The organism is Mesorhizobium robiniae, assembly GCF_040545535.1.
Taxonomy (GTDB): Bacteria; Pseudomonadota; Alphaproteobacteria; order Rhizobiales; family Rhizobiaceae; genus Mesorhizobium; species Mesorhizobium robiniae.
In genome coordinates, this window is record NZ_JBEPMC010000005.1 from 457,925 (window position 1) to 511,040 (window position 53,116).

43 protein-coding genes and 2 pseudogenes are annotated in these 53,116 nt (G+C 58.7%); 11 read left to right on the plus strand and 34 right to left on the minus strand.

Annotated features, from left to right (window positions below; all coding sequences use genetic code 11):
* The first annotated feature begins 161 nt into the window (after positions 1–161).
* The 3 genes from zwf to edd all read left to right on the plus strand — a co-directional run bounded on the left by zwf (position 162) and on the right by edd (position 4,249).
* Complete coding sequence (gene zwf, locus ABID19_RS17005; RefSeq protein ID WP_352937109.1) at positions 162–1,631, plus strand: glucose-6-phosphate dehydrogenase; 1,470 nt, start codon at positions 162–164, stop codon at positions 1,629–1,631.
* Positions 1,613–2,329, plus strand: a complete 717-nt coding sequence (gene pgl, locus ABID19_RS17010) for a 6-phosphogluconolactonase (RefSeq protein WP_354492140.1) — start codon at positions 1,613–1,615, stop codon at positions 2,327–2,329. Before zwf ends, pgl begins: the two co-directional genes overlap by 19 nt.
* A 75-nt stretch (positions 2,330–2,404) precedes the next feature.
* Positions 2,405–4,249 (plus strand): phosphogluconate dehydratase, encoded by a 1,845-nt coding sequence (edd, locus tag ABID19_RS17015; RefSeq protein ID WP_354492141.1) that lies wholly within the window; start codon positions 2,405–2,407, stop codon positions 4,247–4,249.
* Positions 4,250–4,310: 61 nt separating this feature from the next.
* Here edd and ABID19_RS17020 read toward each other — a convergent pair whose 3' ends face one another.
* The 4 genes from ABID19_RS17020 to ABID19_RS17035 form a co-directional block, all read right to left on the minus strand.
* On the minus strand, positions 4,311–5,969 hold the full coding sequence (locus ABID19_RS17020) for a vWA domain-containing protein (protein WP_354492142.1): 1,659 nt from the start codon (positions 5,967–5,969) through the stop codon (positions 4,311–4,313).
* Between the two features lie 157 nt (positions 5,970–6,126).
* Positions 6,127–7,125 carry a GlxA family transcriptional regulator gene (locus tag ABID19_RS17025; protein ID WP_352937102.1) on the minus strand — a complete coding sequence of 333 codons (999 nt, stop codon included), beginning with the start codon at positions 7,123–7,125 and terminating at the stop codon, positions 6,127–6,129.
* A gap of 19 nt (positions 7,126–7,144) precedes the next feature.
* The gene (folD, locus tag ABID19_RS17030; RefSeq protein WP_354492143.1) at positions 7,145–8,044 is read right to left on the minus strand and encodes a bifunctional methylenetetrahydrofolate dehydrogenase/methenyltetrahydrofolate cyclohydrolase FolD; all 900 of its coding nucleotides are present in this window, start codon (positions 8,042–8,044) and stop codon (positions 7,145–7,147) included.
* Between the two features lie 237 nt (positions 8,045–8,281).
* Positions 8,282–10,870: a GumC family protein gene (locus tag ABID19_RS17035; protein ID WP_354492198.1), complete on the minus strand. Its 2,589-nt coding sequence runs from the start codon at positions 10,868–10,870 to the stop codon at positions 8,282–8,284.
* Between the two features lie 196 nt (positions 10,871–11,066).
* On the opposite strand from ABID19_RS17035, the gene ABID19_RS17040 reads away from it, so the two are divergent.
* Entirely contained in the window at positions 11,067–12,362 is a 1,296-nt protein-coding gene (locus ABID19_RS17040) for a lipopolysaccharide biosynthesis protein (RefSeq protein ID WP_354492144.1), read from the plus strand.
* On the opposite strand, the pseudogene rfbD reads toward ABID19_RS17040, so the two are convergent.
* From rfbD to ABID19_RS17120, 16 genes and pseudogenes are all read right to left on the minus strand, one after another.
* Positions 12,359–13,277: pseudogene (rfbD, locus tag ABID19_RS17045) on the minus strand (dTDP-4-dehydrorhamnose reductase). The gene ABID19_RS17040 and the pseudogene rfbD sit on opposite strands and share 4 nt — an antisense overlap.
* Positions 13,274–14,344 carry a dTDP-glucose 4,6-dehydratase gene (gene rfbB / locus ABID19_RS17050; protein ID WP_354492145.1) on the minus strand — a complete coding sequence of 357 codons (1,071 nt, stop codon included), beginning with the start codon at positions 14,342–14,344 and terminating at the stop codon, positions 13,274–13,276. Before rfbB ends, rfbD begins: the two are co-directional and overlap by 4 nt.
* Before the next feature lie 25 nt (positions 14,345–14,369).
* Positions 14,370–14,924 carry a dTDP-4-dehydrorhamnose 3,5-epimerase gene (rfbC, locus tag ABID19_RS17055; RefSeq protein WP_354492146.1) on the minus strand — a complete coding sequence of 185 codons (555 nt, stop codon included), beginning with the start codon at positions 14,922–14,924 and terminating at the stop codon, positions 14,370–14,372.
* Positions 14,925–15,543 (minus strand): annotated as a pseudogene (locus ABID19_RS17060) (sugar phosphate nucleotidyltransferase). It abuts the gene before it with no gap.
* Between the two features lie 89 nt (positions 15,544–15,632).
* Positions 15,633–16,952: an O-antigen ligase family protein gene (locus ABID19_RS17065; RefSeq protein WP_354492147.1), complete on the minus strand. Its 1,320-nt coding sequence runs from the start codon at positions 16,950–16,952 to the stop codon at positions 15,633–15,635.
* Complete coding sequence (locus ABID19_RS17070; RefSeq protein WP_354492148.1) at positions 16,949–18,214, minus strand: tetratricopeptide repeat protein; 1,266 nt, start codon at positions 18,212–18,214, stop codon at positions 16,949–16,951. Before ABID19_RS17070 ends, ABID19_RS17065 begins: the two co-directional genes overlap by 4 nt.
* Entirely contained in the window at positions 18,102–20,480 is a 2,379-nt protein-coding gene (locus ABID19_RS17075; protein ID WP_354492149.1) for a GumC family protein, read from the minus strand. The genes ABID19_RS17070 and ABID19_RS17075 overlap by 113 nt, the downstream gene beginning before the upstream one ends.
* Positions 20,481–20,532: 52 nt before the next feature.
* A complete protein-coding gene (locus ABID19_RS17080) occupies positions 20,533–21,318 on the minus strand; it encodes a polysaccharide biosynthesis/export family protein (protein WP_354492150.1) in 786 nt (261 codons plus the stop codon).
* Positions 21,318–22,130 (minus strand): tyrosine-protein phosphatase, encoded by an 813-nt coding sequence (locus tag ABID19_RS17085; protein WP_354492151.1) that lies wholly within the window; start codon positions 22,128–22,130, stop codon positions 21,318–21,320. The genes ABID19_RS17080 and ABID19_RS17085 overlap by 1 nt, the downstream gene beginning before the upstream one ends.
* Before the next feature lie 379 nt (positions 22,131–22,509).
* The gene (locus ABID19_RS17090) at positions 22,510–23,016 is read right to left on the minus strand and encodes a hypothetical protein (protein ID WP_354492152.1); all 507 of its coding nucleotides are present in this window, start codon (positions 23,014–23,016) and stop codon (positions 22,510–22,512) included.
* A 378-nt stretch (positions 23,017–23,394) separates the two neighbouring features.
* Positions 23,395–23,895 (minus strand): hypothetical protein, encoded by a 501-nt coding sequence (locus tag ABID19_RS17095; RefSeq protein ID WP_354492153.1) that lies wholly within the window; start codon positions 23,893–23,895, stop codon positions 23,395–23,397.
* 115 nt (positions 23,896–24,010) lie between these two features.
* Entirely contained in the window at positions 24,011–26,263 is a 2,253-nt protein-coding gene (locus tag ABID19_RS17100) for an AGE family epimerase/isomerase (protein WP_354492154.1), read from the minus strand.
* A complete protein-coding gene (locus ABID19_RS17105) occupies positions 26,260–27,435 on the minus strand; it encodes a glycosyltransferase family 4 protein (protein ID WP_354492155.1) in 1,176 nt (391 codons plus the stop codon). Before ABID19_RS17105 ends, ABID19_RS17100 begins: the two co-directional genes overlap by 4 nt.
* Positions 27,432–28,373, minus strand: a complete 942-nt coding sequence (locus tag ABID19_RS17110) for an NAD-dependent epimerase/dehydratase family protein (RefSeq protein ID WP_354492199.1) — start codon at positions 28,371–28,373, stop codon at positions 27,432–27,434. The genes ABID19_RS17105 and ABID19_RS17110 overlap by 4 nt, the downstream gene beginning before the upstream one ends.
* A 29-nt stretch (positions 28,374–28,402) precedes the next feature.
* Positions 28,403–29,050, minus strand: coding sequence for a class I SAM-dependent methyltransferase (locus ABID19_RS17115; RefSeq protein ID WP_354492156.1), 648 nt, complete (start codon positions 29,048–29,050; stop codon positions 28,403–28,405).
* On the minus strand, positions 29,026–29,268 hold the full coding sequence (locus tag ABID19_RS17120; RefSeq protein WP_354492157.1) for a hypothetical protein: 243 nt from the start codon (positions 29,266–29,268) through the stop codon (positions 29,026–29,028). The genes ABID19_RS17115 and ABID19_RS17120 overlap by 25 nt, the downstream gene beginning before the upstream one ends.
* Before the next feature lie 517 nt (positions 29,269–29,785).
* Here ABID19_RS17120 and ABID19_RS17125 point away from each other — a divergent pair.
* Positions 29,786–31,732 carry an acyltransferase family protein gene (locus ABID19_RS17125; protein ID WP_354492158.1) on the plus strand — a complete coding sequence of 649 codons (1,947 nt, stop codon included), beginning with the start codon at positions 29,786–29,788 and terminating at the stop codon, positions 31,730–31,732.
* 215 nt (positions 31,733–31,947) lie between these two features.
* Positions 31,948–33,765 (plus strand): hypothetical protein, encoded by a 1,818-nt coding sequence (locus ABID19_RS17130; protein WP_354492159.1) that lies wholly within the window; start codon positions 31,948–31,950, stop codon positions 33,763–33,765.
* Between the two features lie 101 nt (positions 33,766–33,866).
* Here the strand turns inward: ABID19_RS17130 and ABID19_RS17135 are convergent, their stop codons facing one another.
* The gene (locus tag ABID19_RS17135) at positions 33,867–35,246 is read right to left on the minus strand and encodes a hypothetical protein (RefSeq protein WP_354492160.1); all 1,380 of its coding nucleotides are present in this window, start codon (positions 35,244–35,246) and stop codon (positions 33,867–33,869) included.
* A 121-nt stretch (positions 35,247–35,367) separates the two neighbouring features.
* On the opposite strand from ABID19_RS17135, the gene ABID19_RS17140 reads away from it, so the two are divergent.
* Positions 35,368–36,387: an acyltransferase family protein gene (locus ABID19_RS17140; protein WP_353024525.1), complete on the plus strand. Its 1,020-nt coding sequence runs from the start codon at positions 35,368–35,370 to the stop codon at positions 36,385–36,387.
* A gap of 424 nt (positions 36,388–36,811) precedes the next feature.
* The gene (locus ABID19_RS17145; RefSeq protein ID WP_352937081.1) at positions 36,812–37,456 is read left to right on the plus strand and encodes a GDSL-type esterase/lipase family protein; all 645 of its coding nucleotides are present in this window, start codon (positions 36,812–36,814) and stop codon (positions 37,454–37,456) included.
* Positions 37,457–37,657: 201 nt separating this feature from the next.
* On the opposite strand, the gene ABID19_RS17150 is transcribed toward ABID19_RS17145, so the two are convergent.
* The 10 genes from ABID19_RS17150 to ABID19_RS17195 all read right to left on the minus strand — a co-directional run bounded on the left by ABID19_RS17150 (position 37,658) and on the right by ABID19_RS17195 (position 47,708).
* Positions 37,658–38,734, minus strand: a complete 1,077-nt coding sequence (locus ABID19_RS17150; protein WP_354492161.1) for a glycosyltransferase — start codon at positions 38,732–38,734, stop codon at positions 37,658–37,660.
* A gap of 13 nt (positions 38,735–38,747) precedes the next feature.
* Positions 38,748–39,488 carry a methyltransferase domain-containing protein gene (locus tag ABID19_RS17155; protein WP_352937079.1) on the minus strand — a complete coding sequence of 247 codons (741 nt, stop codon included), beginning with the start codon at positions 39,486–39,488 and terminating at the stop codon, positions 38,748–38,750.
* Between the two features lie 61 nt (positions 39,489–39,549).
* Positions 39,550–40,464, minus strand: coding sequence for a hypothetical protein (locus ABID19_RS17160; protein WP_354492162.1), 915 nt, complete (start codon positions 40,462–40,464; stop codon positions 39,550–39,552).
* Between the two features lie 98 nt (positions 40,465–40,562).
* The gene (locus tag ABID19_RS17165) at positions 40,563–41,834 is read right to left on the minus strand and encodes a lipopolysaccharide biosynthesis protein (protein WP_354492163.1); all 1,272 of its coding nucleotides are present in this window, start codon (positions 41,832–41,834) and stop codon (positions 40,563–40,565) included.
* An 82-nt stretch (positions 41,835–41,916) separates the two neighbouring features.
* Positions 41,917–42,534 (minus strand): rRNA adenine N-6-methyltransferase family protein, encoded by a 618-nt coding sequence (locus tag ABID19_RS17170; protein WP_354492164.1) that lies wholly within the window; start codon positions 42,532–42,534, stop codon positions 41,917–41,919.
* The gene (locus tag ABID19_RS17175; protein ID WP_354492165.1) at positions 42,534–43,313 is read right to left on the minus strand and encodes a glycosyltransferase family 2 protein; all 780 of its coding nucleotides are present in this window, start codon (positions 43,311–43,313) and stop codon (positions 42,534–42,536) included. The genes ABID19_RS17170 and ABID19_RS17175 overlap by 1 nt, the downstream gene beginning before the upstream one ends.
* 22 nt (positions 43,314–43,335) lie before the next feature.
* Positions 43,336–44,430: a GDP-mannose 4,6-dehydratase gene (gene gmd, locus ABID19_RS17180; RefSeq protein ID WP_354492166.1), complete on the minus strand. Its 1,095-nt coding sequence runs from the start codon at positions 44,428–44,430 to the stop codon at positions 43,336–43,338.
* 156 nt (positions 44,431–44,586) lie between these two features.
* The gene (locus ABID19_RS17185) at positions 44,587–45,870 is read right to left on the minus strand and encodes a sugar transferase (protein ID WP_354492167.1); all 1,284 of its coding nucleotides are present in this window, start codon (positions 45,868–45,870) and stop codon (positions 44,587–44,589) included.
* 230 nt (positions 45,871–46,100) lie between these two features.
* Positions 46,101–46,622: a transcription termination/antitermination protein NusG gene (gene nusG / locus ABID19_RS17190; protein ID WP_354492168.1), complete on the minus strand. Its 522-nt coding sequence runs from the start codon at positions 46,620–46,622 to the stop codon at positions 46,101–46,103.
* 495 nt (positions 46,623–47,117) lie between these two features.
* Positions 47,118–47,708 carry a biotin transporter BioY gene (locus ABID19_RS17195; RefSeq protein ID WP_354492169.1) on the minus strand — a complete coding sequence of 197 codons (591 nt, stop codon included), beginning with the start codon at positions 47,706–47,708 and terminating at the stop codon, positions 47,118–47,120.
* 116 nt (positions 47,709–47,824) lie between these two features.
* On the opposite strand from ABID19_RS17195, the gene ABID19_RS17200 reads away from it, so the two are divergent.
* A complete protein-coding gene (locus tag ABID19_RS17200; RefSeq protein WP_354492170.1) occupies positions 47,825–48,733 on the plus strand; it encodes an MBL fold metallo-hydrolase in 909 nt (302 codons plus the stop codon).
* Between the two features lie 3 nt (positions 48,734–48,736).
* Here ABID19_RS17200 and ABID19_RS17205 read toward each other — a convergent pair whose 3' ends face one another.
* Positions 48,737–49,519, minus strand: coding sequence for a DUF1499 domain-containing protein (locus ABID19_RS17205; protein WP_354492171.1), 783 nt, complete (start codon positions 49,517–49,519; stop codon positions 48,737–48,739).
* A gap of 73 nt (positions 49,520–49,592) precedes the next feature.
* Positions 49,593–51,221, minus strand: coding sequence for a fatty-acid--CoA ligase (locus ABID19_RS17210; RefSeq protein ID WP_354492172.1), 1,629 nt, complete (start codon positions 51,219–51,221; stop codon positions 49,593–49,595).
* A gap of 179 nt (positions 51,222–51,400) precedes the next feature.
* Between ABID19_RS17210 and ABID19_RS17215 the strand changes: the two genes are divergently transcribed.
* Both ABID19_RS17215 and ABID19_RS17220 read left to right on the plus strand, forming a co-directional pair.
* Entirely contained in the window at positions 51,401–51,757 is a 357-nt protein-coding gene (locus ABID19_RS17215; protein WP_354492173.1) for a hypothetical protein, read from the plus strand.
* A gap of 119 nt (positions 51,758–51,876) precedes the next feature.
* Positions 51,877–52,266: a DUF427 domain-containing protein gene (locus ABID19_RS17220; protein ID WP_354492174.1), complete on the plus strand. Its 390-nt coding sequence runs from the start codon at positions 51,877–51,879 to the stop codon at positions 52,264–52,266.
* Between the two features lie 30 nt (positions 52,267–52,296).
* Here ABID19_RS17220 and ABID19_RS17225 read toward each other — a convergent pair whose 3' ends face one another.
* A complete protein-coding gene (locus ABID19_RS17225) occupies positions 52,297–52,644 on the minus strand; it encodes a hypothetical protein (protein ID WP_354492175.1) in 348 nt (115 codons plus the stop codon).
* Positions 52,645–53,116 lie beyond the last annotated feature (472 nt).

A 53,116-nucleotide genomic window follows, 5' to 3' on the forward strand; every position in this document is an offset into this window, starting at 1 on the left:
CGCCGAGAAGCGTCCGGGTTGCGCCAGCGTCAAGGGCACACTTCAGGACCAATCGTTAAAGCTCGATTGGGCTTGGGATGCGACGCCGTGGCACTGGAAAATCTAAATCGATTAGATTATATCAGCCGCGTCACAGCGACCGGCGTCAAAGCGGACAAACCATGACCAGCCAGATCATTCCCGTCGACCCTTTCGACTTCATCATTTTCGGCGGTACCGGCGATCTGTCGGAACGCAAGCTTTTGCCGTCGCTCTACCATCGCCAGCGCGATCATCAGTTTTCCGAACCCACGCGGATCATCGGCACGTCGCGCTCGAAAATGACCGACGAGGAATTCCGGGATTTCGCCAGGCAGGCGATTTCCGACCATGTGAAACCGGCCGACATCGACGCCACGGAGCTGAAGACGTTCCTTGCCCGGCTTTCCTACGTTTCGGCCGACGCAACGACCGGCGCGGGCTTCGACGAATTGAAGAAGGCAATCGGCGACAGCGATTGCATCCGCGCATTCTACCTGGCGGTGGCGCCGGCGCTGTTCGGCGACATCTCGCACAAGCTGAAGGAACACAAGCTGATCACGCCGAATTCGCGCATCGTCCTGGAAAAGCCGATCGGGCGCGACCTCGCCTCGGCGCGCGAGCTCAATGATCTGGTCGGCGATGATTTCCATGAAAGCCAGATCTTCCGTATCGACCACTATCTCGGCAAGGAAACTGTGCAGAACCTGATGGCGCTGCGCTTTGCCAATGCGCTCTACGAGCCGCTATGGAATTCCGCCAATGTCGACCATGTGCAGATCACCGTGGCCGAGACTGTTGGCCTCGAAGACCGCGTCACCTATTACGACAAGGCTGGCGCACTGCGCGACATGGTGCAGAACCACATGCTGCAGCTTCTCTGCCTCGTCGCTATGGAGGCACCGTCGTCGATGGACGCCGACGCCGTTCGCGACGAGAAGCTCAAGGTGTTGCGGGCGCTGAAACGCATCAACGGCAACGAAGCGCCTAAGCACACGGTGCGCGGCCAGTACCGTGCCGGGGCCTCGGCCGGCGGGCCGGTAAAAGGCTATGTCGAGGAGCTCGGCAAGAACAGCAACACCGAGACCTTCGTTGCGCTCAAGGCCGAAATCGGCAACTGGCGCTGGGCGGGCGTGCCGTTCTACCTCAGGACGGGCAAGCGGCTGGCGACCCGTGTCTCGGAGATCGTCATCGAATTCAAGCCGATCCCCCACTCGATCTTCGGCGACAGCGCCGGGCCGATCTCAGCCAACCAGCTGGTCATCAGGCTGCAGCCCGACGAAGGCGTAAAGCAGTTCATCATGATCAAGGATCCGGGGCCGGGCGGCATGCGGCTGCGCCAGATCCCGCTCGACATGAGCTTCGCGCAGTCCTTCGACGGCCGTGCGCCCGATGCCTATGAGCGACTGATCATGGACGTCATCCGTGGCAACCAGACGCTGTTCATGCGCCGCGACGAGGTCGAAGCGGCGTGGAAATGGATCGACCCGATCCAGGACGCCTGGGAAAGCGGACGGCAAGAAGCGCAGGGCTACACGGCCGGCACATGGGGCCCTTCGGCCTCGATTGCGCTGATCGAACGCGACGGGCGGACATGGCACGAGAGCAATTGAACAGCGCCCCTTACAGCTGGCATGCGTTTGCCGAACGCCAGGACCTGGCGGCAGCACTTGCCGGCCACGTCGCAGGTCGTCTGACCAATGCAATCGCTGAGCGCGGCACAGCATTGCTCGCCGTGTCCGGTGGCACGACGCCGGCGCGATTTTTCGCATCGCTTTCGAGTATCCCGATCGCCTGGAACAAGGTCACGGTGACGCTGGTCGACGAGCGTTGCGTGCCGGCCTCCTCTCCGCGCTCCAACGCCGGGTTGGTCGCCGCCAATCTTTTGCAAAACGCGGCGGCAGCCGCACGTTTCGTGCCGCTCTACCAAGAGGGAGTAAGCATCGGGGAAACTTCGGAGGCCGACAGCAGGATGTTGCGGTCGCTTTCCTGGCCGCTCAATGTCGTGGTGCTTGGCATGGGAACCGATGGCCATACCGCATCGTTCTTTCCTGACGCCGACAATCTGGAAAAACTGCTCGACCCGTCTTCGACAAGCACCGTGCTCCCGGTTCACGCAACAAGCGCCGGCGAGCCTCGCCTGACGCTGTCGCTGGCACGGCTCGTAGAAGCCGGCTTCATCGCGCTGCACATCGAAGGCGAGGACAAACGCAAGGCATTCGAGACCGCTATGGGACCGGGCGCGAAAAAGCCCATTCGCGCCGTGCTCGACGCAGCCGGGACACCCGTAGATGTGTTCTGGGCGCCCTGATTTTCAACTTGCCGTGGTTCCCGGCGGACGGCGGGAGGATGTTTTCCGGGACCGCGCCTGAAAGGACCTACCGATATGACCGCACGACGTGACATCGAAGCCATCACCGAGCGTATCCGCCAACGCTCCAAACCAGGGCGCGAGGCCTATCTCGGCCGCATCGCCGAAGCATCGAACCGCACCGCCAACCGGGCGGTGCTTTCCTGCGGCAACCTTGCCCATGGCTTTGCCGTCTGCAGCCCCTCCGAGAAGGTGGCACTTGGCGGCGACCGAGTGCCGAACCTCGGCATCATCACCTCCTACAACGACATGCTGTCGGCGCATCAGCCTTTCGAGACGTTTCCGGCGCTGATCAAGGACGCGGCGCGCGAGGCCGGCGGCATTGCCCAGGTCGCCGGCGGCGTGCCGGCAATGTGCGACGGCGTCACGCAGGGCCAGCCCGGCATGGAGCTGTCGCTGTTCTCGCGCGACGTGATAGCCATGGCCGCGGCGATCGGCCTGTCGCACAACATGTTCGACGCGGCCGTCTATCTCGGCGTCTGCGACAAGATCGTGCCGGGGCTGGTGATCGCGGCGCTGACCTTCGGCCATCTGCCGGCAGTGTTCATCCCGGCCGGGCCGATGACGACGGGCCTGCCCAATGACGAGAAGGCCAAGGTCCGCCAGCTCTATGCCGAAGGCAAGGCAGGAAGGGCCGAACTGCTTGAGGCCGAGTCCAAATCCTATCACGGGCCGGGAACCTGCACCTTCTACGGCACGGCGAACTCCAACCAGATGCTGATGGAAATCATGGGCCTGCACACGCCGGGCACCTCCTTCGTCAATCCCGGCACGCCGCTGCGCGACGCGCTGACCAGGGAGGCGACGAAGCGGGCGCTGGCGATCACCGCGCTCGGTAACGCCTACACGCCGGTCGGCCGGATGATCGACGAGCGCTCGATCGTCAACGGCATTGTCGGCTTGCACGCCACCGGCGGATCGACCAATCACACCATCCACCTGATCGCCATGGCGGCCGCAGCCGGCATTGCCATTACCTGGCAGGATATTTCGGACCTTTCGGAAGCCGTGCCGCTGCTGGCGCGGGTCTATCCGAACGGCCTTGCCGACGTGAACCATTTCCATGCCGCAGGCGGGCTCGGCTTCCTGATCCGCGAACTGCTCGACGAAGGCATCCTGCACGAGGACGTCCAGACAGTTTGGGGCGAAGGCTTGAGGCCTTATGCGGTGGAAGCCAAGCTCGGTCCCGATGGCGGCGTGGTGCGCGAGGCCGCGCCCCGCGAAAGCGGCGACGAGAAGGTGCTGGCGCCGTTCAAGAAAGCGTTCCAGCCGACGGGCGGATTGAAAATGCTCTCCGGCAATCTCGGTCACGCCGTCATCAAGACTTCCGCGGTGAAACCGGAGCGACGCATCATCGAGGCGCCGGCAAAGGTTTTCGACAGCCAGCAAGGGCTCAACGAGGCGTTCAAGGCCGGCACATTGACCGGCGATTTCTTCGCCGTCATCCGCTTCCAGGGGCCGAAAGCCAATGGCATGCCGGAACTGCACAGACTGACCACCGTGCTCGGCGTCCTGCAGGATCGCGGCCAGCATGTGGCGCTGGTCACCGACGGGCGCATGTCGGGCGCGAGCGGCAAGGTGCCGGCGGCAATCCATGTGACACCGGAGGCGGTCGAGGACGGACCAATCGCCAGGATCCATGACGGCGACATCATCAGGCTCGACGCCGACGCCGGAACGCTGGAAGTGCTGGTGCCGGCCGGCGATTTCGCGCTGCGGCGGGCGGCGGACAGCGATCTTATCGCCAATGAATTCGGCTTTGGCCGCGAGCTTTTCGCTGGATTCCGGCAAATGGTTGGCCGTGCCGACCACGGCGCCAGTGCCTTCGGAAACAGCGTGGCGGAATTCGCGCTGCTGTGAAAAAGGACGGCGCAATGCTGTGGCTCGCGCGCCGCCCTTTTCTCGGCGTCGAATTACATCCCTACCGGACCGTCAGCTCGGCTCGCTCGCCGGCTTTGATGGTTACCGTACTTTCCTTCGAACTGTTGTCCAACTTCTCTGAGACAACAGCGTAGTCGCCGGCCAGTAGCGCCGCCTGGTATTTCTCGTCATAGGCGTAGCCAAGCGATTTGCGGTTGCCGTTGATGTCCTTTTTCGCCTCGAAGATCTCGATCTTCGAGGCCCCCGGCGCGGTGATCGCCAGCACGCCGGCATTGATGGGGATTTTCAGATCCTGATTCTCACCGGCTTTGACGCTGAAAGGCTGCTCGGCAACGGCAAGGTCGACCGTCGCCAGCAACACATAGTCATCGGGCGGCAGATCGAACTTGCTGTCAGGACCATAGGCGTAAGCCACCTCTTCCCTCGTTCCGTCGATCTTCTTTTTTGCCTTGAACACCTTGAAGCCGATGCCCGAACCGTCGGCCTTGTCGCCGCCGGCAGTGTAGTAGGCGTTGGCAACGACATGCCCGACGCCGACGATGATATCCTTGTCGATGACCCTGCCGGCCGTGAGCGGGATGGTTTCGGTAACCTCGCCCTGCCCGATCCTGACCGTCACCTTCTGATCGCCGGCAGGCAACACGACTTTCGTGTCGCCATAATAGGTCGGGGGCGTATCGACGCCCGGATAGACGATCACCACAGCCGCGCCATCGGCCACGTCAGCTCCCTCACTTGGCCGCGGATGAATGATGAGCGTGCCGGCATTCAGCGTGAAGAGGGATTTGTAGACCTGGCCCGCCTCGACCACGATCTTCTGTTCGGTCCTGGCCTCACTGAGGCGTGCGACGACGATGTAGTCGCCCGGCTCCAGATTGCTTTTGTAGGCTCCGTATTCGGTGGTTAGGTAGTCGCCGCGCGTGCCGTCGGAGTTTGCCTTGTAGATCTCCCAGGAATTGCCGTCGGTGACGGGATCGCCGCCCTGCGCCAGCACCACGGTCGGCATGAAGTTGAACTCCGGCTTTTCCTCGGGAGCCGGCGGCGCCGCAGGCGCTGGTTCGGGCGCCGGTGCAGGTGCGGCGGCGATGGTTTCGACCAGCGCGTTCTGCAGCGCTTGCTCGTCGGACGCCTGGATGTATTTGCCGCCGGTGTTATCGGCGAGGCAAGCGACCTGCTTGCCCTCGTCCGCAGTCAGGCCGAAGCCGACGACGTCTACGGTGAAGTCGACGCCGGCAGCCTTCAGTTCCTTGCCGAGCGCGCACGGGTCGCCATTGCAGGTCTCAAGCCCGTCGGTGATCAGGATGACGGTGGCCTTGTCCTCGGTGTATTTCAGCGCCTCGGCCGCCTGCTTGACGGCTGATGTCAGCGGCGTCTTGCCAAGGAATTTAAGGCTGTCGGCGGCAGCGGAAACGGCACCTGCCGAGCCGGCCTGCGGCGGCACGATGAGCTCGATATCCTCGCAACTGCCCTTCTCGCGATGGCCATAGGCCATGAAGCCGATTTCCTTGTCGGCGGGGACCGATTGCAGCACGGTTCTGAGCGATTCGCGGGCAATTTCGAGCTTGGGCTTACCGTCGATCTGCGCCCACATGGAACCGGAAGCGTCTAGAATGAGGATGACTCGATCGGCGGCAAGGCCAAGCGTCGTCATCCACAACAGGAAGGCCGCCGCAGCGACGCTCCGTGCAAGTCCCGCCATGAAAATCTCCTGAGCCAGCCCCTCGGGTTTGCTTGAGCATCAGCGCACCCTGCTTCGCACGGAAAAGCTATTCGACGCCGGGTCAGGACACAACCCCGAACGCCGGGCGTTGGAGGGTCGGCCACAAGCTTGGGCCAACAAACTCGACTAGCCCAACTTAATATGTCGTGCGCCGCTCTTCGGAAGGCGGCCGGCCGAATTGCAGCCGGTAGCTTTGGGCAAAATAGGAGTGTGAAGTGAAGCCGGTGGCGATCGCCACGTCGAGGATCGGCATGTTGGTCTGGCGCAGCAATTCGCGCGCGCGTTCGAGCCTGAGCCGCATGTAATAGCGGCCGGGCGTCACACTGAGGTGGCGCAGGAACAGGCGCTCGACCTGACGCACCGACAAGCCGGCCGACTTGGCGAGTTGCACCGCCGACAGCGGCTCGTCGAGATGGTCGGCCATCAGCTCGACGGTGCGCCGCAGCTTCTCCGACTTGCCGGTCAGGTCGCGTTCCGGCCCAACACGCTGGCGATCTCCGGCAGAGCGGATGCGCTCGTGCTGGAACTGGTTGGCGACGCCGTTGGCGAGGCTCGAGCCTAAATCGCTGCGCACGATCTCAAGCATCAGGTCGATCGAGGTGGTGCCGCCGGCACAGGTGTAGCGCTTGCGGTCGATCTCGAAAACATTGCCGGTGCAGTTGATGTCGGGAAACCGCTCGACGAAGCCAGCGCGATTCTCCCAATGGATGGTGCAGCGATAGCCTTCGAGCTGACCTGCCTCGGCGAGCAGATAGGAGCCGACCGACAGCGCGCCGAGCGCGTTGCCGCGCCGGCCCCAGTTGCGCAGCGCTGCCAACACCTTGCTCTTGCCCGGGAATTCGGTTGTCAGCCCAACCGAGACGAAAAGAATATCGACCGGCGGTAGATCGGCGACAGCGTAGTCGACCTTGAGCGGCAGGCCGTTGGAGGCCATGACGGCCTCGCCGTCGGCCGACACCGTCGTCCAGCCATAGAAGTCGCGGCCGAGCAGTCGGTTCGCCGAACGGAACGTGTCGATTGCGGCGGCCAGCGAGAACATGGAGAACTTGTCGACCAGCAGGAACCCGAACTGCCGGCCGCCTTGAACGGGATCGTTCGTGACCGGCCGCTCTGAGGGAACAGTGAGGTTCGGCAAAGCTGAGGCTTTCCAGGTTTCAGAAAGACGGCCGTTTCAATCCGGCCGCGAGATAGGCGGAAGCTAGCGTGTTGGCCATCAGCATGGCAATGGTCATCGGTCCGACGCCGCCAGGCACCGGTGTGATGGCGCCGGCCATCTTCGCCGCTTCCGCATAGGCGACGTCACCGACCAGGCGGGTCTTGCCATCACCCTTTTCGGGCGCCGCGATGCGGTTGATGCCGACGTCGATGACGGTGGCGCCTGATTTGACCCAGTCACCCCTGACCATTTCAGGTCTCCCGACAGCCGCAACGAGAATATCGGCGGTGCGCGCAAGTGCGGCCAAGTCCTTGGTGCGGCTATGCGCGATGGTGACGGTGCAGTTGGCGGCAAGCAGAAGATTGGCCATCGGTTTGCCGACGATGTTGGAGCGGCCGACGACCACCGCATTGAGGCCGGAAAGATCCTTGCCGCGCACACGCTCGATCAGCAGCATCGAGCCGGCCGGCGTACAAGGCACGAAGGCTGTCGCCAGCTCGCCGGTGCCGAGCTTGCCGACATTGATGAAGTGGAAGCCGTCGACATCCTTTTGCGGCGCGATCGTCTGGATGATCTTGCCCGCATCGATATGGCCAGGCAGCGGAAGCTGCACCAAGATGCCGTTGACGGCCGGATCAGCGTTGAGTTCGCCGATGATATCTAGCAGTTCCTGTTCGGAGGTCTCGGCCGGCAGCGTGTGTTGGACCGAATGGAAGCCGCATTCCTTGGCGGTGCGGGATTTGGAGGCGACGTAAACCTGGCTCGCCGGATCCTCACCAACGATGACCACCGCGAGACCGGGCTTCCGCGCGCCCTTTTCAATCAGCTCGACGGTCAAGGCCTTGACCCGCCGCACTACGTCTTCGGCGACGCTTTTTCCGTCAATCAACTCGGCCATAATCACCCTCAACACCGTTCCGTCTACAGCGCGTCGCGTCTGATTGATACGGCGCGCGTTAGACCTTGTTTTAGACATGTCGCCGGCCCAACCGCTGCCCACCCCGGTTAGGCCCGAGTGGTGGCTTCTGGGTGACATCAAGCGCGGCATTTTCACGAAAATTCGACCTGGCAATCCCGTCAAAGCGCCGTCTTATGCCGTTAACTCGAAACCAACGGCTTTTATTCTGTTCGGCGCTTAGAAATAGCGGCGCGCTCGGCTTTCGGTGAGTTCGCGAACCGCTTCGCGGAATTCGCGCAGGCTGGCGCGGATTTCCTCGATGGAGGGCTGCTGTCCAGCAGCTTCCGGCACCTGATTTGCCTTGTCCCACGAGGCTTCAGGATAGACCGACGGCTTGTGCGAAGGCCCCTGTGCCGAGTGAGGCGTCACGGCCGGCGGATAGGGATAGCCGGGCGGCTGCATCTGCCAGGGCTGCGCCTGTGGATAGGTCATCGGCGGCTGCGTATAGGGATACGCGTGCATGTGCGGGGCCGGGTAGGTCGTCTCCTGCGGATCATAGGCGCCTTGTTGTACCTGCGGCTTGTAGCCGGCAGGCGCCGGCCGAGAAGACGCGAGGGGAGACGCCGGTTGCGGGTGGGCGGAAGGGACCGGCCCCCCCTTCGCGTTTTTGGTCACCGCCGGTGAACCATTGGACCGCGTATCGGCAGGTTCTTCCCGGTGCGCCTTGCGCGGCACGATCTTGCTTAGCGCCGACAGCAGTGCACTGATTGGGCCCGTACGCCTGGTGACTTCGGCTGGCGGCACGGGCGGCGGCGACGGCTGGTATGGCTTGTCTTCGATGGGTGTCCGGCGCTCGCCCGTCCTGCCGCGCGACCGCGAATTGGCGGTTTCATGCAGGCTCGCATAGGCGCCGCGCATGGCGCCGAGGCCGACACCGGAGGCCAGTCCCGCCAGCAGACCAGCGAGCGTTATCATGGCGCGCGAAGGCCCGTTCGGCTCGAGCGGAGCGAAGGCCTTGGAGATCACATTGATGTTGGCGGTGTTGATGTCCTTCTGCTCGCCGGTTTCCTTGGCGCGCAGAAGATATTGTTCATAGACGGAGCGTTTGGCGGTGGCCTCGCGCTCCAACTCGCGCAAGGTGACCAGATCGCTGTTGACGTCGCCGCTGCGGACCTTCAACTGCGCCAGTCGGGAGGCCAGATCCTGTTCGAGCTGCACGGCGCGTTTCAGGTCGACCTGCAGCGACGAGGCGATGCGGCGCAGTTCCCCGGCAATACGCTCGCGCGAGCCGGCAAGCTGGGCATTGAGCGCCTGGAGCTCGGGATGGCGCGGCCCGAACCGGATTGCGGCGCGATCGGCCTCCTGCTTGAGGGTCGCGTATTGCGAGCGCAATTCGCTCATGGTGTTGGAGTTGATCTCCTCCGGCAAGGTTCCGCTCAGGACCGAATTCACGTCGATCGAGCGCGCCGACGCCGCGCGGGCGTTGAGTTCCAGCGTGCGCGCGCGGGCGATGGCAAGCTGCTGATTGAGCTTGAGCATCTCGTCGTCGCTGATCAGATGGCCCTGCGCGTCGACGAGATCATGTGTGGCCCTGAAATCCTCGACCTTACGCTCGGCTACCTCTACGCCCTTGCGCAGCTCGTCTAACCTGCCGGTCAGTTCGTCGCTCGCGCGGCCGGCGGTGTTGGACTGGATCTGCCCGAAGGTCTGCAAGAAAACGTCCGTCATCGTGTTGGCGATGAGAGCCGACTTCTCGCCATTTTGCGTGGTGGCACTGACGGAGATGACGAAGGTCTTGCCGCCGCGCTCGACCGAAAGGCTTTCGGCCAGATTGCCGACGGCCAGCGCACGGCGACGGCCGTCATCGGCGCCCAACTCGTCGTCGCGCGACAGGATCGATCGGATAAGCGTCATGACGTCGAGGCCGGACTCTTGTCCGTTGAACTCGGGATCGTTGACGAGGTTGAGCTTGTCCACGACCTTGTTGAGAACGGTGCCGGAGGTGAGCACGCGAACCTGGTTTTCGACGATGGCCAGCGTGGCATCGGACGCAACCACCGATTGGGTGAGATCGCGGTCGGTGAGCTTCAGATCGCGCGGGTCTACGATCAGTTCTGCCGTGGCTTCGTATTTCTTCGGCATCGAAAGTGCGATCGCGACACCAAGTCCGGTGCCCAGTATCGTCATGGCGAGGATCAGCAGCTTCGACCGGGCAATGCCGCGGACGACCTGCATAGGGTCGATCAACGGCTTCCAGTCCTGTCCACTGTCATTCTCGCGGGAAGACCGCTGCTCGTCAGCGGCATATCGGGACTCGAATGTGGAATATCGAGGTTCGAATTCGGAATATCGAGGCTCGTCGCTGGCGTATGGAGGATCGAACCCGGCGCGTCGAGGCTCGGACGCGTAATATCGAGGATCGGCATCGAAACGGTGGTCCTCGGAAACGCCCGCGGCAACCGGCTCCTCCTGCGACCCGACGTCCGCATAGTTCGCTTCAACGGCCTCGTCCACCTCTGGTGGTGTCCGGGCGGCCGACGCGGATGGATAATCGGTTCGAGGCTGGTTTATTTCATCGTTTGCGGAGAATCCTGGGGCTGGTGAGCGTTCCGGAGCTGCTGAGATTCCCGGATCGCCTCGCGCCTCGCGGCGTGAGCGCGCGAGACGATGGCGCGTGGCGGCATCCTCGCGCCATGACGAGTTCGCCCGATCCCCGATCGAAACCAGCGATGGTTCAGCGTCTTCTTCTTCGCCGCGCATCGCCTGGCCGAGCGCCAGCAAGGACCGCTCGCGCTTCCAATCTTCACGGTTTTGCCTGTCGACCATTGTCGTGGAGCTTGCCCTTGGCGGCTTGGACGCGCGGTCAGCCATTCGTTAAGCCACGCTAAACAAGCATAGGAAACAAAAAGTTAATTTCCCTGCTTTGAGGACGAAGTTTCCCTCTCCGGCCGCGCCCTTCTGAGCGCAATGAAGCCGTTCCAAACGGCGCGTTAAACTTTCCAACCTATGCTATCTCCGACACATGACCCAGGCTGGCAACATCCCGCAAAGGCGGCCCCTCGCCCGGATCGGCGCTTTCGTGGCCGAACGACGGGGCCTGGTTCGCGACTATCTCTCGGCGATCAGCGGCGCCGGCGGGCGGCTGGTGTTTTCACTCGCTTATTTCATCGCGCTGGCCAACACGCTGTCCATCGCTGAGTTCGGCATGTTCGCCACCGCCTCGGCAGCCGGCGTGATGCTGTCGCGTATCCTGGCCCTCGGCTTCATCTCAGCGCTTTACCGAACCGCCACCATCCGCCCCAATCTGATCGGCACCTTCACCGCCGGTTTCCTGCTGCTCGGCGTGATATCGCTGCCGTTGCTGGTTGCCGCCTCCTACGGCGTCTACCTGGCCTTCTTTGCCAGCACCGTGCCACTATCGGTCTTTGCGGCGGTTGTCTTTGCCGAGGCGCTGTTGTGGCGGCCGGTCGAGGTCGCACTGATCGTCAACAACGGTCTCGGCAAATTCGGCCGCGCCGCCCTGCTGACGATCCTGGCGACGGCCTTGCGGGCGCTCGGCGCCGTGCTGTTCATGTTCGCGGCGCAGCCGACCGTAGGGGTCTGGTCGTGGTATTATATCGGCGCCAACGCCGCCTCGCTGCTCATCGCCTTCGGATTTTTCTATCCGCGCCAGAGGCTGCGGCTGCGGCTGGAACTCTATCTCAGGCGGCTCGCCGATTCCATCTACGTGGCCGGCGCGGAGGTGCTGTTCTATCTGCAGATGGAATTCGACAAACTGCTGGTGCTGGCGATCGGCGGGCCGCACCTCGCCGGCATCTATGCGATCATCATGCGGCTGGTCGACCTGACTGCGATCCCGATCCGCACCTTCTCGATGATGCTGGTGCAGCGCATGATGCGCGCGCCGGAGCTGCTGTCGCGCCTTTCGGTCAAGAGCGGCATCGAAGGCGGCGTGTTCCTGGTCTCGACGCTGGCGCTGGCGGTGCTCGGCATCGTGCTGCATTTCTTCCCTAACGCATTGGGCAAGAATGTTGCCGAGGCCGCCCCTCTGGTAGCGCTGGCAATCTGCGTGCCGGGCCTGCGCAATCTGGTTGAATACCAGGCCGAGCTTCTGTTCGCGCGCGGCCAGACGCTGGTGCGGGCGATCAACCTGGCCCTGCTTGCCGGGCTGAAAGCGGTCCTGCTGACCTATGCGCTGACCACCATCCTGGACACGCCCAATCTGGTGCTGTCGCTCAACGTCGTCTTCCTGTTGCTCTATCTCGCCTCGACGCTGCTCACCTATTCGGCGATGCGCAAACCGGCCAAGCCGGTCTAAGCGGCAAAAATTGGAGTGGATATAAGGCCGTTGCCGCCTTCCAAAATGCGGCGCACGACCAGCTTTGTGGATTGCTGCCAATCGGGCGCTGCCCACCCAAATACGGACGCAAATTTTGCCGTCGTCAGACGTGAGTTGGCCGGGCGCCGTGCCTTGGTCGGATAAGCACTGCTGGCTAGATCCTTCACCGCAGCATAGGGGCCACCAAGCGCTCGGCTCGTGCTTAGGACGTGGCGGGCAAAGCCGCTCCAGCTGGTCTCGCCGGTTCCTGCCAAATGATAGACGCCGAAGGCGTCAAAATTCTTGTCGCCATGCAGTACCGCCGCGACCTTCAGGGTTGCATCGGCGATATCAAGCGCAGAGGTGGGATTCCCCACTGGTCGGCGACCACCGTGATCTCGTCACGATCGGCGGCAAGCCGCAGCATGGTCTTGACGAAATTCTTGCCAAACGGGCTGTGGACCCATGCCGTGCGCAGGATGAGGTGGCGCGGATTGGCCTTGGCGACCGCCCGCTCGCCAGCGAGTTTCGAGGCACCGTAGACGCTGCGCGGAGCGGGCTCGTCCTCTTCTGAATAAGCCCCCTCGCCGCTCCCATCGAACACATAATCGGTCGACAGATGGACTACCGGAACGCCAATCCGTGCTGCGGCCGCGGCAACATGGCCAGCGCCGATACCGTTGACAGCGAAGGCCAGGTCCGACTCGTCCTCAGCCTGATCGACAGCGGTGTAGGCGGCGGCGGACACGACCAGGTCGGGCCGGGCAGCCGTCAGCGCCGTTGCGATCGACTCTGGCCTCGTCAGGTCGAACTCAGGCCTGCCGAGCGCGACGACATCGAGGTTTGGGGCGTCTGCGCGCGCTCTACGAGGCTGCTGACGACCTGGCCCTCGCGTCCGGTGACGACAAGCCTCACGCGGCGCCCTTGCGTGCTTCGCCCAGGCGCTCGCCGGCGTAGCGCTCGCGACGGGTCGGACCCCACCACCACTCGTTTTGAAGATACCAGTCGACCGTCCTTGCGATGCCGCTGTCGAATGTCTCGCGCGGTGTCCAGCCGAGATCGCGCTCGATCTTCGAAGCGTCGATTGCACAGCGCCGGTCATGGCCCGGGCGGTCGGCGACGAAGGTGATGAGATCGCGATAGCGCCGGCCAGTGGGACGTGGCCGCCTATTGTCGAGGATGTCGCAGATCGCTTCGACCACCGCCAGATTGGTGCGTTCCGAACCGCCGCCGACATTGTAGCTCTCGCCGACCGCGCCCAGTGTCGCAACCATGGCCAACGCGCGTGCATGGTCCTCGACGAAAAGCCAGTCACGCACATTGGCGCCGGCGCCGTAGACCGGCAATGGTTTTTCGTCGAGCGCGTTCAAAATGACCAGCGGGATCAGCTTCTCGGGAAAATGGAAGGGACCGTAATTGTTCGAACAGTTCGACAGGACGACCGGCAGTCCGTAAGTGTCGTGCCATGCGCGCACCAAATGGTCGGATGCCGCCTTCGACGCCGAATAGGGCGAAGACGGGGCATAGGGCGTCTGTTCGGTGAAGACACCGCTGTCGAAGGGCAGATCGCCGAACACCTCGTCGGTCGAAACATGATGGAAACGAAACCGGGTTTTTTTCTCGTCGGGAAGTCTGCGCCAATATTCGAGCGCCGAATTGAGCATTCGGTAAGTTCCGACTATGTTGGTCTCGATGAATGCCCCCGGCCCATCGATCGACCGGTCGACGTGGCTTTCGGCGGCAAGATGCATAACAATGTCGATCTCGTCGCGATGCAACACCTCCAGAATCGCCCTATCGTCACGGATATCGGCGTGCTCAAATCTGTAATTGTGGGCATTCTCGATGGAGCGCAACGAGGCAAGGTTCCCCGCATAGGTGAGTTTGTCGAGGTTGGTCACCCGGTAGGCCGGATTGCTGCACAAATGCCGGCACACCGCCGAACCAATGAAGCCGGCACCTCCAGTCACCAGAAAATTCATGCTGCTCCCCTTATGATAATACCCCTCACGCAAACACTTCTGCGGCGGCGAGCGTCGTCGCCTTGAGGTCTTTGTCCGAAAGCTGGAACCCGCCAGCCGTAGATGGCCATTCGATGCCAATGTCGGGATCGTCGAAACGGATCGATCGGTCATGCTCTGGCGAATAGGTGTCGGTGACCTTATACAGCACCTCAGTGTCGGGCACGAGCGTGACGAAACCGTGTGCAAAGCCCTTCGGTACCAGAATTTGATTGCCCTTTTCGGCGGAGATCTCAAGGGCGACGTATTTTCCGAATGTCTTCGAGACGCGGCGAATATCGACTGCCACGTCAAAAATCCTACCTCGGACCACGCGCAGCAGCTTGTCCTGCGCGCGCGGCGGAAGTTGATAGTGGAGCCCCCTCAACACACCCGCGGCAGCGGAATAGGAATGATTATCCTGCACGAAACGCAAGTCGATACCCGCGTCTGAAAACCGCTCGGCGTTGTAGGTTTCGATAAAGAAGCCGCGCGCGTCGCCGAATCGCTTCGGGACGATTTCCAGCACGCCGTCGAGGCCGAGTGGCCTGATCTCCAACACCTAATTCTCCGTCAACTCGATGACGCGCTTGCGCAAATAGGCGGCATATTCATTTTTTCCCAAGCAAGTGGCCGCTGCAGAACCTTGTCCGCCGTCAGCCAGCCCTGCTCGAATGCTATTTCCTCCGGGCAGGCCGGCTTCTCCTCGATTTTCAAAGGGGTGCCGCTGACCTTGTCGAAGGATACCACGCCATAGCGCTGCGGATCCTCGACATGGTAGGCGAACACCGATGCACAGCTTTTGCGCGAAGCTGCCGTGCGGCAGAGCTGTGACAGTCCTTCCCCGAAATAGATGTTGTCGCCCAGGATCATCGACACGCTGTCATTGCCGATGAAGTCGCGGCCGATGATGAAGGCTTCCGCGAGACCGTTGGGATGCGGTTGCACTGTATAAGACAGATCGAGCCCGAATTCCAAACCGTCGCCGAGCAAATCTTGAAAAACCGGCAGGTCGCGCGGGGTTGAGATCACGAGAATCTCGCGAATTCCCGCCAGCATCAGGACGCTCAGCGGATAATAGGTCATCGGCTTGTCGTATATTGGCAGGATCTACTTGGAGACCGCCAGCGTCAGAGGATAGAGCCGGGTCCACTGCCCCCAGCCTGGATAATGCCCTTCAACAAGCTCTCCTAAAAATGTCGTCGCTCCCAGCCGGCGTAATTTTCCCGTGCCTATGTTTCGTGCAGCGGCTTGTCAATCTTGGCCAGAGCTAGGACGAACTCCCGATGGGAACAAACAGCTTATCGCCATTGTGGTCGATCTCGATCAATTCGTTCTTCTTGGCCAAACGGACCGCAAATCCTTTGTGGAAGATAATGGCGTTCATAAAGGCAAACGTCATTGCAAGTGCTTCAGTCCGCAGCGGATAATCAACCAGCGAATGGATCAGAAGAAAAGCTACTGAAAGAGATGCCGCCTTTTGAAGGGGATCGCGGCTAATTTTAGCAAACGCTGTAAAAAGCATCACAAAATAAAGCACCATCAGCAGGATAGCGGGAGCCCCACCCTCGAAAGCTATTTCAAGATAATCATTGTGGGCATGATTTACGTATTGCTTAAAAATCATCTCCTCCTTTTCATATATCTGATAGGCTTTTTGAAAATTTCCAAACCCAACGCCGGTTACCCAGTTCTCTTTGATTCCCTCAATGGTGGTGCGAGCAAACTCTCCTCGCCCGAAGGCTGGATCAATTGCGTCAGCATCGATCTTCGTCCATGCGCCTATCGTATAGGCTGAAAGTCCTATGAAAGTAAGCAGTATGCCCCATCTGCTAACCTTGGAGCGCGCTGAAAGAAAGACAATGGACAGTACTGTTATCGCCAACCCGATCAGGACACCGGCGCGCGAACCAGCGGCCAAAAGAAGCAGCAAAAGCGTGACCAGTCCGAGCGATCCCGACAAAAGATATCCGCGGAACAGGCCGTGGTAGACAACGAAGGGAATAGAAACAAAAAGCAAAGCCGCAAAATGATTTCGGTTGGCAAAAAGCCCGGCGTTGATCGTAAAAGGCAACAATCCTTCTATGGCGATGTTGTCAGAGAGCGAATATTGAATCGCTCCCGCCAAGCCGTTGCAGATGACACCCATAAAAAAGAACGGCAGAAGCCCCTGGACCTGCTCGGCACGCAAACGCAGCACCGCCAAGAAAAACGCTGCTGATGCGATCAAATACAACAGACACTCGATCGTCCGTCCAACTCCGACGCTGACAAAACGAAATCGGGTTTCCCCAACCAGCCCGGAATCTGCCAGCAACAGCCCTGGTCGCAATCCGTTGAACAGCGCCGCCGGCAGCGGGACAATTTGCAAAATCACCAACGCCACAGCGAAGGCAAGCAGCCACAGAACAGAATGCGGAATTCTCTGGCCGGAGTTTTGTGAAAAGACAGCCGCCGCCGAGACAATCGCGGCGATCTCAATCAGCGTGTCCGTATAGAGGCCGCTTGCAGTCCCTCCGCCGATCAGCAGCGATATGAACAACACCGACCCGAGGAGGTATTTATCCCATTCCGATGGCCGGTCGCTCAAGATGGAAGTCTCTCAATGCTCAATTTGTGCATTACCAGCGTACCGACATATCGAAACCGCCAGCTCTCAGCGATGGCCGCAGTTTCCAGCTTCAATAATTGCATAGGGCACCCAGCCGGTCCAACCGAAAAATCCTGACTTAGCGCCTGACGATTGTAGGTACCTTCCGAAATATTGAATCGCGTTATTTCGCCGGCCGGCCCCACGCACCTGATCGACCAGTACAAGTCCTTTGGAAGCTTTAGGTTTCTTGCAGACGCCAAAAGAGAAATCTTGTAGGAGCCTGGAGGAAGTTCAATATACTGCTGAAGAGCTGTGTTCTTGACAGGCGTATTCAGGAAGCGCACTGTCGCTCCGCCCTCACCTTCGACCGCAGCTTGAGACGTTGCAAACGTAACTTCCAGGCCCGACTGATCGCCGACCTGCCAGTCAAAAGGCTTGCCGCTGCCGCTGGATACAGGTTCAAATGTACTGTTGAAAATGTACCCACCCAGTTTCCGCTCTTGATCGGACAGACTGAAAAGAAACAACCGATACGCTTGTTCATATTCCTTCTGGCGAATATAGCCGTGGATCACATAGGACAATTCGCTCGAATTTGGTGGTGCGGTTGAGCCGGTCAAATCGAGCAACAGCCGATTTGCAAAATCGAGTCCTTCAGGGGTTTTGCCCAGCGCAACCAATAGACTGGCTCTCCAGGGCGCCGCGGCTCTGATGGCTGCGAGCACAGCCTGGTAACCATCAGGGTTCGAGAGGATTGTCGGCAGACCCTCGGCGATCGCCGGAAATTGATCTGGCCATCGCCGCAGCAAAATATCGATCCCGCCGACAGCTTTCGGCAGATCGCCTGTTTCAATAGAGCGTCCAATGGACCTCTGAAGCGCGTGGATTTCGGTTTTGGACAGCCTTCGAGCCTGATCAAAAAGCTCATAGGCTTGGTCTTTTTCGCCTTGCCGATATTTGATCTCGCCGATTAGGCTATAGAGACGCGCATCCGCAAGATCAAAGCGAAGCGCGCGTTCGGCCTTGGCAAGCAATGCGTCGAGATCGGGAACATTGCTTGTATCGTTCAGGTCATTGGTGAGTTCGCCTATTAAGGCATTGATGTTCAACGGATCCAGCGCGAGGGAAACGGTTGGCGTTTCGGTTTCAAGAAATCGACTTAGCCCGATCGATGAAGCCGCCAACACCAGAACGGATGCGGCGAACCAAACGCCTGAACGCCGGAGATTTTGCATAAGCGGGCTGGTCTGCTCCGTCATCGACTTTGCCCTCAATTTTCGGGGTACTCGTGCCGTAGTCGTAATACTGGTAGTTCATATATTTGTAGGCGTAGTTGTAATCGAACTTGTTCACTGCAAACTTCGACATCGCGGCTCCGACCACGTTCGCGCCGGCAGCTCGCAGGCGCTTCAACGCTGTCTTCGCCGACTTGCGTGTCACCTGATTTGTGGAGATGACCATCAATGTGCCCTCGGCAAGCCGGCTAAGGATGGGAGCATCTGAAAGGCCGACGATCGGCGGGGCATCGATTATGACAAGATCGAAGCGCTTGCCGAGATTGGTGATGATCAACGCCATCTTCGGCGAAGAGAGCAGGTCAGCAGGGTTCGGCGGGATCGTTCCAGAGGTCAGGACTGTCACATTAGGATATTTCGTTGCCCTGAAAATGCTTGCCAGATCCTCTTTGCGGACGGTGTTCGTCAGGAGATTGCTTAGTCCGATTGTGTTGTCGAGACCAAACAGCCGATGAAGATTCGGCTTTCGAAGATCACCATCGACAATGAGAACTCTTGCACCAAGCGCTGCAAAATCCTGTCCGAGCTTGAACGAGGTGGTCGACTTGCCTTCCGATGGCTCCGAACTCGTGACCAGCAGCGATCTCGGCGCGCCTTCGGCGCCGGAGAACTGCAACGATGTTCGAAGCGAGCGATAGGCTTCGGACAGTCCGGATTTCTGATCGGTGATGCTGGCTATCAGTTCCCGGTCATCGACATGCGGCAGGATGCCGAGCATCGCCAATCCCAACTCCTTTTCGATCTGCTCAGGATTGGTGAAGGTGTTGTTCAACAACTCGATGATATAGATGATAGATGCGCTCAGAGCCATGAAAAAGGCCAGAGCAATCGCGAGATTTATGCTTAGGCGCGGAGAATAAGGCCGATTGGGAAGCGTCGCAAAATCTACGATCGCGGCGCTCTGCGTCTTAAGTTCTGAGCTCACGCCAACTTCATTCAACTTAGCAATAAGATTGTCATACTGGGATCGATTCGAGTCAACTTCTCGTTTCAAGATTGTGTACTTGATATTTTTATCGTTGAAGATAACCTGCTGCTGCTCCATCTCAGCAAGTTTTGACTTAAGGTCGGCCTCCTTGTTCTGAGCCTCTTGGTATTTCTGTCGAAGCGAGTCGGTTATAGTCAAAACGCCGTTGTTATAAAGTCGTTGCAATTCGTTGATCTGAGCCCGAAGCTGCTGCATCTCTGGAAAGCCAGGCTTCAATATGCCCAATTTCTGCTGATACTGGCTGGTCAAATCCGCCAGCTTATCGGTGATCTTCTGCAGGCCTTCGCTCTCCAAGACCGGGCCGAGGCTCGACCCGCGACCTTTGTCTATCTGGTCCACCATTCGTCCGGCATCGAGACGCTCCTGGATTGCTGTCGCAAGCGCGGTGTTCAGAGTCTCGATATTCGACCCAATCAGCGATTTTTCGTCGCCGGTTACTGTGATGCCTGCATCCTTCGCATAAGCGACGAGTTCCTCCTCGGACTTTTGAAGCTTTTGCTTTACCTGCAGAACCTGTTCCTGGATGAATTGCCGTGCCAGGTCTGAGGTTTCGCTGGTCTGATCGAGACGCTGATCGATAAAACTCTGCGCGACCTGATTGGCTATATCACTTGCATATTTCGGGTTCTGGTCGGCAAACATAATCGACAGCAGACTTGTATTGGTGACCAGAGTGACCGTGAGGTCATCCAGAATGCGCCCGATCGCAATTTCCTCACGCTCCTCTGGGGTCTTCTCTTCTATGGAGGGCGATTTGGAAATTCCGAACGCACGATAGAAAATATTGCTGGGCGAGAAATTCGGCGTCGGAAACAGGAAATCCGGCTTTTCGCTGAGCCCCAGTTGGAACACCACGCGCTGCGCCAAAGCCCTGCTTTTCAGCTTTTCTCGGGCCGTTTGAAACGCCCGCATATCGCTGGTTTCAGAAACCACTTCAATGTCCTGGAAGACCTTGGCCGAAGGAACCAGCACTTCCAATTGCGTTGTTGCCCGATATTTTGGCGTCTGCATCATGGTAACAATGACGCCAGCAACAAGCCCGCCAGCAACCATCATGACGATCAGCCATCGATACTGGACAACGTAAAAAAGCAGCTTGAGTGGATTGAAACCCTCCTCCTGCTCCGAGTAATCGCGACCGTACGAGCCATAGTTTTGCGCACCGTCGTAGTACAGGTCCGCGGATAAGGCTTGGCCATGCCCTGGTCCGGCAATTTGATGCTGTCTGTTACGATCGAGCATGGTGCGAAGCAATCCTAGGTTTGGCTGTATCCTGAGTTCTGACGGGCAATGATTATAGTCCCGGGACCACCGCTATTCTGGCTGCACTCGAGGCGACGCCGAGAGCGTCCTTGAGGTTGTTCATAGCAATTTTCGATTTCGAGGCGAAGACGACGATCTTGTCGCCACCATAGATGCGTGGATTGCGGCTCTTGCCGGCACGAATCTGCTCCACATTGTAATTCGCGACCAAAGTATTTTGACCGACATTGCGATAGACAAAGACTTTTCCCGCATCGCCAATGGCATTGAACCCGCCAGCAAGGGCGATGGCGTCGATGAGGGAAGAATTGCTCGACACCGGAAAAATACCGGCCCTAGTGACTTCTCCGTCGACGGTAATGCGCTGTCCGACCGATTCCTTGACATAGACCGACACATCGGGCGACTGCAGATAGTTGGCGCCGTAGGCCGTCTCGATTTCCTGCTCCAACTGACGGACAGTCTTTCCTGCCGCAACGACAGTCCCGATAAGCGGAAGCGAGATTTGCCCGCCGGCGTCGACTTGAACGGTTCTGTTCAGATTGTCGACCTGGAACACATTCACCTCGAGCACATCGTTCGCGGACAAAGGTTGCTCGTTGCCGTTCTGGGTATGCGGCGCAGGCAACTCCTTCACCACCTGCAAGGCGCCGCCGCCCGAAAGCGGCGCAGACGTTGAGGTCAATTGCAGCGCATCGACCGACGTCGGCGACGACGATGTCGTTGACGAGGTGCTCGTACAGGCAGACATCGCGAGCGAAGTGAGGACGACACATATCGTTCCCATACAACCTCTTGCAAAATGAAACCCGCCCATCACGCCGTCCCACCCTTCAGCAAGCGACCCAATCCCGCAAAGCGACCGACATTGCCGGGGCCTGCCGGTTTGCTCGCATGCGCCTTTCCGACCGGCTCGATATGCCGGTTGGCCAATACTTCGCCTGGACGTTTTAACACCATATTGCGGGCCTCATCTTCCCCACATCGTTTCGCGGCAACGGCGACTGCCTGCGAAAGCCCAGGGCGCCGGCGGGTGGCACCATGGGCGTCCGATGCGATAATATCTACCCTGCCTTCGTCAATCAGCTTTTCCGAATAGTAAAGCGCCGTGCGGCCAAAAGCACCAACAATCGAGTCTGCCGTAAGCTGAATAAGGCAGCCCGCTGCATTCAACCTCTCGACAACGTCGTAATTTGCCTTGATCCAGGTCAGCCGCTCAGGATGGGTAAGAATCGGAATGAACCCGGCGCTGATGAGACGTAAAGCAAGATCTTCCAGCCTCGGCGGTAAAACATGATGCGGCGGCTCAAATAGAAAATAGCGAGACCTGTTTAAGGTCGGCACATCTCCGAGCGCCAATTGTTCCGGAAGGTCGGGCGCCACATGAACATCGGCACCGACATAAAGAGCGAGCGGTATTGCGGCACGGCGCAGCGCCTGCTCCAACTCTTGAACTGCTCGGGCAATATTTGCCGTTCCGTTTTCGTACATGCCTCGAACGACATGCGGCGTACACGCCATATGGGTCGTTCCATCTGCCACCGCCAGCCGCGCCATTTCCAGCGATTCAGCAAGACTGGGCGAGCCGTCATCAAGACCGGGCAAGATGTGGGAATGCAGGTCGATCATTGGCGCTTGCGGCCGCACTGAAGCAACGTGACGACTTCTCCCAGATAACAGGCAAATGCGCCACCCGCACGATTGCGAATGACGCATTCATCAAGTTCATACAATGCGATAGACGCCAGATCCAAGCTATTCGCTGACAGCGTTGTCGTCATCGCGCAAGCTAGAGATCAGCATTGGGGCGCCACCTGCCACCACCCAGTCGGTCGAGGCGAGTTCGCCCAAGACGAACAGCACCCAGCCCCAACTCAGCCAATAGAGCGGTATGGTTGATGAGTTTCATCAATACCAGGCTCCAGCCGGCGCACCAAAGCATGAGGCACCGGCGATACAATAACAGCAGAGGCAGTCACATGCCTCTGCTACGTTTTTGCCCTATTGCCTAACGGCTAACGCCGTTGTTGTCATCCTGAGTTGCAGCCAGAACACCGCCAGCAATAGCCATACCACCAAAAAGGAATAGCGGAGTATTGGACTGGACGCCACCCGGGGCGATCTGACCCGTGTGTTCAGAGCTAACGGCGGCAGCCGTCTGTTCGGAGCCCACAACTTTCAGGCAGATATTGTTCTCGACACGAGAAATGTCGAGGCTGGAATTCGCCGGCACATCCAGGTTGCAGCCACCAACATTGACGGAAGCCGATCCTTTAGCACCGACCACTATCCGGCTACCGAAATCCAGAACATTCCCCGCCTTTGCAGGGCCATAACCGGCAGCCTGCGAAACCATTACGTCACCATTAGCGTGCCCGATGGAACCAATCGAATTCGCCGCCCCCTGATAGGGCGTCGTGCAGGTGCATGACGTGTCCTGAGCGAAAGACGAAACTGGGCTTAAACCGATCGAGGCGATAAATCCGGTCAACGCACTTTTAACTATAAGGTTCATTCGTTTCGATCCTTTTTGTCCCGCCGTATCTCAGCCCCGGCCCAAGCACCAAGATACCGGACAGCGCGTAACAGTTTTTTGCTTTAATTCCAACTTGTTTCGCATATGCGAGATGAATTTTTGGTTTCCGCTGTGTTTCATTGGACACACTCGCTTGGCAGGTTTAAATCTGCCACTTTCACTGCCGTCCTCCGGAGATTGTCGGAAGCTAGGTCGGTTTGCGGCCGTTATAGCCGCCATCACACCGATACTTCGTACAGGAACTCAAGGAATTGTGGTCGACTGATTCAACGTTGGCGTTATCGCACATCCTGCCTTTACATTTTATGACAGTCGTAAGTCGTGGAAAGACTAACACGAGCGGCCGTTGGCGATGCGTTACGAGCCGGATAAGCAAGATTTGTAGGTCGAGCCCGCTTGCACAGGCTGTCCGCACAGGATGCCCGTCTCGGCAAGTTTCGCGGCCAAATCCGTGCCATCGGACGTGAGGCATTGCACGACGATAGTGTCACCGAACTTGGAGGCAACATTGCCGTCGCACGGCGTCCCCTTGCCGACCGGCTTGCAGGTCAAAGCGAGTCCTTGATAGTCTCGGCGCGCCACCTCCGTTACCATGGCAAGCATGGATCGCGGCTTGGTAAATGCCACGCCGCACAACACAATCTTGCGGCCGGCAACACGAAGATCATCGATTGCCTGGATGGAAAGCTTGCCATCGAACGGCTCAAGCGCCGCCTGTGGCTTTGGGGTTTGCGGACCAACAGGCGTCCCCTTCTTCACGATGATGGCAAAGAAGCCAATCGCAAACACCAAGGCCACGAGTGCCAGCAGGCTTATTTGCTTGAACGACAATTTCTCACTCCCGTAGCGGCCAAGCATGCATCTCCATCGCCTCTGGCGGCAATTTCCGCACGACCGCACCATCGCCCAATCGGCTCGATCACTGGCCCCGGCTCAAAACACCGAATCCATTTCAGTCGAAGAGACTTTCTACTCAGTTGATCGTTTTATCCAGATCGCCGGTGGTGCTGTCCAGGTATTGTGTCAGCGCACAGACCAGATGGTAGAAGATGCTTGCAGGCACATCGGTCGCCAGCGAGCGGCCACGCTCGTCGATCCGGTCTATCCACAGGCCGAGCGGCGCCGGATTGATGTGCCAACGGAACAGGCGACCGACACGCGCTTCGATCTCGGGCTTGAGATCGGGGCCACCTGAACCGTCTAGCGCGATCGCCGCCTTAATTGCTTCTGCCTGCGGCCAACTGCGCGAGACAAGGTCGAGCGGCAGGCCTTGCCGCGAGACGGCGCCATAGGCGAGGCCGGTGGCGCGATTGAGGCCGTTGGCGATGGCCGAGGCATAGAGCTTTCTGGCAAAGCCGGTCAGTTCGCTCTGGCCGGTCCGTCCTGCAAAGTCGACCAGCAGCGAGGCCCATTCGAAATGGTGGCCAGGTTCCGTCCATGCGCCTTTCTCGCCCTCCGTCGGCCTCCACTCGGCGTCGAAATATTCGCCCAGCGTCCAGCTTTCCCGATCGAAGAAATGGCTGCGAAACAGATCGACGATGCGCGCGGCGCGGCGAAGATAGGTAAGCTCGCCGGTTGCCTGATGCCAAGCCAGGAAGGCTTCGAGCAGGTGCATATGTGGATTGGAGCGGCGTTCGCCCTCGCCGCTCGACGTTTCGAGAAAACCGGTCATCCGGTGATCCTCGAGATGCGCGTCGAGAAACGAAAACGTTTCTTCGCCAAGCCGCAATGCATCAGCATTGCCGACCATGTGAGCATGCGCCAGCGCCAGGAGCACGCAGGAATGATCGTAGGCATCCTCGGCAGCATCGGCGACGGTGCCATCGACATTGAGCGTGCGCACCCAGCCGCCCTTGTCGGTGCGGCCGTTCCTGTTCATGAATTCGATGCCGTGGCTGATCAACCGGTCGGCAGGCCCGTCCCAGCCGCGCGCTTTTGCGACAGCGAAAGCGTAGACTTGCCTAGCCATGGTGCGCATGCGCTTGGGCTTCATCAGCGGTGTGGCGTCAAAGCCGAGCGCCTCGTGAAAACCGCCATGGCGCTCATCGACGCCGACCGTGGACCATAGCGGCACCGTCTCTTCAAACAGCCAGTGGTGAACGCGACGCCGCCAGGCGCCGCTTTCGATCACGCGATCGTCGGCAGGCGTAAACCTGGTCTCCAGACGGCCGCTCTTTTCGAGCTGCTCGACGATCTTCTTGACATTCTGGCTGCGGCTGACCGGGGCAACGAAAGTAGCGTCGGCGGTCGAGACGATGGCAACGTCCTTCAGACCGATGGCCGAGAGCAAGCGACTGTCGCTGCGGATGTAGGAGTTCTCGCAGTCGATGGCGACGACATCGCCGACGATGACATTGCCTTCACTGTCGGAGGGACCGACATCGAGCAGCGACTGCCAGGAACCGAGATCGTTCCAGCGGAACCCGGCCGGCACCATGGCGATCCCGCTGGCGCGCTCCATGATCGCATAGTCGATCGACGTCGAGGGAATGGCGGCGTAAAGCTCGAGAGGCATATAGAGACCGGAAAGATCCGATGTCGCGGCCTGGTAGGCAGTTTCAACGGCGTTCCATATCTCGGGCTCGAAAGCCATGAAGGCGTCGCGCATGGCGCTGGCGCGAAACAAGAAGATGCCGGTATTCCAGTAGAAATTGCCAGCCGCCAGGTAATTCTGCGCGGTCGCGAGGTCCGGTTTTTCGACGAAACGCGAGACATCGCAGATGCCATCCTTCTCGCCGGCGACCTCGATATAGCCGTAGCCGGTCTCCGGCTGGCTAGGCTTGATGCCGAACACCACCAGCCGGCCAGCACGCGCCGCCGCAGTACCCCTTTCCACGCTCTGCCAGAATTGCTGCGCAGTCGCGATCTCATGATCGGACGGCACGACCAGTGCCAGGCTGTCGCCATATTCGGACAGGATGCGCAGGGTCGCCAAGGCAACGGCGGCGGCGGTGTTGCGGCCGGTCGGCTCGAACAAGGGACCGCCGCCGGAAAGGTCGAGGCCGGCGAGATCGGCGTGAACGCGGTCGGCGTGCCGTTCCGAAGCGATCAGGAAGACCGGCGTTTCGCCATCCGGCCGCGCCGTAATCCGGCGCAGCGTTTTGGCCAGCATCGAGCCATCGCCCGAAAAATCGTGGAACTGCTTGGGATTGTCCTCACGCGACAGCGGCCACAGCCGTGAGCCAACGCCGCCGCTCATGACAAAACTGACGATCCGCTCGGTCATTGGGTGACACCTCTGACATTTTCAAACAAAGCAAGGAGCGCTGCCGCGTAGTCTCGGCGGCGCATCTGTTGGCGATTTTGCAGCACGGCGACGCTGTCGCGGACAACACGTGGGCGCTGCCCGGCTTCAAGGAGACACTGCGCCAACGCTTGCGGACTGTCAGGTGCGAAGAAGAGCGATCCCGGTGCCTGCTCGCGATGCAGCGGGATGTCGGAGAGCAACATCGGCGTGCCCATCGACTTCGCTTCCTCGACCGTGGTTGACCAACCCTCGAAATGCGAAGGGTTGAGGAGATAGTCCGCGGCACCGATCAGGGCGACGACATCGTCGTAGGGAATCAATCCGAGGTGTCGAAAATGGCTTCCAATTCCATTAATTTCAGCAAGGTCCATCAGGCGCTTGAAAAATGTCGGATCGCGCGGATCCGTGGTGCGACCGGAGAGGATTACCGGCGGCAAGGAGCCCAGCGCTCCGATCTGATTTATGTGCCTCAATGCCTCTACGACCAACCTGTGGTTCTTGTGGACCCAGAACTGATTGGGGAGAAAGAAGAAACGCTCGGGCAGCCCATACGCCTGGCGCGCCTCATCGGCACGCGCCAGGATGGCGCCGGGATCGAGATCGATAGCAAAACGCACGACGGCGGTCTTATTGCGCGAGGCCGGATAGAATGTTTCGCAGTCCGCGAGCGCGTCCCCGCTGGAGAGCATTATGGTGCGATTGCCTGATGTCTGCAGGCGATAGCCAAGATCCCTGCGCCACCAGGCGCTACGCGGAAAAAGATGCGGCAGGCGACGGTGCTGGAAATCCGGGATCCAGGAAACGACCGGCACAGGAAACCGGCTCCCGAACCACTGGGCGACTTCGAAGACAACATCAATACCTTGCGCAGTGATAAGATCCGCGAAAGCACGATCAGTTCCGCCAGCAAGGGCGATCAGCCCTCGCTTGCCAAGCCCCGCGCCTATCACCCGCCCATCGACGATAGCAGGTGCGGCCAACATGTGATCGAAGGACGCGCCAATGCTTGAATGCTGCTCAGGTGTGAGAAACAGTTTCGCCTGCACCTTGCCATGCAGCTCGGAGGCAATGACGCTCAACATGTTGCGCAGATACGACTCGCCGCCTGACCAGGATCCGCGGCCGATGAGGGTGAAGCCGACGGTAATCAAGGCGCGGCGCGGCGCAGATGGCCGACCGGCTCGGCGAGAATTTCAGCGCGATACCAATCGACATAGCCGGCAATGCCCCTGCTGAGCGGCACCTGCAACTGGAGCCCGTCCGGGACGCCGGACGGATCCGAGATCAGATTGACAGGATCGCCGCGCCGGGACTGCCTAGAAAACGAGAGGCGATGGTTGCCCCCCCAAGCCTTCAGAACCATGCTGGAAATCGTGCTTACGGATGCAGCAGCGCCCGCACCGCCATTGTAGATGGCGAAGCGCGGTTCGCCGGCAGGCAAAATGCGATGGATCAACCGCACAACGTCCGAGACATGGTGCCAATCCCTCATTTCCGTACCTATGCCGCCAAGCACAATGTCGGTTTCGCCCGCCGCGAGCCTGCCGCAGAGATCCCATAACAGTTGCTTGCGCAACCCTTCACCATAGACCGAAAAAAGGCGGGCCACCGAGATTGGCTGGCCGTATGCGGCACAATGTGACCGACCAAGCTCCTCAACCATGCGTTTGTGATAGCCATAGGGAGAATACGGATCAAGCGGGGCATCGACCCTGATCGAACCGACATGCCCGCCGCCATAGACCGCAGCGGAAGATGCAAGAACGACAGGTGCATCGGGTGCGTGGAGGCGTAGGAAATCGAGGACACGAGCCGCAGAGACAACGCTTTGTTCAAAGTCTTTCAAGGGATCGGCGATTGACTGGCCAACCGTCGCGCCACCCGCCAGATGATACACTGCCGAGGGGCGGCCATGCGCCGCCAGAGCCGAACCCATTGTCTCCACGGTAATTCCACCGGGAAAAAACGCGCCGCCGGTCGCCAAAGCAAAACCGGGTGCCTCTTTTCGACCGAAGCCGATGACATGGCACCCATTTTGAGCAAGGAAACGAGCGAGGTGCAGGCCGATGAACCCGCCGGCTCCAGTCACCCAGACAGGCTTAGGCTCGGTTGATTGCGTCAAGAAGTCAGTCCTTCCGGTGTTTGTGGCAAAGGTCCGTTCTTGTGGCAAAGGAAAGAGACCAGGCGCCCGGGCCGGCGGTCAAGTGATGCAGCGAGACTGGCGACGGCACCAAATGGCACAGGCGAAAGAGCCAGGCGAACAATCGGGGAAAACGGACCAAAGATTTTGGCGAGCCTCTCACGAATCTCAGACGGCGTCATTGGGTCATAATTCACGACGGACTGGAACGAGATCAGTTCGCGGTCGATCGTCAGCCCGGCCCCCTGGATCGCGGCGCGGTAGGCTGCCAGCGTAAAAGCGTTCTCTCCACCATAGAGATGATGAAGCGGGTGAGCGCGCAGAAAAGGCTGGAGTTGCTGCGGCCCGGAGACCACATGGTCGCGCAACGACAGGATCGTCGCTCCATCGCGAGAGAGACGCGCCATTTCGCGGCAGAAAGCCGGAAGATCATGGGCATGATGAAGCACCTGCCGTGCGACGACCAAATCATAGCCTGCCGCCGACAACGGGATCGCCTCACCGAACGCTTCCACCACTTCGATGGAGGTGCCGGTGCTTTCGGCAAGTGCCCGGATCGCGGCGGCACCGACGAGTGCGCTCGGATCGGGCTCAACAGCGGTCACAGACCACCCCTCGCGCGCCAAGGCATAGGAGAGGAGCCGTTACCGGCGCCAAGATCGAGCGCACGGCCGACCTTGCGCGGGATCATGTGGCGGACAGCGTCGAACTCCGCGCTTTGGTGATAACGCTGTGCGGCCACGACCGGATCGTCGAAATAGGCGGCGCGGGCGAGCTCCTTCATCGAAGGCTCGCTCATACACCAGCGGACGGCGTCTTCCCAAGTCATGACCGCTTCAGTCATCGAGAGAAACCGTATGCTGGATCATCCGCGCCGGATTTCCGGCAACAACTGCGTAAGGCGGCACGTTCCTGGTCACAACGATCTCGCTCTCTCGTCAGATTTATCGGATGCGCCCACGACGGCCGCCAAGGCTTAGCTTGACGAGTGGGATAGCGCTTCGGTCATAGGCCCGCATGCTTCGCCCGTCCATCGTTCCAGGATAATTTTCAGCGTCGGTGAGAAGCACGGCTCCAGCCTCTGTCACCCTTGCAGCAATGCGTCGATCACGCTTCAGTCAGGAGGTTGTTCTGAGCGTTCAGCTACGCTACCGTTTCCGGACTCGTCAAGTTCAGATCACGAGAATTCGAACCGCGTGAATTTCGACCGCGCAAAACTCGCTGGCTGGCCTCTTATGTAGCTGAGTTCCTCTCTCCCGGCGTCCCGTCCGCAGGTTGATTATCGTGTCGCCTGAGAGTAGCGCCTCGGCTCTGGTTCTTCTATAGACGGGGTACTGCCTCGGGGGACCTGAACACTCAACATGCACACCAGAGTCGGAAGCGCGGATTCGCACCTTATTGGCTATCGGGCGGACGTCGACGGCCTGCGCGCGATCGCCGTCATTTCGGTGATAGCTTTTCACTTGTCGAGATCATGGTTGCCCGGAGGATATCTGGGCGTCGACATTTTCTTCGTGCTCTCAGGATATCTGATTACACTGATATTATGGCGTGAGGCGCTGAAGGGGCAGTTCTCGATTTTACGGTTCTACGAGCGGCGTATCCGCAGAATCATGCCGGCTCTTCTTCTCCTGCTGTTCTCTACCACTATGGCTGCGATCGTGCTGCTGCTGCCTGCCGATTTGATCGGATATGGAAAGAGCATGCTCGCCACGCTCGGCTTCGTGGCAAATGTCTATTTCTGGAGAGATACTGACTATTTTTCGAGAGCTGCCGAGGCCAAACCGCTCCTGCATGTCTGGTCATTGGGCGTCGAAGAACAGTTCTATATCATCTTTCCCCTGCTCATTGCGGCATTTGCCCGCTTTTGGCCCCGCGCGACTTTTCCCGCAATCGCGCTGCTCACTCTCGTGTCCCTGGCGGCCAATTGCCTGGCCCTCAAGATAGGCGGCGCATCGCCGGCATTTTTCCTGCTGCCGACCCGGGCGTGGGAACTTGGAGCCGGGGCCATGATTGCTCTTCTGCCGGCCAGCCTGATACCCCGAGGAACCGTCGCTCGCCTTCTCGGAGCAATCGGTGCGATTGCAGTCCTCATTGGCATCGTCAGCCCCCTTCCTACGTATGGCTCCGTCCCAGTCGCGCTACCTGTGGTTATCGGGGCGATGTTTTTGATCGCCGCCGGTCAGGTTGTGCAGCCACCAGTGAACCGGTTAGTAGCGACGCCTCCGCTCGCCTTCGTCGGATTGATCTCCTATTCGCTTTATCTCTGGCATTGGCCGTTCATCGTCTTCTCGCAATATTATCTCGTCCGCGACCTCAACCTCGGCGAGATGATGATTGCCGTGGCGGGCATGACCGCCTGCGCCATCGTCTCATGGCGATACGTCGAACGCCCCTTCCGCAGTCGAGCCATGCCTGCACGAACGGTGTGTCTTGCGGCCGGCGTCGGCGCCGGCGTGCTTGCGATGATTGCGTCGGCACTGATCTGGTCGAACGGGCTGCCCGGCCGGATGGGCGGTGAGGCCGCGGCCATCAACGCGGCCGTTGGAACCAACTACCGCTGTCCCGTCCCAAATTACCTCCGTATGGGCCAGTCGCGCGCCTGCGTGCTCAATCTTGCCTCTCGCAATCCTTCTGACGCAAATGTCGTTCTGCTGGGGAATTCGCATGCACAAATGTATGCGCCTGTCTGGGAGTCGATATTTGTCGAGAGAGGGTTGCCTGGTCTCCTGGTTCCGGCGAACGGGTGCCTGCCGACAGTGTCCGTCAACATTTCGCGTGAGTGTATTGATGTGGCCGTCGCCAATCTCATCGAGCTTGGCAAGCTTTCAAATGTGAAAACTGTTATTCTTGGTTTGACCTGGGCACATGCGGAGAACGGACTGGTCGATGCAAACGGAAAGACAGTCGACAACGGGGACGACGCAGAACTCGTTCGCGGGCTTGACGATCTGATCGGTCGCTTGCTGGGCTTCGGCAAGAAGGTCGTTCTCATCGGCCCGATCGCCTACCCTGGATGGGATCTTCCTTCCGAACTGAGCCGTGATCTCGCCTTCGGCTGGCCTCTGGAAAAACCGACCTATTTGTCGGCAGAAGAGTTCCAGCAGCAGTATGGGGCGGCCATCCAACATTTCGAGGCGCGCCGCGATATCGGCTTCGCGCGCCCGGACACGGTGTTGTGCGACGCAAGTCGATGCGATTATGTTCTGGATGGACGATCCATATTTGCGGACGCCAGCCATATTGCGCAAGCGGAATTGTTCCGTTTTCGCTCCATCTTCACCGAAGCGCTGGCCACGCAACGCTGAGCTTGTGCATCGGTAAAGCCTTCACCTCGCCGCAATCGCGGTTCTGGATATTGGTATTTCGGTCCTCGAAAATTGCCTGCCGAGCGTCGCCGCCAACCTGCCGTCCAGCCGGATCGGTATAAGGCGCTCGGCCGTCACCTCGACCGATGAACCGCTCTGGCGGTGACGAAGGGCGCCGAATGCGGCGCGATTGAAGAAAAGGTGCGAGCCTCGCAATGATCGCTGATAACAAGCTCTCCCTGACCCGCCGCCGTCTGCTAACAGGAGTTGGGGCGCTTGCAGTCTTGACTACCGGATCGGCAGCCTCGCCCGTCGGTCAATTCCAGGGCCGCATGCCTGAACACACCCCGACGCAAACGCCTGGCGGTCTTGTCGTCTTCGGCGACGATGGGACGGACGTCGCCGCTTGCGTCCGCGCCCTTGCCCGGATCGAATCCATGGGAGGCGGAACCCTGATGTTTCGCCGTGGTGCCTATAACTGGTCCTCTGCAGATCTAAAGGCTCTAGGCCATCCGGGCATTGCGGTTCCGGCCAACTGCACCATCGACGGCAACGGATCGATCATCAACATTACCGGGTCGGAACATACATTCTACGTTTTTAGCGCTGTCGACGTCTCCAAGGTTACAGTCGCCGATCTGACCGTCATCGGCAATAGCATGTCGAACGGCTACAATAACGGCGCATTCATGAAGTTCGCCCTTAGCGCGGCCGCAAAGGCCAGCATCGATACGTTCACGATGGACACTGTTGAACTTCAGAATTTCAAGGCGCCGTGGTGGGTCTTGGTCTACAATGAAAGCCCCTCCAATCTAGAGGTGCAGCATGTACGCATCAACGGCTTGCGGGGTATTTCGCGGCCGGGTAACTCGCTCGACCCAGCGTACCGTGGCGCCAACTCGGCTGTCATCAACATCAGCAGCGTGGCATCGGAACCTGCCGAAGCAGCTAGGGCGATCGTCCGTGACGCCATCGTCACCGGCTTCTACGCCGAAGCGACGCACATCAAGCAAGGAATTATCTTCAATAACAACGTCCACGACAGCGAGATCCGCGATGCCGTGGTCCACAATGCCGGACTGGTGGGCGGCCATGACGACACCGGCTGCTACGCGCTCCAGATCTATGGTGCCAATAACCGCAACATACGCATCACCGATCCAGTCCTGATCTTGCCGCGCGATAACGGCATCTATGCGGTCAACGGCTCCGGCCTGGTTATCCGGAATGCGACGGTGCATGGCCAGTCCAGCACCATCGACGGGACATTGCCAAAATCGGCGCTCGCCAGCAACAGCGTCCGGGATGTCGTCATTTCGGGCGGAACGTTCAGCAAGAACGTGACCGATCTCTATCTTGGAATCCGCGGCAGTGAGGCCAATGTCCGTGTCGAGGGCGTGCAATGCGCCGGGGCATCCAAGGCTGGCATCTTGTTGCAAGGCGCCAGCGCCGGTGCCGGTGGTGTGACTATCACCGGGGCGCGGGTAGCCGCCGATTCAACGGCGCATGCGCTCCTTTCCCCAAACGACACCATTCACTACGTCAACGACGTGCATATCGCAGATTGTAACTTCGCCACCACATCCCTCACCGCAGTGACTGTGTCCGCCTCACCCACGCCGGCTCGAAACTGGAGTTTCAGCAACGTGACCTGTACGTCGCGGGGGACACCGTTCCAGGCCAATCAATTTGGCGGGCGGATGACCATCCAGGGCATGCGGCTAGTGCTATCGGGTGGCGGTACGGAGGGGTACAGTGCTTTCCGCTGCTTTGGCGCCGGCGCGATGATCGTCGACGGCTTGACCATCGCCGGCCAAAAGGTAGGCAGCACCATGGACACGCGGGGTTTTGTCGGGTCGTTAACGAACATCCACGGCGAGAACTCCCACACGCAGCCTGTCCCGACCTCGGAAGGGACGGTCCGACCGACATTCCCAGGCTTCCCGGGCGCTCGCATCCAGAACCTGGCACCCGGCGTGGGGACGCATCGCGAGTGGCAATGGCAGCACGGAGGATGGGTCGAGACTGGATAATCGAGGTCAAGGCACCTACGGGCCGCCTCGTCCAGCCGGCGATTGTCAGCACGCACGCCATTCCGGATAGAGCCTATACGCAACAAGGCACGGTCGATCGTTCATTTGGAAAGTCGGGACGGCATAGCGTGGTCCCGATAGGCTATCCCCTGTTGGCGTGGCGCCTGGGGCTGCGGCACGCCGTAGGCTATCATCATGACCATAATCAGACCGCCGCCCGTGATGAGGCTGGTGAAGAGCGACGAGTTTCCAAGGGACATGATGAAGGGGATCGAAACGGTCGCCGCGAATGGCAACCGGTCCGGCGTCACGACCTTGTTGGCTAGGCTGAGAAGCAGGCCGAGAACCACCCCCATGATCACCACGCCCGCCAAACCGTAGGCTGCTACGCCGTCCGTAGCCCAAAAATTGGCGTTGGCGTTGAACCCGCTTCCTCCGACGAGATGGGCGCCGGCGACATATCCGAGCGGCACTTTGTAGGGATAGTCAATGATCATATTGATGATGTTTACATGTGACCAATAGGTCAACGGATTGACGGAAAACGCATCCGCATACACGCCGGTCATCGCACCTTGAATGCCGAGGGTCCGCATATAGATCAGCGCCACGGTGTCCATCGCCGGCCCAACCGGCTGGTAATTTGTAGCTATAAGGATTGCGAGCGCAGAAAATGTCAGCGCTACAAATCCGAACGCAAGGCGAGACGCTGCAATGCGGCCCTTGCTGAGCACGAAAAAGTAAAACCCGAACGTGACGATCAGGATCACCAGCATCATCTTTCCTGCGAACGCCATGAAGACCAGTATCTGCCCCACAAGCCCGAGCGCTATCGCCCAGCGGCGTGTTCGGTCGAACAGTCCAACCGCCAGAAGATAGGGGTTCATCGCATTCGACAGCCACCCCGTCAGATAGAGCGCGAGTGTGCTCGTCTGCGCGGAGCCAAATCGGGCGCGCTGGTCGTAGATTTCGTCCATACCGGACAATGACATCATTCCCCGGTAGGTCGCGACATAGAAGGCTATGGCCGCCAGATAGAACGCTAGGAAGAAAAAGAAGAACGTGGTTACCGAAACCTGACGAATGAGAGAATACGACTTGAAGTGAATCATTTTCGGGATATAGACTATCAAAAAAAATGACGCAGCCACTGAAACAATCAGCCACGACGCCTCAAAAGAGGTATATCCCTGTCTTGCAACAATAAGAACGGATGGTATGAAAATTGTTAGATACAACATCCAGCAAAAAAAATCAGAATACCTTTTGATTGAAACCGGCAGAATAAATGCAAATGCGGCTATTATACAATAAGCAAGAACGGCATCATTTTCATTGTAGACATAGCTAAAGCCGAGATAAAAGAAGCTTACAGACGCCCAATCGATATAGACGTCCACAAACATGATGACGTAGACCGCCACCCACAGCAGGACGAACATCCGCGCGTAGCTAATATTCCCCGGCCTCAGGTATTCCAATTGCCCCGTCCTTGTCGAGCTGATATGCGGCGTACGTCCCGTATCATCGAAGCCTTACCGCCGCCAAAAAGGTGCGTCCATAACTAATTCACCCTCCCGCCCCTCATTCCTGGCGCTCGACCTGCTGCGCGGGGCATCGGCGCTGATCGTCATGATGGCGCATCTGCGAGGCTATTCGCTGCCCTCCTACGGCGCGCTGCCGGCTTCCGACAAGGGTCTAATCACTGCTTTATTTTACGCCGTCACTCGTCCCGGACATCCGGCGGTGATGGTTTTTTTCGTCCTCAGCGGATTTCTTGTGGGCGGGCAAGTCATCCGCCACGTGCGGGACGGGCGCTTTGATCTCCAGCGCTACACTGTTGATCGGGCGACCCGTATATTTCTTCCGCTGATCCCGGCCCTGCTGCTGACGGCTCTTGTCGGAATCAGCGTTAGCTCCGTCTTTCCGATCCAGGACGTTGTCGCGCACATCGCCGGCCTCAACGGCGTCGTCGTCCCCACCGTGCGGGCCAACGCACCGCTCTGGAGCCTTGCCTACGAAATCTGGTTTTATGTCCTGATGGGCTGCGTTGGCTGCGCGTTTTCCCGACGCTCTCTGCCTGCCTGGTCGTTCGTCGGGCTCGGCAGCGCTGCCTTGGTGTTCAGTGTTCTCGAAGCTCAATACCTGCTGTTCTGGCTGCTTGGAGCGCTGGTGGCTGCCTATCCGCCGCGCTCATTGTGGGTCACATATACAGGGCTCTTGGCGTTCATAGGCGGGATTTTTCTTTCGCAGATGGTCGGGGACGGCGGGCCGTGGGCCGGCTACGCAACGGGACCAGCCGATGCGATCCTGTGCGTTGGGCTCGCCGCGCTCCTTCCGGCCCTCTGTCACCAGCAAGTGAACCGTATACTGGAACCCGCCGCTTGGCCGATCCGAAGCTTGAGCGCTATGTCCTACTCGCTCTACATTTTTCACTACCCGGTGCTCGTCTACCTGACTGTCAACTTTATGCCTGCGGCACCAAGGTTGGGCGGTGGAGGCATCACTTTGCTGGTTGTCAAAGGTGCGATCTGCTTTGCGGTTTGTTTGGTTTTCTATTTGCTCTTCGAGCGAAGGACGGTGGCTTTCCGCAACCGGATCAACGGCACAGTTTCGGCCTAACCGTTAGAGCCTACATCGGCGCGTATCCGGATGTATCCCGTTCAAACATGTAAGCAAGAAAACTCAACACCTTGGCGGGTGCGCTAATGCGCGCGCCTTCCTCGGGCGGCGACCTCTGCCCTGGGGCGAGGGCGTTGTCCGGTCTCATGTCGCAAAACACCAAACCACAGCGCTGGGTGGCACCGTGCATTCAAACTTTATCGAAGCTCCCACTATTCGGTATTATACTTCAAAGGGAAGTCGTGGAACCCATAGTGACTAGGGTCGGTTTTTGACCTGCTCAAGGGCGATCGGTGGAGGTATGAGGCTTTCGAGGGGGATGTAAATAGACAGCCACGTTTCCTCAGTCCAAGGCGTTCCGCCGTCATGGCGGCATTGAAGAGGCCCTTCCGCCGACGATGGGCATAGCAGTTGGGCATTCAGTATGAACAGGATGATGATACTGCTCTCCGGCGCGGCCCTGTCGGTTCTGTTTGGCGCAGACATCGGCACAAGCGCCCCATATCCTCAGTGGCGAGCCAAGGTGGACGAATTCCGTCAATTCAAAGGCCACGCCGAAATCGTCATGTTTGGCGATTCCCTTACTGCGAATGGCAATTGGCAGGAGATGTTTCCCAAACTGTCAACAATCAATCGTGGCATATCCGGAGAGCGCGTCGGCAGCGCGCTCCTCAGGCTAGATGAGATCACCGCAGCACGACCTAGGCTCGTTTTCATCATGCTCGGAGTAAATGATATTCGCAGGTCGGTGAGTCCTGACCGCGTGGCTGCCTCTTACGGCAGAATCATTGATCGCTTGGCGGTTGTGGATGCCATCGTCGTCCAGTCGACATTGTTTACAAGTGACATGACAACCAACGCCGCAATAAAACGGTTGAACGGCTCCCTGGCAGCGCGGTGCTCGCAAGTTGCAAACTGCCGCTTTCTCGACCTCAACGCTGCGCTATCTCGAAATGACCGCATCCGGCCGGAGTTTACGACTGATGGCATCCACCTCAATGGCGACGGCTACCGGGCATGGGAGCATCAGATCCGCCCAATGATGGCTGCAATTCCAACGAAGCAATAATATTCGAACTGATGGACCAGCATCGCGGCGATCTGGATTTGTTGCTTGCCGTCCCGAGTTTTCCCCAAGCGGCAGTTATCCGCTACAATGAGAATAGGAGCAACAATGACCAGCACACCTAGCGGCATCGTCGTGGCTGCGCCTCGGTACAGTGGGACTGTCGTAGGCCGATAAGGCGGTTATCAGCGGTCTAATCGTTCACTACACCAGTTCAAGAAACCGCTCAAATTGACGTTTTTTGCTGTACTCTTCGCGAATTGCGTGATGCCCGGCCCAACCGATTATGTCCCAACTTCCATCATTCAATTGCCGTTCGATTGTTTCCGATGCGTCCTGCGGCTGCTCATAGACGGCCATGGTCTGCCCGTCGCGCATCGGTGAAGGGTAGATGCCCGAGTCTGAAACCAGCAGGGCTCCGGAGCCCATGGTTTCGAAACAACGCATATTTCCACGATCCGGGCCGGCCATATCGATCGAGGCATTGACGACGATCTTGGCTCTTGCAAGCTGCGCGTACATGGCGCGACCGAACACGGGAGGCGCGCTGACCTTGCGGATCGCAGGCGGGCGGCGAACCGCCCTCAGAGGACCGAACCAACCAAGCGGGGTCTCGGCGAGCGGCGTGTAGCGTGACAGATCCAAATGGAAAACAACGCGGTAGCGACCGGCAAGACGTGCGACCGCTTCCAATATCTCTCGCCGACGCTGATGATGGCGACTGTAACCGCCGAAGAAAAGGACATCGATGTCCCTGTTCCGATTCGCAGCCACGCTATCGAGTTCCGGATCGTGAGCGGGGAAGAAATGAGCCGTCTTGGCGCCCTGCTCTTCCCAAAGTTGTCTCATGGACGGGAAATTACAAAGCACGAGGTCGTAACCGGAAAAGTCAATCTTGCCCGGTGCGGCGCGCCAGGCAATCTTTCGTTTCACGTGTCCAGGCAAGCGGCGGACAAAAGCAGCGTCGTAACGAAACGGGTCGAGATTGTAGAAGATATCCGTCTTGTGATGCTCGATCTGGGCAAGGAGGATATCGGCCAGCGGCGTTTCCTCGCCAAGCCCGTTTTCGCGCGCCCACGCCCGCTGCACCGATTCGTCGTCACCGTTCGTAAAAAAGGTTTCCGGATGTCGACCGAGTACCGGCGAGAGAATATGCGCCGCGCCGTAACGGTCATTCAGAAATACCTCCTTCTGCTGCTCGAACCCACTGATCCCCGCGACGAGACCGGCAAGTCGGGGTCGATAGCTTGGGGCAATCCCAGAATTCTGAAAAAGTCGCATGGTTCCGTTCTTGCTATTGCGTGGGTTTTGTAGCGCTGATGACGAACCCGGAACAGAAGATGCGCCAGTTCAGGGCCGCGCAGAGGTTTTCGAACAGCGCGACGGAAAGATAGGCCGGCAGGAAGAAAGCAAAATAGTCGCTGGCGCGGTAAAACGACTTGGCGTCTACCTGCTCGAATCCCTGACCGCGAAAGAGCTTTGTCATATCCGAAGGGGAGCAGTGGTCGAAGAAGGCAGGATAGCCGGTAACGCCGACCGCCGCAGGCCTGAGGTATGGAATCAGCCATCTTTGCATGACCGGTCCGACGATCCGCAGTGCCACCGAATAGGGATGCCATTTCGACGGAATATAGTGGTGCATCACGCCACCTGGCCGCAGCGCCAGGAACATGGAGCGCGCCGCCGCCTTGTTGTCGGGCACATGCTCCATCAATGTGATCGAAATGAGCATGTCCGCCTCGACATCAACGGGCCGCTCGATCGACTGGACGACAAACTGATCGTAGATGCGATAGCAGTCCGGCTTCTCCTCGATGTCCAGACCGATATAGGTGAAATCCGCACCGCGCTCCAGAAGCGGCCGATCAATGCCGCCGACCTCGAGGATCGCTGACGGCTTCAGGCGCGCAACGTCTTCAGCGATACGACGCTCTAGCTCCGCCTTATATGACGGCGCACCGAAAATTTGGGGAAAGTGGTGTTCGAGCCATGCTGCTGCGTTCCTGTTCCAGCCGATAAACCTGTTGAGAATCACCGCACTCCTCTTCCTGCCAGCCGGGCGAATTCCGGACCTCGTCATAGTTGCACCAGCCAGCCTAGGTCAGCTCGCCTTGCTTTTCTCGATTTGTGAATTGTGTCCTGACCTGCTTTATGAACACGTCAGGAAGTGGCGCCTCGCCACGGAAGCTCGTTTCACGGGCCGGATCGTCGTTTACTGCGACGATCGCCTGGTTTGGATAGGTGATGCGCGGCACCTGTCCAAAAAAGGCAGCCCACAGGTTGAAGTTCGAGCCAGCTCCGATGATCACGCTTGCCTGGGCCATTTCCAGCATGTGCGTGACCGATTCCGCGTCGTTGGCCCGGCGTATGTTCGGAAGACCAAGCAGCGGAACAAGGTCAGCATCATCTCCGTCGGAAAAGACGCGGGCCGGCATGCTGGTACCCAGTGCCTCGCGAAGGGCGACAAGGCTGTCGCAATACCATTCGATCGGAAGCCGCTGGTTGTGCGTCTTCGCCTCCACCTGGTTCACATCGAAACGAGAGAAGTCACCAAGACGTACGTGGATAGCGAGGAACGGAGAGGCCGGGTCTTCCGGCAGGTACTTTTTGCGGGTGATCCGACGAAACGCGTCGTACAGCACCGGACCGTTACCGCGGACTTCATGGAAATGTTTTTCGAAATTTGATGCCACGGTGTTCTTGAAGACAACGACCGTGTTCCCGCCGTCATGTGCAATGGATGGGGCGGCCTCCGCCGAAACCTTTCGTGCAGTTGCGAGGAGTACGGTGCGCCACGGTTCGCCGACATAGCCCTTATTGTTAAAGAGCCTGAAATACTCGCGCTTGTCCCGTTCGCGGCGCAAATAGGGACCGATACGAGGACGGAACCAACGCGGCCCAAGCATCTGCGCGTTGTTTTTTCGGCACCATATCTCACAGCGCGCCCAGGCGAGCATGCTGTGACCAAGACCGAAACGGCCGATATCGGGATAGCCATAGAGATGTGCCATGAGCGCCTGTCTTATTAAAAACGCCAGAACTCAGCCGATGTTCGGCAATGGATCCAGGATGCTGATTGCAAATAATGCCGATGAACACGAGGCTATCTTCACAACGTCGTTTTCCCGCTCTCTGTTGCCTGCAAGCTGACCAGTCTCGTTGCACGATCGGCCAGCAGAAGGTGAATAGCATAAGTGACGGCGGTCGCCAGCGCATACCAGACCATGACAGTGTTGGGATTGTCGGCACCCACCCAGCCGAGCCCGCCGAAGACGCACAAGGTGAAAAGAAACCGTCCCACCTCCCAGCTGAATTGAAGCGACTGGCGATCGATGACAACAAGAGTCATGGTCAACGCCGTGGCGACAAAGCGCACATACGCGATCGGAAATCCAATCACGCAGAGTTTGCCGGCCATAGCCCAATCGGCGCCAAAGACGAGTGGGACGAGGCTCGGCGAAAGCGCCATCCCGAGCATTGTCGGCAGCAATCCGATGGCAAGAAGCTGAAAGAGCGAACGTCGAAACACTCTATTCAGCCCTTTCTTGTCGGTGCGGTAGAGCGTCGACAATTCGCCGGTGAAGACCTGTGAAACAGCTACCGCTATGACGCCCACCGGCATCAGGATAAACCGTTCGAGGAGGGCGTACTGTCCTGCGGTCTCCAGATTGAACAGTGCCAGAAAGGCGAATGGTGCGACCGCGGCGCTAAGAGAGGAAAGAAGGGTTCCCGGGAAGGTGAGAAGTCCATATTTCTGGAAACGAATTGCCGTAAACTTCATCTCCGAAAAAGAGAGAGGAGAGATCAAAGTGCGCCAGAGTTTGCCACTCTCGAAGAGCACGCTGATGGCCCCGAAGGTCCGGCCGAATACATCAGCCAGAATGAGACCGACGCCGATGACCGGAAGAAAGGCAAACCCAAGTGCTCCAAAGGAGAACCCTACCGATTGCAAGATTTTGGACCGTGCGCTCAGGCCATAATTGCGGTCGCGGATCGGCAAGAAGGTGAGCATCTGGTAGATTCCCGCGACGGCCATCGCAACGGGTAAAAAGAAGACAATGCCCCGCAGGGATAACAGGACACCCGGCATCAACCAATCGACAGCGCCGGCGACAAGAAGAGCGACCATGCTGGTCCAGATACAGAGCCGAAATGTCAATTTTAGCAGATTTTCATAAACCCTTCCCGGCCGCGCGCTCAGAAGCGCGACCTCGTAGCGAAATGCCACGAACATGACCGCTATGTTCAGTATCGAAACATAGATCTGATAGCGGCCGAACGCTTCAGCATCATAGAGCCGTGTCAGGATGGGAAGAACGGCAACTGCAATTATCTGCGCAATCACCGACCCCGACAGGACGGTCAGGATGCTTCGGAACATTCCAGATCGCCAGATAGGAAAATAAGGGCAATTTTCGCCTGCAACCTGCTTGAAACAGGAGCGTGGCGTACGCGGTGTCCGTTCATTTTGCCGTTCTTTTGCGAACCGCGATGAACTGATCGTTGAGAACGCCATGAACCCATTCTGGCGCAGGCAACACCTCTTCCAACTTCTCCATCACTTCGGCCTTCCGCGGCCATCCCGGCTCGACGCCAAACAGGCGAAAGTCGTCTACGATGACCGCGCAGAAGTGATCCAAGTTTGCCTGGATGAGATCAAGCTCTTTCAACACGGGTTCCGGTTCGTCACCTTGACCGGTAATACCTCCGCTGAAATGGCCATCCAGAAAGATAAGCGCCTTGCTTACCCGTGTAGCAATTTCGGGCAGCAGCTTGGACCCGTCACCGAGCAGCAATTCTACATTTTTCCGCCCTGCGCAGCGCTTGCTGGCCTGATGATACAGCGCTTCGTCAATTTCGACTGAGATCACCTTCTCAAACAGGTGAGACATTCGTTTTGTCGTGACCCCCTTGTAGGAACCAATTTCCACTGCCGTCGTGGCGCCCGTCATGTCCCTGCAGGTTTTCATATTGTGCAATTTCGTTAGCGAATGCGGGACAAATTGTCGGTTTCGCAGCTTCGCAACGAGATCGAGGACATAACCTCCGATCGGCTCCAAAATGCTTTTTGGGTCGTTCATCAGATAGGCTTCTTCATGTTTGGATTATCGCCTTGTTTTAACAAGAACTGTCCGATTTTACGCATTGGCTTCGCAACAAGTGCGTAGTCGACAGGGCCTGCCCCAAGCCAGCGGCGACGTGCCCGCAGCGCTTCCAGATTGTGCCCGATGTGGGAGGCAAGGCTTCGTGTGCTGGCCCCGCCAACCATCATGTCCACCAACACGTGGCTGGTCGCAGCGGTCCGGAACCCGTGGAGTTCAACTGCTCTCAGCATCCAATCATAATCTGATGCCACTTTGAGGTTGAGGTCGAACGTCCCGACGGTTTCCGCCACCTTTCGCCTGACGTAGAATGTTGGATGGGCCGGCATCCATCCGGTCCGAAAGCCCTTGGCGGGTCGGGCTGCAGCACGCCAACGGCGTACGACCCGCTTGGTCAGGTGGTCTTCGACAAAATCCAGGTCGCCATGCACGATGTCGGCTGTCTCGAGCCCTGCGGATATCCGCCCCAGCACAGTAGGATCGTGAAAGCAATCGTCGGAATTCAGCACGCCTACCGCGTCGCCGGCATAGAGGCACAGCCCTTTGTTGAGCGCATCATACATTCCGCTGTCGGGCTCGCTGAGAAGCCGAATCTGGTCCTGTGGGTAAGACCGGACTATTGCCAGTGTATCGTCCGACGAATTGCCGTCGATGATCACCAATTCCTTGTCGCCATGGTCCTGGATCAGGAAGCTATCGATCGTATGCCGGATTGTCGCCGCGGAATTCCAACAGACGGTCAAGACCGAGATTTTCATATCGACCCGGCCCAACCGCCGCTTACTGTGCCGCCACGCGAATGCGATCCTCGTCGAGGCGCCGATGTTCGGACTCCCGCCTTACCGTTTCGAGATCGGACTGGATCATTTCCTGGACCATCGTGGCGAGCGACGTTGTCGCCTTCCACCCGAGAACGCGCTCCGCTTTCGAGGCGTCGCCGATCAGAAGCTCTACTTCGGTCGGCCTGAAGTACCGCGGATCCACCTCGACCAGAACAGCGCCGGATTTTGCATCGATGCCTTTTTCGTCGATGCCGGAACCAACCCATTGGATCTCGGTTCCGACCTCGCTGAATGCAAGCTCGACAAAACGGCGGACCGAGTTCTTCACCCCGGTTGCAAGGACGTAGTCATCGGGCACATCATGCTGGAGAATTCTCCACATGCCTTCGACATAGTCGCGGGCATGTCCCCAATCCCGTTCAGCCGATAGATTGCCGAGGTAGAGCTTGTCCTGAAGACCGAGGCTGATCGCGGCAGCCGCGCGCGTAATCTTGCGGGTAACGAACGTCTCGCCGCGCATCGGGCTCTCGTGATTGAACAATATGCCGTTGGAGGCGTGGATATCGTAAGCTTCGCGGTAGTTCACGGTGATCCAGTAGGCGTATATCTTTGCCGCCGCATAAGGTGACCTGGGATAGAAAGGCGTCGTCTCCCGCTGCGGAATCTCCTGCACCTTGCCGTAGAGCTCGGAAGTCGATGCCTGGTAGAAACGCGTCTTTTTTGTCAGGCCAAGCAGCCTGATCGCTTCGAGGAGACGCAATGTACCGATCGCGTCGGCATTCGCGGTATATTCCGCCGTTTCGAAGCTCACCTGGACATGCGATTGTGCGGCTAGATTGTAGATCTCGTCTGGCTGCACTTCCTGGACGATGCGGATGAGGTTGGTGGCGTCGGTCATATCACCATAGTGAAGCGACAGCCTTACGTCCTTTTCGTGCGGGTCCTGATAGAGATTATCGATACGACCGGTGTTGAACGACGAGGAACGCCGCTTGATGCCATGGACATCGTAACCCTTTGCCAGCAGGAGTTCCGCCAGATAGGCGCCATCCTGGCCGGTAATGCCTGTAATGAGTGCGGTTTTCCTGGTCATTGTGCTTTCTCCAAGCTCGATACGACGCTATTTTCAACGCTGATCAGAGCAACTTTAAACATTACGAATACCCATTTTCAAAAAGCTGGTGGCTATCCCGTCCCATGGGGCTGGAGAGCGGCGGCTGGGGTACATCGACAAACGATCTTCGCCCGGTCAACGCGCGCCAAAGCCTGTCAGCATGGTTCGGATGGTACGAAACACAATCAGCACGTCGAGCCAAGGCGAAAAATTCTTGATGTAGTAGAAGTCGTAGTGGAGTTTTTCCAGCACGTCGTCCACTGCTGCAACATGGCCCTGATTGACTTGCGCCCATCCGGTAATGCCGGGCCGGACAATATGTCGGTATCGATAGAATGGCAGTTCAGCCTCATACCATTTCGAGAGTACGAGTGCTTCTGGACGCGGCCCGATCCAGCTCATCTCGCCGCGCAGAATGTTGAAGGCCTGCGGCAATTCATCGATCCTGGATTTTCTGAGGAACTGCCCTAGGCGAGTAATGCGCGCATCGCCGGCCTTTGTGATGGCTTCGTCCTTTTCGTCGCCAACCGTGGCGCCGAGTTTCATTGTCCGAAATTTGTAAACCTCGTAGACCTTTCCTCTGTACCCCATTCTTTTTTGACTGAATAAGGCCGGGCCAGCCGAGTCCAATCTTATCGCTGCCGCTACAAATAGGAGCAATGGCAAAAAAATTATAAGAACAAACAGCGCTGCAATCCAATCAACTGTCTGCTTAATCTTCAAATAAGCCTGGTTAGGGTTCAACGATCCTAGAGTATTTTCAGAAAGATGCTCAATCTCTACTCGACCTGTGAGCGACTCGCTGATCTGTTTGACATGGTAGACTGGCGTCCCCGAAAGCGCGCGATCGGCAATATACCGCTCCCACTCATCCGAAAGATCAGAACGAAGATCGGCAACGACACCATTTACCCGGTCAATGATAGTATCGGGCGAGGCAAGCCAATGCCAGTTCACGCCGCCGATCTCTTCAAGACGGCCTACGGCCCCCCCTGGAATCACGGCGAGGCTGTAGGGATCCAAGCGCCTGCTCAAGATGCTCAGGCCGAAATACCAGAGAATTGACAGTGTCAAGCTGCTGGCCGCCTGGAAAGCACTGTAGTCGATACGAAACAAGAAAATTGCCAGGTACACCAGCCCGTAGCACAGGGAAAAAGTTGGCAAAATATAGCCGGCGGCCGCAACACCCGGGAAATTTCCTATCCGGCGAAACGAAAAGAAACCAGCAGTATGCGCAACAATGCCTGCAAAAACCGTGATCTGCAGATTGGAATAATAAATTATTTTGGCATCCACAGCCATGCGAATCAATGCGGGCGCCAGAATTGCAAAAGCTAGTCCACCAAGGAGTTGAAATCTAACCCGGTGCAGTAGGTGCCGTTGAGTTTGCGGCTTTATGATCGGAGCATTCAATTCCAAGCACTCTCTGCGAGATTCAGCTCGATAATTCGTATAAGATCTCAATCAAAATTCACCGACGAGTCCGATCGACACGCCGAAGCGGGCCGGTCAGCAGCCCTCGGTTGCCCATCGTTTCGGCTGTCTCGGTCAAACATGCAGCGGCTCCAACAATGGCTACCGCACTCCCGGGTGAAACCCGAGAGCCGACTTTGCAACAGTGTACATCGCATAACCTAGGGTCATTTCGATTATGCGATCGCGACGAGTTCCCTTGAATCCATGTCAACAGGGATCTCGCCATTCATGATGGCAACCAGGACCCGGGCTCTCCCGGCTGGATCGAGCCGGTCAAGGCGACCGATCATCTCCGCGAAAGGACCCGAGAGAATTCGAACCGCTGCGCCCGCAGCGAGGCCTCCGCTGAAATCAAGCAGGCCGTCCCTGCCGGTCAGTGCTATGAACCGCTCCACCAACCCCGAGGGGACCGGCAACGGCCGCTCGCCCTGCATGATGAGCGAGCGCACACCGAATGTTCCATTGACCGACCGCCAACGCTGCAGCGCGACATCGAGGGAGATGAACATGTATCCTGGAAAATATGCCGCCGCGCGCGTCTCGATGCGCCGGGCATGACGTGTCGTCTTCTCGCAGCGTGGCACGAACGGGTGAAAACCCTGCATCCGCAGATGCCGTTCGGCGACGTCTTCCTTTCCCGGAAATACACTGGCCGCGTACCAGCGCGCTGCGGTGCCAGCCGCGGGCTGTTGCAACGATACCGTCGTCTTAACAGTCGTTTTTTCCGGGCTGATCACGCGACTCACTCTCGGCGGTTTCGGCGTTTTCGAGGTCAAGGGTTACGACAGCGTGGAGATACCAGCAAGCAACTATCTCGCCAGAATCGACGCGGCTCGTCGAAAAAATTCCTGCTAATTGCCCGTCACTTTAGCCACACCTAAAAACATCGAGCCGCTTTCTTTTTTAGCTATCGAAGCAGCGGTATCGGGCAATTACGCCGATGTGTAGCTGCCTGGTTACGCTGGCTCGCGATGAATCGCTGGCTGTTCTGGTCCTTAAGCCGTCGATTTGAACATTGTGTGACGGTATCGTTAGCAAAGTGTTGCATAGCAGATACCGACCAATTGGCGCTGGGCCTGCGTTGACGGGAAGTCCCTGCAAGCACTGACCGAAACAGGACCACTCCACGCAATCAATCCCGGTGGTTGCGTGGAGCCGATCAGTGTCGCGTCCGATCCGTCGACCGGCGTTCAGGAGCGTTTGAGCAGCGACCAGACAGCCGGCACAAGGCTCGCCGCCAAGCCGACTTTGATCAGGTCGCCGACGATGAAGGGCACGACACCGAACTGCCATGACTTTTCCGGGCCGATAAGCAGTGCCAACCAGGCAAAGCCCATCGCCATCATGATGATTTCGGCGACCAGAAGCGCATTGAAGAGCTTGACCGGATGGCGATCCCAACCGCGATCGGCGGCCCAGCCGACGATCGCCGCCATGATCACGAAGCCGGCAAGATACCCCCCGGTCGAGCCGAACATGTAAGCGATGCCGATGCCCTTTTCCGGTGTGCCCTGGAAGACCGGAAAGCCCATGGCGCCCTCCGCCATGTAAAGAAGCAGCGTGGCGACGCCGAGGCGCATGCCGAAAGCCGCGGCGATCAGGAAGACGGCTAAGGTCTGCATCGAGATGTCGACCGGTCCGAGCAAAACCCTCGTCTTGGCCGACAAGGTCAGCAGCAGCGTTCCGACGATCGCAAGCAAAAGCTGCGTCGCCAGGCGGGCAGCGCCCTTTTCAGGCAAAGCGAGAGAAACAAGCGGACGCATCGTCGTTGCAATTGCCATGGTCTTCCCCATTTCCGGATTGCCGCAGATTGCGGCTTCACGTTTTCCTATATTGGCTTCCGTGTTATGCGGCAATCGGTTTTGCCGCCCTCCAACAGAGCTGAACGACATTCGCAATGGCGCTGAAATTCGACACAGACTTCGACCCGTCTTACGGCAAGAGCATCACCGTTGTGCCCAACGTGCTTCGGATTACCGCAAAAAACCCCAGCCCGTTCACCTTTCACGGCACCAACAGCTACATTGTCGGGCGCAACACGCTGGCGGTGATCGATCCGGGGCCGGATGACGACGCCCATCTCGAGACACTGATCGAAGTGATCGCAAACAGGCCGGTCAGTCATATATTCGTCAGCCACACGCATCGCGACCATTCTCCGCTGGCGGCGCGGCTGAAGCAGCACACCGGCGCGATTATCCTGGCCGAAGGCCCGCATCGCCCGGCGCGGCCGCTGCGCATAGGCGAGGCCAATCCGCTCGACGCCAGCGCCGACACCGCGTTTCATCCGGATGTCGTGCTTGCCGACAGTACAGTGATCGACGGCGATGGCTGGGCGATCAGAACCGTGCTGACACCGGGTCACTGCGCCAATCACGCAGCTTTTGCGCTGGAACGAACCGGTGTCCTGTTTTCGGCCGATCATGTCATGGCGTGGTCCACCTCCATCGTCGCGCCGCCGGACGGCGCCATGGCCGATTATATGGCCTCGCTGGATCGCCTGATCGAGCGCGACGATCGCCTCCTGCTGCCCGGCCACGGCGGCCCGGTGACTGCGCCGCACAGCTTCATGCGCGAGTTGAAGATACATCGCAGGATGCGCGAAAAAGCGATTCTAGAACGGATCAGAAATGGCGACCGGACGATCCATGACATGGTCAAGGCGATTTACCGCGATACGGACCCGCGCCTCCATGGTGCGGCCGGACTGTCAGTGCTTGCCCACCTGGAGGATCTGGTTGCGCGTGGCCTGGTGAGCGCCGACGGAGACCCGGCCATCGACGGCATTTTCATCCCTGTCGTGTAGGCGCTATTCGGCCGGGGCCGTGCCCACCTGGCCGGCGATTTGCTGATCCAGCTCGGTGAGAAAACTCACGATGCGATCCGCATTGTCGCCAAGGTCGTAGCGGCCGTAACGGGAGGCCGAACGCATATCGACGATGACCGCATCGCCGTCATCGATCACACGGATGGCGACGTCGGCGGGAAGGCCGATGATGAAGCTCTTGGCCAGAGCCTCGATCGTTACCTCACCTTGTCCGTTCGCGTCGGGGAACGGCGCTGCCAGCTGCCAATCCCGCCGATCGAGCACGGTTTGGACTGCTTCCAGGACGCGATCGAAATGCAGATTGTAGCTACGCCCGGTTACAAGCGGATAGGCTTCGGCTTGCAGGCGCTGCTCGCCCGGCGTCGATGGTGAAAGCAAGTTCATATCCCCGGTCCGGGTGCTGGCGTCGAACATCGGTGGATCGTCGAAATCGGTCGAGACGTCGCTGAGCGGTGGATAAGTCGCCGCCCGGTAGGCAGCAATGCCGTAGGGAACGAGCACCAGAAGTGCCAGCAACGTGCCGACGGTAAGGTCGCGACCGCCACGGTCGCCGAAATTCCACAGTCTCGAAAAGGCAAACCCGGCGAACAGCAGCGCAGAGGCGGAAAGCAGCGCGACGATGCCGAGCACCCAAAGAAAAGCCGGCGTTTCGACGAGGCCGTATCGATGGCCGACGAGAACGATCAGAAGCAGGATCGCCGAAAAAGCGCCTGTCCGCCGCGACCAGCCGGCCGCCCTCGACGTCCCTCGAACTGGAATTTCCATTATCCGCACCGCCCCGATCCGAACGGCTCCTTAGAGTCCCTTGGCGGCTTGAAGGCGAAAGACGTCACCTCCGTCAATCCGTCGGCAGGCGATAGCCCCTGAATTGCTGGCGCAGGGTGGTCTTCTGGATCTTGCCGGTGGCGGTGTGGGGAATTTCGCCGACGAAGGCGACGTCGTCCGGCATCCACCACTTCGCCACCTTGCCGTTCATGAAAGCGAGAATATCCGTCTTGGTCGGCTCCCGGCCCGGCTTGCGGACGACGACAAGCAAGGGCCGTTCGCCCCATTTCGAATGTTGGATGCCGATCGCGGCTGCCTCCGCCACATCCGGATGGCCGACCGCGAGATTCTCAAGCTCGATCGTCGAAATCCATTCGCCGCCCGATTTGATAACGTCCTTGGCGCGATCGGTGATCTGCATATAGCCGCCCGGGTCGATATGGGCGACGTCACCGGTATCGAACCAGCCTTCTTGATCGAACTGTTCGGATCCGACGCCGCCATAATAGGCGCGCGCGACTGCCGGTCCGCGGACCTTCAAGCGCCCGAATGTCTTGCCGTCCCATGGCTGCTCCTTATTGTCGTCGTCCGTCACCTTCATTTCGACACCGAACGGCGGATAGCCCTGCTTGCTCTGGATGTCGAGCCGGGCGTCGCCCTCGAGCCCGGCACAGTCCGGCTTGAGGGTGCACAGGGTGCCGAGCGGCGACATCTCGGTCATGCCCCAGGCATGGATGACCTCAACATCGTAGTTGTCCTGGAACTTCGTGGTGAGCGCACGCGGGCAGGACGAGCCGCCGATGACGACCTTTTTCAGGTAGGGAAGTTTCTTGCCGGTCTCCTCCAGATGCTGGAGCAGCATCATCCATACTGTCGGCACGGCGGCACTGAACGTCACCTTTTCGGCGTCGAGCAATTCATAGATCGAGGCACCGTCCATCTTGCTGCCAGGCATGACCAGTTTGGCGCCAATCATCGGACCGCTCTGGCCAAGACCCCAGGCGTTGGCGTGGAACATCGGCACAACAGGCAGTATGGTATCGCGCGAGGACAGCCCCATGGCATCGGGCATCGCTGCGATCATCGCGTGCAACACGTTCGAGCGATGGCTGTAGAGGACACCTTTCGGATCGCCAGTCGTGCCTGAGGTGTAGCACATGCCGGCGGCGGTGTTTTCATCGAACGTCTTCCAGGCGAAGGCGCCGGTGCCTTCGTCAAGCCATTGCTCGTAGGCAACAACGTTCTGCAGCGTCGTTTGCGGCATGTGCGCCTTATCGGTCAGCACGATCACCTTTCTCAGCGATTTGACCGCGCCGGCAATCTTCTCAAGCAGCGGCATGAATGTCAGGTCGACGAAGATCGCCTTGTCTTCGGCATTGTTCATGATCCAGACGATCTGCTCGCGAAACAGGCGCGGGTTGAGCGTGTGATAGATCGCGCCGACACCCATGATGCCGTACCAGGCTTCGATATGGCGCGCCGTATTCCAAGCCAATGTGGCGATGCGGTCGCCAAGCCCGAAACCATCACGATCGAGCCGTTCAGCGACCTGCAAGGCGCGGCGATGAATTTCGGCGTAAGTGGTCCGGACGATCGGGCCCTCGATCGAGCGCGACACGATCTCGCGTTCGCCGTGCTGCCTGGCTGCGTTGTCGATGAGCTTGTGGCAAAGCAGCGGCCATTCCTGCATCAATCCGAGCATTCTGTTCCTCCCATTGGTTTTTGGCCCATTGTGGGACGAACCAACGGATTGTCCAGCCATGACCGGGCCGAAGTGGTGCATTGACCGAAAGACAGGAAAAATCGCCACAATCCGGCCATCGTCGGCGTTAACTTTGATTAATGGGCAAGGGGTGCGATTGGCGAATGAAAGAGGTTCGCATGGACGCGCAACTCGACGACAAGACTCTTGAAAATACGCTCGCCGAAAGCCTGGCCGATTTGGTGCCGGACACTAAGACCGTTTCCGAAGACGAATTCGTCGAAGTTGTCGGCGGCGCCCTTGAGGCGGTCGGCGGCACGCTGCTGTTCAAGATGTGCGTTCAGAACGAAGGCGAAGCTCAACACGTTGCCGCGGCATGCGTCGGCGATGGCGGCAATCGTCAGTTCTTGCTTCTTACCTTGCCGACCGTCGGCGGTGCGCTCAAGGTCGAAACCACGTCGAGAAGCAGCAATCCGGTCGCCGGTATTGCCGCCGCCTATGCGGGCCTGATGGACGCGTTTCAGACTGCGGCCTGACCCCTCACGGCGAGGAATTCGGCAGTCATGCAGGGCCTGAGCGGGTGGGCCTGCAGTCGAGCGGCCTTGCGCAAAGCGTGCTCCCGACACACCTTAGGGTCGATGCAAGGAGAACAGCCATGGACCAGATCGCCAATCCGTCACCCGGCTTTCAACGCAACCCGGATAAAGTGATTACTGTCGAGCCCTATGTCGGAACTGTGACCGTACGCGCCGGCGACGCGGTCATAGCCTCATCGACGAAGGCCAAGGTGTTGACCGAATCGCCCTATCCTTCAGTCCTCTACATCCCGTTCGAAGACATCGATTTCGACCAGCTTCGCAAGACGGAACTGTCGACCCATTGCCCTTACAAGGGCGATGCGAGCTATTGGAGCGTGCTGCCTGCCGCCGAAGCAGGCAAGGAGGCGATGTGGGCGTATGAGCAGCCTTTCGACGAGATGGTCGAAATCCGCAACCACGGAGCGTTCTATCCCAACAAGGTGACGATCGAAGCCGAGCCAGCCTGAGCAGGGACGACTTGAGGCTTGTCTGATCGATCAGTCGGCGACGCCGCTGAATCGCGCAGAGCGACCCCGGACGACATCTAAAGCGGTCAGGCAGGGCCGGTTCGACTTCATTGGCAAGATGGGCGACCCGGTCGTCTGGCAACTGGCCGAAGTTGCCCGGCGCAGCAACGGCAAAGGCAAGTACTTGCCCCGGCTATAATCGGCCAAGGATCCGGATCGCGCCGTCAGACTGCTTGGCGCGGCGCCGGCCGCGAAGCCGCCGACGGCGCCGCCAGGCGCCTGGATGAATCTGCTGAGGGCGCCAAGGTCGGCGTCGGCGAGGACGAGATCCACACCTTTCTCGATATCGAGATCAGCGGGCATGGCTTCGATGCCCATGGTCGGCCGATCATCGGAATCCGAAGAGGCGTGCTCGCGGCGCGTCTGCGCCCAATAATGGCTACGGGGTTGTGAGCGAGCACTTATCCACTGTCTATCCACAACAAAATTCGGTTCGAGAGTAGGGAGCATAGATTGGCCAAGAACTTCGCTTAACGTCGACAAGATTTACCCTTCTGGAAATACATCTTTTGTATATAATGTATATACTTAGATATTACGAAGCCAATTATAGATCACTAAAACATTATAAATCGGAAATGCAAGTATTTTACGAGAGTCAACTGAGAATTTTGTCCGAAGTTATGCATTTTTTCCTTAAAGAACAAGGCGGGTGTAAGTAATAATGTCTTTCTGAGTAGGCGCCATATAAGCGATCAAAATTTCTATCAAGGGGTGCGGGTATGTGATTTGTAGCTAATATACCCGTCGAGTAGGCAGGGCACCGCGGGGCGCTAAGAAAATAAGAAAA

Bases quoted from the DNA above. Each gene is read 5' to 3' on its own strand.
- zwf (WP_352937109.1), top strand. From the start codon at position 162: ATGACCAGCCAGATCATTCCCGTCGACCCTTTCGACTTCATCATTTTC.
- pgl (WP_354492140.1), top strand. From the start codon at position 1,613: ATGGCACGAGAGCAATTGAACAGCGCCCCTTACAGCTGGCATGCGTTT.
- edd (WP_354492141.1), top strand. From the start codon at position 2,405: ATGACCGCACGACGTGACATCGAAGCCATCACCGAGCGTATCCGCCAA.
- ABID19_RS17020 (WP_354492142.1), bottom strand. From the start codon at position 5,969: ATGGCGGGACTTGCACGGAGCGTCGCTGCGGCGGCCTTCCTGTTGTGG.
- folD (WP_354492143.1), bottom strand. From the start codon at position 8,044: ATGGCCGAGTTGATTGACGGAAAAAGCGTCGCCGAAGACGTAGTGCGG.
- ABID19_RS17035 (WP_354492198.1), bottom strand. From the start codon at position 10,870: ATGGTCGACAGGCAAAACCGTGAAGATTGGAAGCGCGAGCGGTCCTTG.
- ABID19_RS17040 (WP_354492144.1), top strand. From the start codon at position 11,067: ATGACCCAGGCTGGCAACATCCCGCAAAGGCGGCCCCTCGCCCGGATC.
- rfbB (WP_354492145.1), bottom strand. From the start codon at position 14,344: ATGAATTTTCTGGTGACTGGAGGTGCCGGCTTCATTGGTTCGGCGGTG.
- ABID19_RS17070 (WP_354492148.1), bottom strand. From the start codon at position 18,214: ATGACGGAGCAGACCAGCCCGCTTATGCAAAATCTCCGGCGTTCAGGC.
- ABID19_RS17075 (WP_354492149.1), bottom strand. From the start codon at position 20,480: ATGCTCGATCGTAACAGACAGCATCAAATTGCCGGACCAGGGCATGGC.
- ABID19_RS17080 (WP_354492150.1), bottom strand. From the start codon at position 21,318: ATGGGCGGGTTTCATTTTGCAAGAGGTTGTATGGGAACGATATGTGTC.
- ABID19_RS17085 (WP_354492151.1), bottom strand. From the start codon at position 22,130: ATGATCGACCTGCATTCCCACATCTTGCCCGGTCTTGATGACGGCTCG.
- ABID19_RS17090 (WP_354492152.1), bottom strand. From the start codon at position 23,016: ATGAACCTTATAGTTAAAAGTGCGTTGACCGGATTTATCGCCTCGATC.
- ABID19_RS17095 (WP_354492153.1), bottom strand. From the start codon at position 23,895: ATGCTTGGCCGCTACGGGAGTGAGAAATTGTCGTTCAAGCAAATAAGC.
- ABID19_RS17100 (WP_354492154.1), bottom strand. From the start codon at position 26,263: ATGACCGAGCGGATCGTCAGTTTTGTCATGAGCGGCGGCGTTGGCTCA.
- ABID19_RS17120 (WP_354492157.1), bottom strand. From the start codon at position 29,268: ATGACTGAAGCGGTCATGACTTGGGAAGACGCCGTCCGCTGGTGTATG.
- ABID19_RS17125 (WP_354492158.1), top strand. From the start codon at position 29,786: ATGCACACCAGAGTCGGAAGCGCGGATTCGCACCTTATTGGCTATCGG.
- ABID19_RS17130 (WP_354492159.1), top strand. From the start codon at position 31,948: ATGATCGCTGATAACAAGCTCTCCCTGACCCGCCGCCGTCTGCTAACA.
- ABID19_RS17145 (WP_352937081.1), top strand. From the start codon at position 36,812: ATGAACAGGATGATGATACTGCTCTCCGGCGCGGCCCTGTCGGTTCTG.
- ABID19_RS17150 (WP_354492161.1), bottom strand. From the start codon at position 38,734: ATGCGACTTTTTCAGAATTCTGGGATTGCCCCAAGCTATCGACCCCGA.
- ABID19_RS17160 (WP_354492162.1), bottom strand. From the start codon at position 40,464: ATGGCACATCTCTATGGCTATCCCGATATCGGCCGTTTCGGTCTTGGT.
- ABID19_RS17165 (WP_354492163.1), bottom strand. From the start codon at position 41,834: ATGTTCCGAAGCATCCTGACCGTCCTGTCGGGGTCGGTGATTGCGCAG.
- ABID19_RS17170 (WP_354492164.1), bottom strand. From the start codon at position 42,534: ATGAACGACCCAAAAAGCATTTTGGAGCCGATCGGAGGTTATGTCCTC.
- ABID19_RS17175 (WP_354492165.1), bottom strand. From the start codon at position 43,313: ATGAAAATCTCGGTCTTGACCGTCTGTTGGAATTCCGCGGCGACAATC.
- gmd (WP_354492166.1), bottom strand. From the start codon at position 44,430: ATGACCAGGAAAACCGCACTCATTACAGGCATTACCGGCCAGGATGGC.
- ABID19_RS17195 (WP_354492169.1), bottom strand. From the start codon at position 47,708: ATGGCAATTGCAACGACGATGCGTCCGCTTGTTTCTCTCGCTTTGCCT.
- ABID19_RS17200 (WP_354492170.1), top strand. From the start codon at position 47,825: ATGGCGCTGAAATTCGACACAGACTTCGACCCGTCTTACGGCAAGAGC.
- ABID19_RS17205 (WP_354492171.1), bottom strand. From the start codon at position 49,519: ATGGAAATTCCAGTTCGAGGGACGTCGAGGGCGGCCGGCTGGTCGCGG.
- ABID19_RS17210 (WP_354492172.1), bottom strand. From the start codon at position 51,221: ATGCTCGGATTGATGCAGGAATGGCCGCTGCTTTGCCACAAGCTCATC.
- ABID19_RS17215 (WP_354492173.1), top strand. From the start codon at position 51,401: ATGGACGCGCAACTCGACGACAAGACTCTTGAAAATACGCTCGCCGAA.
- ABID19_RS17220 (WP_354492174.1), top strand. From the start codon at position 51,877: ATGGACCAGATCGCCAATCCGTCACCCGGCTTTCAACGCAACCCGGAT.
- ABID19_RS17225 (WP_354492175.1), bottom strand. From the start codon at position 52,644: ATGGGCATCGAAGCCATGCCCGCTGATCTCGATATCGAGAAAGGTGTG.